Annotated in this window: 50 protein-coding genes, 1 tRNA gene and 1 pseudogene; 44 read left to right on the top strand and 8 right to left on the bottom strand. The window is 42.1% G+C overall.

Annotation, left to right across the window (positions count from 1 at the left end; genetic code table 11):
* Positions 1-288: 288 nt before the first annotated feature.
* The 9 genes from rpoE (at position 289) to IYQ92_RS06575 (ending at position 7,716) form a co-directional block, all read left to right on the top strand.
* The gene (gene rpoE, locus IYQ92_RS06615; RefSeq protein ID WP_195675937.1) at positions 289-867 is read left to right on the top strand and encodes a DNA-directed RNA polymerase subunit delta; all 579 of its coding nucleotides are present in this window, start codon (positions 289-291) and stop codon (positions 865-867) included.
* A gap of 214 nt (positions 868-1,081) precedes the next feature.
* Complete coding sequence (locus IYQ92_RS06610; protein WP_195675936.1) at positions 1,082-2,689, top strand: CTP synthase; 1,608 nt, start codon at positions 1,082-1,084, stop codon at positions 2,687-2,689.
* A 73-nt stretch (positions 2,690-2,762) separates the two neighbouring features.
* The gene (locus IYQ92_RS06605; RefSeq protein WP_195675935.1) at positions 2,763-3,689 is read left to right on the top strand and encodes an alpha/beta hydrolase; all 927 of its coding nucleotides are present in this window, start codon (positions 2,763-2,765) and stop codon (positions 3,687-3,689) included.
* A 46-nt stretch (positions 3,690-3,735) separates the two neighbouring features.
* Positions 3,736-3,821: transfer RNA gene (locus tag IYQ92_RS06600), tRNA-Leu, on the top strand.
* Between the two features lie 144 nt (positions 3,822-3,965).
* Positions 3,966-4,412: a dUTP diphosphatase gene (locus IYQ92_RS06595; protein WP_195675934.1), complete on the top strand. Its 447-nt coding sequence runs from the start codon at positions 3,966-3,968 to the stop codon at positions 4,410-4,412.
* Between the two features lie 66 nt (positions 4,413-4,478).
* A complete protein-coding gene (radA, locus tag IYQ92_RS06590) occupies positions 4,479-5,840 on the top strand; it encodes a DNA repair protein RadA (RefSeq protein WP_195675933.1) in 1,362 nt (453 codons plus the stop codon).
* A 122-nt stretch (positions 5,841-5,962) separates the two neighbouring features.
* Complete coding sequence (locus IYQ92_RS06585; protein WP_195675932.1) at positions 5,963-6,463, top strand: beta-class carbonic anhydrase; 501 nt, start codon at positions 5,963-5,965, stop codon at positions 6,461-6,463.
* A gap of 148 nt (positions 6,464-6,611) precedes the next feature.
* Positions 6,612-7,061: a LytTR family DNA-binding domain-containing protein gene (locus IYQ92_RS06580; protein WP_195675931.1), complete on the top strand. Its 450-nt coding sequence runs from the start codon at positions 6,612-6,614 to the stop codon at positions 7,059-7,061.
* A 4-nt stretch (positions 7,062-7,065) separates the two neighbouring features.
* Complete coding sequence (locus tag IYQ92_RS06575; protein WP_195675930.1) at positions 7,066-7,716, top strand: LiaF transmembrane domain-containing protein; 651 nt, start codon at positions 7,066-7,068, stop codon at positions 7,714-7,716.
* Positions 7,717-7,769: 53 nt separating this feature from the next.
* Here the strand turns inward: IYQ92_RS06575 and IYQ92_RS06570 are convergent, their stop codons facing one another.
* Both IYQ92_RS06570 and IYQ92_RS06565 read right to left on the bottom strand, forming a co-directional pair.
* Positions 7,770-9,464 carry an oleate hydratase gene (locus IYQ92_RS06570; RefSeq protein ID WP_195675929.1) on the bottom strand — a complete coding sequence of 565 codons (1,695 nt, stop codon included), beginning with the start codon at positions 9,462-9,464 and terminating at the stop codon, positions 7,770-7,772.
* A gap of 12 nt (positions 9,465-9,476) precedes the next feature.
* Positions 9,477-9,614 (bottom strand): hypothetical protein, encoded by a 138-nt coding sequence (locus IYQ92_RS06565; protein WP_195675928.1) that lies wholly within the window; start codon positions 9,612-9,614, stop codon positions 9,477-9,479.
* Between the two features lie 787 nt (positions 9,615-10,401).
* Between IYQ92_RS06565 and gltX the strand changes: the two genes are divergently transcribed.
* From gltX to IYQ92_RS06485, 18 genes are all read left to right on the top strand, one after another.
* Positions 10,402-11,856 (top strand): glutamate--tRNA ligase, encoded by a 1,455-nt coding sequence (gene gltX, locus IYQ92_RS06560; RefSeq protein ID WP_195675927.1) that lies wholly within the window; start codon positions 10,402-10,404, stop codon positions 11,854-11,856.
* Between the two features lie 252 nt (positions 11,857-12,108).
* Entirely contained in the window at positions 12,109-13,299 is a 1,191-nt protein-coding gene (locus tag IYQ92_RS06555; protein WP_195675926.1) for an argininosuccinate synthase, read from the top strand.
* A gap of 763 nt (positions 13,300-14,062) precedes the next feature.
* Positions 14,063-15,457 (top strand): argininosuccinate lyase, encoded by a 1,395-nt coding sequence (gene argH / locus IYQ92_RS06550; RefSeq protein ID WP_195675925.1) that lies wholly within the window; start codon positions 14,063-14,065, stop codon positions 15,455-15,457.
* Positions 15,458-15,582: 125 nt separating this feature from the next.
* Positions 15,583-16,464, top strand: coding sequence for a class II fructose-bisphosphate aldolase (locus IYQ92_RS06545; protein ID WP_195675924.1), 882 nt, complete (start codon positions 15,583-15,585; stop codon positions 16,462-16,464).
* Positions 16,465-17,045: 581 nt separating this feature from the next.
* Complete coding sequence (locus IYQ92_RS10305; RefSeq protein WP_324253065.1) at positions 17,046-17,525, top strand: transposase; 480 nt, start codon at positions 17,046-17,048, stop codon at positions 17,523-17,525.
* Positions 17,526-17,677: 152 nt separating this feature from the next.
* On the top strand, positions 17,678-17,815 hold the full coding sequence (locus tag IYQ92_RS10300) for a hypothetical protein (RefSeq protein ID WP_229311334.1): 138 nt from the start codon (positions 17,678-17,680) through the stop codon (positions 17,813-17,815).
* 24 nt (positions 17,816-17,839) lie between these two features.
* Complete coding sequence (locus tag IYQ92_RS10295; protein WP_229311333.1) at positions 17,840-18,244, top strand: transposase; 405 nt, start codon at positions 17,840-17,842, stop codon at positions 18,242-18,244.
* Positions 18,245-18,525: 281 nt separating this feature from the next.
* Positions 18,526-18,714: a 50S ribosomal protein L28 gene (gene rpmB, locus IYQ92_RS06535; protein WP_195675923.1), complete on the top strand. Its 189-nt coding sequence runs from the start codon at positions 18,526-18,528 to the stop codon at positions 18,712-18,714.
* Positions 18,715-18,826: 112 nt separating this feature from the next.
* On the top strand, positions 18,827-19,351 hold the full coding sequence (locus tag IYQ92_RS06530) for a hypothetical protein (RefSeq protein WP_195675922.1): 525 nt from the start codon (positions 18,827-18,829) through the stop codon (positions 19,349-19,351).
* 43 nt (positions 19,352-19,394) lie between these two features.
* Positions 19,395-20,090: a transposase gene (locus IYQ92_RS06525; RefSeq protein WP_195675954.1), complete on the top strand. Its 696-nt coding sequence runs from the start codon at positions 19,395-19,397 to the stop codon at positions 20,088-20,090.
* A 262-nt stretch (positions 20,091-20,352) separates the two neighbouring features.
* Positions 20,353-20,718, top strand: a complete 366-nt coding sequence (locus IYQ92_RS06520; RefSeq protein WP_195675921.1) for an Asp23/Gls24 family envelope stress response protein — start codon at positions 20,353-20,355, stop codon at positions 20,716-20,718.
* Positions 20,718-22,379 (top strand): DAK2 domain-containing protein, encoded by a 1,662-nt coding sequence (locus IYQ92_RS06515; RefSeq protein WP_195675920.1) that lies wholly within the window; start codon positions 20,718-20,720, stop codon positions 22,377-22,379. Before IYQ92_RS06520 ends, IYQ92_RS06515 begins: the two co-directional genes overlap by 1 nt.
* 176 nt (positions 22,380-22,555) lie before the next feature.
* Positions 22,556-24,289 carry a dihydroxy-acid dehydratase gene (gene ilvD, locus IYQ92_RS06510; RefSeq protein WP_195675919.1) on the top strand — a complete coding sequence of 578 codons (1,734 nt, stop codon included), beginning with the start codon at positions 22,556-22,558 and terminating at the stop codon, positions 24,287-24,289.
* Between the two features lie 235 nt (positions 24,290-24,524).
* Positions 24,525-26,228: an acetolactate synthase large subunit gene (locus IYQ92_RS06505; protein ID WP_195675918.1), complete on the top strand. Its 1,704-nt coding sequence runs from the start codon at positions 24,525-24,527 to the stop codon at positions 26,226-26,228.
* Positions 26,221-26,703: an acetolactate synthase small subunit gene (gene ilvN, locus IYQ92_RS06500; protein WP_195675917.1), complete on the top strand. Its 483-nt coding sequence runs from the start codon at positions 26,221-26,223 to the stop codon at positions 26,701-26,703. The genes IYQ92_RS06505 and ilvN overlap by 8 nt, the downstream gene beginning before the upstream one ends.
* A 69-nt stretch (positions 26,704-26,772) precedes the next feature.
* Positions 26,773-27,795 (top strand): ketol-acid reductoisomerase, encoded by a 1,023-nt coding sequence (gene ilvC, locus IYQ92_RS06495; RefSeq protein WP_195675916.1) that lies wholly within the window; start codon positions 26,773-26,775, stop codon positions 27,793-27,795.
* Between the two features lie 111 nt (positions 27,796-27,906).
* The gene (gene ilvA, locus IYQ92_RS06490) at positions 27,907-29,157 is read left to right on the top strand and encodes a threonine ammonia-lyase IlvA (RefSeq protein ID WP_195675915.1); all 1,251 of its coding nucleotides are present in this window, start codon (positions 27,907-27,909) and stop codon (positions 29,155-29,157) included.
* A gap of 240 nt (positions 29,158-29,397) precedes the next feature.
* Positions 29,398-30,285 carry an SPFH domain-containing protein gene (locus IYQ92_RS06485; RefSeq protein WP_195675914.1) on the top strand — a complete coding sequence of 296 codons (888 nt, stop codon included), beginning with the start codon at positions 29,398-29,400 and terminating at the stop codon, positions 30,283-30,285.
* Between the two features lie 135 nt (positions 30,286-30,420).
* Here IYQ92_RS06485 and IYQ92_RS06480 read toward each other — a convergent pair whose 3' ends face one another.
* Positions 30,421-30,540 carry a putative metal homeostasis protein gene (locus IYQ92_RS06480; RefSeq protein ID WP_195675913.1) on the bottom strand — a complete coding sequence of 40 codons (120 nt, stop codon included), beginning with the start codon at positions 30,538-30,540 and terminating at the stop codon, positions 30,421-30,423.
* A gap of 294 nt (positions 30,541-30,834) precedes the next feature.
* On the opposite strand from IYQ92_RS06480, the gene acnA reads away from it, so the two are divergent.
* From acnA to icd, 3 genes are read left to right on the top strand one after another with little or no spacing between them, the layout of a single operon-like run.
* On the top strand, positions 30,835-33,501 hold the full coding sequence (acnA, locus tag IYQ92_RS06475) for an aconitate hydratase AcnA (RefSeq protein ID WP_374110338.1): 2,667 nt from the start codon (positions 30,835-30,837) through the stop codon (positions 33,499-33,501).
* A complete protein-coding gene (locus tag IYQ92_RS06470; RefSeq protein WP_195675912.1) occupies positions 33,498-34,616 on the top strand; it encodes a citrate synthase in 1,119 nt (372 codons plus the stop codon). Before acnA ends, IYQ92_RS06470 begins: the two co-directional genes overlap by 4 nt.
* A 2-nt stretch (positions 34,617-34,618) precedes the next feature.
* Positions 34,619-35,800, top strand: coding sequence for an NADP-dependent isocitrate dehydrogenase (icd, locus tag IYQ92_RS06465; RefSeq protein WP_195675911.1), 1,182 nt, complete (start codon positions 34,619-34,621; stop codon positions 35,798-35,800).
* A 98-nt stretch (positions 35,801-35,898) separates the two neighbouring features.
* On the opposite strand, the pseudogene IYQ92_RS06460 reads toward icd, so the two are convergent.
* From IYQ92_RS06460 to IYQ92_RS06450, 3 genes and pseudogenes are all read right to left on the bottom strand, one after another.
* Positions 35,899-36,513 (bottom strand): annotated as a pseudogene (locus IYQ92_RS06460) (VanZ family protein).
* Positions 36,514-36,886: 373 nt separating this feature from the next.
* Positions 36,887-37,627, bottom strand: a complete 741-nt coding sequence (locus tag IYQ92_RS06455; RefSeq protein ID WP_195675910.1) for an amino acid ABC transporter ATP-binding protein — start codon at positions 37,625-37,627, stop codon at positions 36,887-36,889.
* On the bottom strand, positions 37,627-39,177 hold the full coding sequence (locus IYQ92_RS06450) for an ABC transporter substrate-binding protein/permease (RefSeq protein ID WP_195675909.1): 1,551 nt from the start codon (positions 39,175-39,177) through the stop codon (positions 37,627-37,629). Before IYQ92_RS06450 ends, IYQ92_RS06455 begins: the two co-directional genes overlap by 1 nt.
* A 138-nt stretch (positions 39,178-39,315) precedes the next feature.
* Here IYQ92_RS06450 and IYQ92_RS06445 point away from each other — a divergent pair, with 138 nt between their 5' ends.
* The 9 genes from IYQ92_RS06445 to sufB all read left to right on the top strand — a co-directional run bounded on the left by IYQ92_RS06445 (position 39,316) and on the right by sufB (position 49,516).
* A complete protein-coding gene (locus IYQ92_RS06445) occupies positions 39,316-41,205 on the top strand; it encodes a DUF2207 domain-containing protein (protein ID WP_195675908.1) in 1,890 nt (629 codons plus the stop codon).
* Positions 41,206-41,291: 86 nt separating this feature from the next.
* Positions 41,292-42,131 (top strand): undecaprenyl-diphosphate phosphatase, encoded by an 840-nt coding sequence (locus tag IYQ92_RS06440; RefSeq protein ID WP_195675907.1) that lies wholly within the window; start codon positions 41,292-41,294, stop codon positions 42,129-42,131.
* Positions 42,132-42,260: 129 nt separating this feature from the next.
* Complete coding sequence (mecA, locus tag IYQ92_RS06435) at positions 42,261-43,013, top strand: adaptor protein MecA (RefSeq protein WP_195675906.1); 753 nt, start codon at positions 42,261-42,263, stop codon at positions 43,011-43,013.
* Between the two features lies 1 nt (position 43,014).
* Entirely contained in the window at positions 43,015-44,178 is a 1,164-nt protein-coding gene (locus IYQ92_RS06430) for a glycosyltransferase family 4 protein (protein WP_195675905.1), read from the top strand.
* A gap of 140 nt (positions 44,179-44,318) precedes the next feature.
* Positions 44,319-45,089, top strand: coding sequence for a Fe-S cluster assembly ATPase SufC (gene sufC, locus IYQ92_RS06425; protein ID WP_195675904.1), 771 nt, complete (start codon positions 44,319-44,321; stop codon positions 45,087-45,089).
* A 35-nt stretch (positions 45,090-45,124) separates the two neighbouring features.
* Positions 45,125-46,387, top strand: coding sequence for a Fe-S cluster assembly protein SufD (sufD, locus tag IYQ92_RS06420; RefSeq protein WP_195675903.1), 1,263 nt, complete (start codon positions 45,125-45,127; stop codon positions 46,385-46,387).
* A 1-nt stretch (position 46,388) separates the two neighbouring features.
* A complete protein-coding gene (locus IYQ92_RS06415) occupies positions 46,389-47,621 on the top strand; it encodes a cysteine desulfurase (RefSeq protein WP_195675902.1) in 1,233 nt (410 codons plus the stop codon).
* On the top strand, positions 47,608-48,042 hold the full coding sequence (gene sufU / locus IYQ92_RS06410) for a Fe-S cluster assembly sulfur transfer protein SufU (protein WP_195675901.1): 435 nt from the start codon (positions 47,608-47,610) through the stop codon (positions 48,040-48,042). Before IYQ92_RS06415 ends, sufU begins: the two co-directional genes overlap by 14 nt.
* A gap of 55 nt (positions 48,043-48,097) precedes the next feature.
* The gene (gene sufB / locus IYQ92_RS06405; protein WP_195675900.1) at positions 48,098-49,516 is read left to right on the top strand and encodes a Fe-S cluster assembly protein SufB; all 1,419 of its coding nucleotides are present in this window, start codon (positions 48,098-48,100) and stop codon (positions 49,514-49,516) included.
* Between the two features lie 440 nt (positions 49,517-49,956).
* On the opposite strand, the gene pbp3 is transcribed toward sufB, so the two are convergent.
* The gene (pbp3, locus tag IYQ92_RS06400) at positions 49,957-51,189 is read right to left on the bottom strand and encodes a D-alanyl-D-alanine carboxypeptidase PBP3 (protein ID WP_195675899.1); all 1,233 of its coding nucleotides are present in this window, start codon (positions 51,187-51,189) and stop codon (positions 49,957-49,959) included.
* 254 nt (positions 51,190-51,443) lie between these two features.
* Here pbp3 and IYQ92_RS06395 point away from each other — a divergent pair, with 254 nt between their 5' ends.
* The 5 genes from IYQ92_RS06395 (at position 51,444) to IYQ92_RS06375 (ending at position 57,160) form a co-directional block, all read left to right on the top strand.
* Positions 51,444-53,093 carry a peptide ABC transporter substrate-binding protein gene (locus tag IYQ92_RS06395; RefSeq protein ID WP_195675898.1) on the top strand — a complete coding sequence of 550 codons (1,650 nt, stop codon included), beginning with the start codon at positions 51,444-51,446 and terminating at the stop codon, positions 53,091-53,093.
* Positions 53,094-53,213: 120 nt separating this feature from the next.
* The gene (locus IYQ92_RS06390) at positions 53,214-54,128 is read left to right on the top strand and encodes an ABC transporter permease (protein WP_195675897.1); all 915 of its coding nucleotides are present in this window, start codon (positions 53,214-53,216) and stop codon (positions 54,126-54,128) included.
* Positions 54,129-54,138: 10 nt separating this feature from the next.
* Positions 54,139-55,170, top strand: coding sequence for an ABC transporter permease (locus IYQ92_RS06385; RefSeq protein WP_195675896.1), 1,032 nt, complete (start codon positions 54,139-54,141; stop codon positions 55,168-55,170).
* Positions 55,171-55,181: 11 nt separating this feature from the next.
* Positions 55,182-56,228 (top strand): ABC transporter ATP-binding protein, encoded by a 1,047-nt coding sequence (locus tag IYQ92_RS06380; RefSeq protein WP_195675895.1) that lies wholly within the window; start codon positions 55,182-55,184, stop codon positions 56,226-56,228.
* Positions 56,228-57,160 carry an ABC transporter ATP-binding protein gene (locus IYQ92_RS06375; RefSeq protein ID WP_195675894.1) on the top strand — a complete coding sequence of 311 codons (933 nt, stop codon included), beginning with the start codon at positions 56,228-56,230 and terminating at the stop codon, positions 57,158-57,160. Before IYQ92_RS06380 ends, IYQ92_RS06375 begins: the two co-directional genes overlap by 1 nt.
* Before the next feature lie 152 nt (positions 57,161-57,312).
* Here the strand turns inward: IYQ92_RS06375 and IYQ92_RS06370 are convergent.
* A partial coding sequence (locus tag IYQ92_RS06370; protein WP_195675893.1) for a transposase occupies positions 57,313-57,671 on the bottom strand: 359 nt, incomplete at its 5' end.

Here is a 57,671-nt window from a genome sequence, read left to right as displayed (position 1 = left end):
TTAGATTGAATAGTAAAAAGGGAGATTGGAACAAGAGTGTCCAATCTCTTTTTTTGATGACTAATAAATGTAGCCTAGTGATTAGTGAGTTTAGTGTAAATCTTAAGACTTGGACCACCTCTTTGCCTAATTCTAGCGATAATTCTTTTGACGAATGGACAAAAATAGCGTAAAATAGTAGTTAACGAAAAAATGAATTCAAATAGCTTGGGACTGGTCTAACGATTAGTTCTTTTAAGGGTGTAGCCCTCCCAAGCCTATAGTCTATGTAATATAAGGAGAATGACCTTGGAATTAGAAGTATTTGCTGGACAAGAAAAAAGCGAACTTTCAATGATTGAAGTAGCGCGTGCTATTCTTGAACAACGTGGCCGTGATAATGAAATGTATTTCAGCGACTTGGTTAACGATATCCAAGCCTACCTTGAAAAATCAGATGCAGCAATCCGTGAAGCCCTATCTTCTTTCTATTCAGATTTGAACACTGATGGCAGTTTCATCCCACTTGGTGAAAATAAATGGGGTCTTCGTTCATGGTATGCCATTGACGAAATTGACGAAGAAATCATCACACTTGAAGACGAAGAAGATGGCGCACCAAAACGTAAGAAAAAACGTGTTAATGCCTTCATGGACGGTAACGAAGATGCCATCGACTACAATGATGATGACCCAGAAGATGAAGATTACACAGCGTCTGATTCTGATTTAGAGTACGGTGATGATAACCCAGACGATGAAAAATCAGAAGTTGAATCATACGACTCAGAAATCAATGAAATCATCCCAGAAGATGATTTGGAAGAAGATGTTGACATCAATGAAGAAGATGATGAGGACGAAGACGAAGACGAGGACGAAGAGTAAGCTAAGATTTGACAAAATCTGAAAGATAGTTTATATTATTATTCGGGCACCTCTTTTAGAGGTCAGATGAAGCTCCCTAGTTAATAGGGGGCTATTTTGTTTTTGGAAATGGCAGAGCAGAACCCCACTTTGCTCAGGTTGACATCTGCTGATGTTGGCTAAGTTATTTCTGTGAGTTATAGCATTTTAAAGTCTTAAAAATAAGGAGTTTTTGATGACAAAGTACATTTTTGTAACGGGTGGTGTGGTTTCTTCTATTGGTAAAGGGATTGTAGCGGCAAGTCTTGGTCGCCTTTTGAAAAATCGTGGATTGAAAGTTACTATCCAAAAATTTGACCCATACATCAACATTGACCCAGGTACAATGAGCCCTTACCAACACGGTGAAGTTTACGTGACTGATGATGGTGCTGAAACTGACCTTGACCTTGGTCACTACGAACGTTTCATCGACATCAATTTGAACAAATACTCAAACGTCACAACTGGTAAAATCTACGATGAAGTTCTTAAAAAAGAACGTCGTGGGGAATACCTTGGTGCAACTGTTCAGGTTATCCCACATATCACAAACGCTTTGAAAGAAAAAATCAAACGTGCCGCAACAACAACTGACTCAGATGTCATCATCACAGAAGTTGGTGGTACTGTTGGTGATATCGAATCACTTCCATTCCTTGAAGCTTTGCGTCAAATGAAGGCTGATGTGGGTTCAGACAACGTGATGTATATCCATACAACACTTCTTCCATACCTTAAAGCTGCCGGAGAAATGAAAACTAAACCAACACAACACTCTGTTAAAGAATTGCGTGGCCTTGGTATTCAACCAAACATGTTGGTCATTCGTACAGAACAACCTGCTGGTCAAGGTATCAAGAATAAATTGGCTCAATTCTGTGATGTGGATCCAGAAGCCGTTATCGAGTCTCTTGACGTAGATCACATTTACCAAATTCCGCTTAACATGCAAGCGCAAAATATGGACCAAATCGTTTGTGACCATTTGAAGATTGATGCGCCTAAAGCTGACATGACAGAATGGTCTGCGATGGTTGACAAGGTCATGAATCTTAAGAAACAAGTTAAGATTGCTTTGGTTGGTAAATACGTTGAGTTGCCAGATGCTTATCTTTCAGTCGTTGAAGCTCTTAAACACTCAGGTTACGTTAATGATGTGGCGATTGACCTTAAATGGGTTAATGCTGCAGAAGTGACTGCTGACAATATTGCAGAGCAAGTCGGTGATGCTGATGGGATTATCGTGCCTGGTGGCTTTGGTCAACGTGGTACTGAAGGCAAAATCGAAGCAATCCGTTATGCACGTGAAAATGATGTGCCAATGCTTGGTATCTGTCTTGGTATGCAGTTGACCTGCGTGGAGTATGCGCGTAATGTGCTTAATCTTGCAGGTGCCAACTCAGCCGAATTGGACCCAGAAACACCATACCCAATCATCGATATCATGCGTGACCAAATCGACATCGAAGACATGGGTGGGACACTTCGTCTTGGACTTTACCCATGTAAGTTGAAAGTCGGCTCAAAAGCTGCGGCAGCTTATAACAATCAAGAAGTGGTTCAACGCCGTCACCGTCACCGTTACGAATTTAACACTAAATTCCGTGAACAATTTGAAGCAGCAGGCTTTGTCTTCTCAGGTGTTTCACCAGACAACCGCTTGATGGAAGTTGTTGAATTGCCAGAGAAAAAATTCTTCGTGGCTGCGCAATACCACCCAGAACTGCATTCACGTCCAAACCGTCCTGAAGAACTTTACACTGCCTTTATTACAGCAGCAGTTGAAAATGCAGGAATCTAATTAGACACATTCCCTGAACCGTCTCATGTAAGGCGGTTTTGTTTTTTGGGAAAAGTAAGGTATAATAATTGTCATGAAAAAGATTAGATTATCAAAAGTGTTAAAATGGGTATTTCTCATTGTGTTTGCTATTTCGGTGGTAGCCAGTTTTTATTTTTTCCATGTCGCTCAGGTGCGTGAAGAAAAATCCTTTATCAATAATAGTCAGTTGAAGCAGGATAATCCTCTTTACAGCTACGCGAAGAATTTTGACCAGCTTTCTAAGAAAACAATGGAAATGACTAACCAGAGTTTAAAACAGGTTGCCTGGTATATCCCTGCGGCTGAGAAGACTGACAAGACAGTTGTGGTGATTCATGGTTTTTCCAATAGCAAAGAAAATATGAAGGCTTACGGCTGGCTCTTCCATAAATTGGGCTACAATGTCCTCATGCCAGACAATATTGCTCATGGTAAGAGCCAAGGGCAGTTGATTGGTTATGGCTGGAATGACCGCTTAAATGTTGTCAAATGGGCAGAGCTCTTAGTTGATCAAAATACATCCAGCCAAATTACTCTCTTTGGAGTGTCAATGGGTGCTGCAACCGTCATGATGGCTAGCGGTGAAAAATTGCCAAACCAAGTGGTCAATATCATTGAAGATTGTGGTTATACTAGTGTTTGGGATGAATTGAAATTCCAAGCTAAGGAAATGTATGGATTGCCTGCTTTCCCAATTCTTTATGAGGTTTCGGTTATTTCAAAAGTACGTGCCGGTTTTTCTTATGGGCAAGCAAGTAGTGTAAACCAATTAGCTAAGAACAATTTACCAGTTTTCTTTATTCATGGTGATAAAGACACCTTTGTTCCGACAAAGATGGTCTATGAAAACTATGCAGCAACAAAAGGCAAAAAAGAGCTTTATATTGCTAAGGGAGCAGGTCATGCCAAGTCTTTTGAGACAGATCCTGTAACCTACGAAAAGAAAATTTCAAGTTTTTTGAAAAAATATGAAAAATAGTGTTGACAGCGACATGATATCTTGATATAATTTATCATGTTGTTAGGCGGGGATGGCGGAATTGGCAGACGCGCAAGACTAAGGATCTTGTGACCGTTTTTGGTCGTGAGGGTTCAAGTCCCTCTCTCCGCAGAGTAGCCGAGTTCATTGGAACTCGGCTTTTTGCTTGCTTATTTTACGTGGCAAACAATACTGGTTTCGCAGATTTGCGAGACTGTTCTAGTGCATGTTATAATGAGTACTCAAATGAGCTTTTAAAATCAAAAGGAGATTGAGATGTCTAAAATTCGTGGATTTGAATTGGTGTCAACATTTGAAGGGCAGGATTTATTGCCTAAACGTGAAACAGCTCATGCAGCTGGTTATGATTTGAAGGTGGCGGTTGAGACCGTTATTGCCCCTGGTGAGATTAAGCTGGTTTCGACAGGTGTCAAGGCTTATATGCAGGCTGGTGAGGTGCTTTACCTCTATGACCGTTCGTCAAATCCTCGTAAAAAAGGCTTGGTTTTGATTAACTCGGTTGGTGTTATCGATGGGGATTACTATGGTAATGAAGCCAATGAAGGTCATATTTTTGCGCAGATGAAAAATATTACTGACGAGCCTGTGGTTCTTGAAGTTGGTGAGCGTATTGTTCAGGCTGTTTTTGCCCCGTTTTTGATTGCGGACGGCGACGAGGCAACTGGTGTTCGTATAGGTGGTTTCGGAAGTACTGGAAAATAGAAAGCTAGCGCTAGCCATTTTCCAAAATAAAAATGAATAATAAAATGAAGGCTAGAGGAGGTTTGGATGGCTAAAAAGAAATCGAATTTTGTCTGTCAAGAGTGTGGCTATCAATCGCCAAAATATTTGGGGCGCTGTCCCAATTGCTCGTCTTGGTCTTCTTTTGTGGAAGAAGTTGAGGTTCAGGAGGTTAAGAATGCGCGTGTCAGCTTGACAGGTGAGAAGACAAAACCGACGAAACTCAAGGACGTGTCCTCCATCAACTACGCTCGCACCAAGACTGATATGGATGAATTCAACCGTGTCTTGGGTGGGGGCGTTGTCCCAGGAAGTCTAGTCTTGATTGGTGGAGACCCTGGTATTGGGAAGTCGACTTTGTTGTTGCAAGTATCGACTCAGCTGGCAAATAAAGGCACGGTTCTCTATGTTTCTGGGGAAGAATCGGCAGAGCAGATTAAGTTGCGTAGTGAGCGTCTAGGTGATATTGACAACGAGTTTTATCTTTATGCTGAGACTAATATGCAAAATATCCGTGCAGAGATTGAGAAAATCCAGCCAGATTTCTTGATTATTGACTCTATTCAGACCATCATGAGTCCTGAGGTGTCTAGCGTGCAGGGATCGGTTAGTCAGGTTCGTGAGGTAACAGCGGAGCTTATGCAGCTGGCTAAGACTAATAATATTGCCACCTTCATTGTTGGGCATGTGACCAAGGAAGGGACGCTTGCTGGTCCTCGTATGTTGGAACACATGGTGGACACGGTGCTTTATTTTGAAGGAGAACGTCATCACACCTTTCGTATTCTGCGCGCGGTCAAGAACCGTTTTGGCTCAACCAACGAGATTGGGATTTTTGAGATGCAGTCGGGTGGTTTGGTTGAGGTGCTCAATCCCAGTCAGGTCTTCTTGGAGGAGCGCTTAGATGGGGCGACAGGCTCTGCTATTGTGGTAACCATGGAAGGGACTCGTCCTATCTTGGCTGAGGTTCAGGCCTTGGTAACGCCGACGGTTTTTGGAAATGCTAAGCGCACCACAACGGGTCTTGATTTTAACCGCGTCAGCTTGATTATGGCTGTTTTGGAGAAACGTTGTGGGCTCTTACTTCAAAATCAAGATGCCTACCTTAAGTCAGCGGGTGGGGTTAAATTGGATGAGCCAGCTATTGACTTGGCAGTAGCGGTAGCTATTGCGTCCAGCTACAAAGAAATGCCAACTAATCCGCAAGAATCTTTTATCGGTGAGATTGGGCTGACTGGTGAGATTCGTCGGGTGACGCGGATTGAGCAACGTATCAACGAGGCTAGCAAACTAGGTTTTACCAAGGTTTATGCCCCCAAAAATTCTCTGGTTGGTATCGAAATTCCTGGAGGGATTGAAGTGATTGGGGTATCAACAGTCGGTGAAGTGCTCAAACGTGTCTTTTCATAGCATCTCAAGGCTTGGTAAATGCCAAGCCTTTTTTGTGACAGCGCTTCTTGAAAATGGTAAGATAATAGCAACCTTAGCTTGATAATCAAAGGATTATCCTTGCTTGACTTGAGGAGGCAATCATGTCATATTTTGAACAGTTTATGAAGGCTAATGCAGCCTATGTGGATTTGCATGGGACGGCGCATCTGCCCATCAAACCAAAGACGCGGGTGGCGATTGTGACTTGCATGGATTCGCGCTTGCACGTGGCTCAGGCGCTCGGCTTGGCCTTGGGTGATGCTCACATCTTGCGGAATGCGGGTGGGCGTGTGACTGATGATATGTTGCGGTCGCTCGTCATTTCTCAGCAGCAGATGGGAACGCGTGAAATTGTGGTGCTTCACCATACGGATTGCGGTGCGCAGACCTTTACAAATGAAGCTTTTGCGGAACAGCTGGCGCGTGATTTGGGGGTCGACGTGGCAGAGCAAGATTTTCTACCCTTCACTGACGTGGTTGAGAGCGTCAAAGAAGATGTCCAGCTCTTGCGTCAATCGCCTCTGATTCCAGATGATGTAGTCATCAATGGAGCTTATTACGATGTTGATACTGGCAAGATTATAGCAGTCACGGAAGCATGAAGAGTTAGATATGAAAGCAGGCGCTTTGCCTGTTTTTTATTTTCCACGGAATCGATAACCACTTACTGGCAGAATGTGACCACTTAGGGGAAAGGTCTTGTTTCTCAAAATGGCTCTGCTATAATGTTAACAAAGAGAGGGAGAGTGGATGGTTACAATCAAGATTGAGATGGCTGACCGACTGTCGGAGGTGGAAATTCTTATTCGAACCCCGCAGTTGACCGATGAAGTCCTTGCCATACAGCAATTGTTGGCGCAGGCTGGAAAACCAACTTTGGCATTTTACAAGGACAGCAGCGAATATTTTATCGATGTTAATGAGGTCCTGTTTTTTGAAACGGATGGCAGTAAGATTTATGGGCATACTAGGCAGGATGCCTACGAGGTCAAGTTGAAGCTTTATGAACTGGATGAGTATTTGCCCAGAACCTTTTGTCGGATTTCCAAATCTGCCATCGTTAACATCAAATCGATTTACTCCTTAGACAAATCTTTCTCGGGTTCTAGTCGGATACGTTTTAACGACACCAAGAAAGAGGTTTATGTTTCGAGACGTTATTATCATTTATTAAAAGAAAAATTACAGGAATTGAGGTAAGAAAATGAAAAAATCAATTTTAGGGGTAGCACTGATTGCCCTAGCGGGCGTGCTTATTTTCCAAGGGCAACTCGGCTTAGCGGAGCTGCCTCTGTGGCCGATGCTTGGGACCTTGGTCTTTGCTTATTTGACCCTGCATAGCTTGTTGGATGGTAATTGGGGCAGTGCGATTTTTCTGGGTGGTGTGACCTTTATCATTTTAAATTCAGTCTATGACTGGGTTACTTTGTCACTGTGGACCATGTTTGTAGCAGCTGGTTTGGTGGCTGTCGGTGTTGATTTACTGGTCAAACCTAAGCGTCGATTGGTGACCGTCACTGGAAAATTTAGCGACAGCGATAAGGATGTCAGCTTTGGTAGTTCAAATCTCTACATCAATGAGTCTGACTTCACCTACGCCAAACGTGAAGTGGCTTTTGGCAATGCCAATATCTACTTTGACCAATCTGAAATAGCTGGTGACAGTGCGACTTTTGAAGTCGAAGTCGGCTTTGGTAATATGAAACTGTTTGTCCCTTCAGACTGGAAAGTCTTGTCATCTGTTGAAAGTTCATTTGCAGCAGTCAAAGTGCCACAAAATTTGAATGAAACTCATAAAACCCTCTATCTCCAAGGAGAAGTTGCCTTCGGACATTTGGAAGTGATTTATTTATAAAATGAAACACCCTTTGGCAATTTAGTCGAAGGGTGTTTCGTTAGTCATCGAAGTTATTCAAACATTTTCTTAGCTGCACGGAGCAGAGTTTTAATATCTTTATCGTAGCGTGGGGTTGGAACCAGGTGGGACATTGGGATGCCTGCAAAGTGGTAGGCTGCGATTTCACCAGAGCGGACGGCGCTGTTTTCAGTGAAAATCATTTGGTAAGGTTGTTCAACAAATTCACCAGTGAAGGCAAGGTTAGTTGAGTTCTTAGGAATAACTTTTGGTCGGTCAGTTTTGGCGCGGTTATTGAAGAGAGCGGAAGCGTATGGCATGTAAACTGGGATACAGTTGATGACGCTGTCCATGATGGCTTCTTCTTTGGTATTGATATTGATTGGACCTGGGTCAACTTTTGACAATTGTCCAAGAAGTTCTTGAAGCATTTCTTTACCAGTCATTTCGATGTAAGGTTTATCGACAAATTCACCGTGGCGGCGTGGGTAGAGGAAGTAGCCCCAAAGAACGGTTTCGTTAGGTTGTTGGCTAGTGAAGTGGGGTTGATGATGAACCACGATAGACATGGTCACATCTTTTTGACCAAGAGGCGTTACAGCACCGTCAGAAATGAAGGAATTAAGGGCGTTACCAGGTTCTTGAGTGGTAATACGGGTAATCTCATTGAGAAGGGTGTGGTCCTTGGTTGTAAGGGTAAAGCTAACCCATTCGCTGGCATCGCGGTCGGCAAAGAATTTATCGGCATTACCGAGATTGTAGAAGTGCTCAGTTGCTTTCTTCCAAAGTCCTGAAGCAGCACCGTAGTCCATATTTTCTGGAGCTGGCGTGTTGAAGTCACCGAGGGTTGCTGAGTCGGTGATAGAACCGTTGGTGAAGATAACAGCTGTGTCGTCGTCAATGGCTACCAATTCTTCTTCGCCAGTTTCGGTGTTGGTCATGTGAAGTCCAGTAACAGTGATTTCATCTTGCATCTTGCTGTCTTTGAATTCCCAGTCAGTTACCAAACGATTGAGGACGATGTGGCAACCTTGTTCTTTCAAGTAATTAACCAAAGGAAGCATGATGCTTTCGTATTGATTGTAGCGCGTGCGATTGACACCAACCAAGTGTTCGATTTGCGTAAATTCGTAAATCATTTGATGCATGTAACGGCGTAGTTCTTGAGCAGAACTACGAGTGCGGAAGGCAAAAGTCGTTTCCCACATGTACCAGAAGTTAGTTTCAAAGAACTCAGGATTATCCTTGAAGAAGTCAGCGATAGTCACATTATCAAGATTTTCTTCCTCAGAGTCGGGCATCATGATGAGCTGGGTTAAGAGCTTGCGACTGGTGCCGTTGAGACCGAGTTTGCCACCGTCGATGATACCAAGGCCTTTGGCCAATAGCCGAGCTTTGTCGTAAGTCCGATGGGCTGAGTCGAATTGACGAGTGTCCTCAGCAGCAGTGAGACCGGGCTCTGTAGCGGATGGAATACGGTCAAGCAGGTCCATCAAGTCCACATAAGTGCGGTAGTTGAGCATGCGCCCACCACGAGCAATATAACCTGTTTGATTTTCCATAGGATGGTTTTTGTTCCAGTATTCATCAGTTGTGGCTCTAGTTGGTGCACCGTCATTGGCACCGTGGTCATCTAGAGCATAGAAAGTGATTTGGTCACCTTTCCACTTGCCTTCTTGAATAAGGTAAACAGCGGCAGCCATATTTGACAAACCAGCCCCGATCATAATCGCTTTTTTCTTTTGCATGGTCTTATCCTCCTAGTTCAAGGTAGAGTCGAATTCATCGTAGAGCTCTTTATCGCTTTTGAAAAATTCGGTTTTTTTCGCTAAATAAGCAAGTTCTAGAAGGGCTCCTAAGCCTAGTCCGAGACCTGTTTTCAAGAGACATTTTTTCATATCAATGACCTTCTTTCTAAATATACCTGTATTATAGTCCCCTCAAATGAGATTGCAATTCCCAAAAGTGGTTTTTGTACAAACGTTTGCAAACTGTGCTGGAAGCGCCTTGATTTTTGTAAGAAGGAGGCGGATAATGGTAGCGTGGGTGGTTATGTAGCATCGCGTGATGGCATCTAGTAGAGTAGCGCCTGCCAGCTTGTTTCGTTTAGCAATTCCAGCTAGTAACTGAAATAATTTCCTTTTAGATTATCTTGCTAACACTTGCTGCAGTTTTACGAGAGGTTCTAGCTGTCAGCGATGGTCTGCCCAAGTTTTAGGAACCTTTCTCGTTTGGTAGGCTATTGCTAGCTCTCATGACTATTAGTCGTCGTGGTTGATTGATAGTTGACCTTGGGAAATCAGCCTTAGCCTGTTGACCCGACAACGCGCAGATAGGAGGATACAGTCAAAAAGATGGTCTTTCCCAATCTTGTTCTGACCTCTGTAAGCACGACAAACGCATGAAGAAACTATTGATTTCAGAAAACTATTTTTCATAAATTTTGAGTTATTTTTTATAAAATAGTACTATAATGTACTCGGAAACGGGTACTGTTGAATGAAAAAATCTAGATATCTCGATAATTTTCAAGAAAATTTCATATAAAATACACACGATGAAAATTTAAGTTGTGCACATTTTCTTCATGCGTTTGTCGTGCTCTTTAAGTGATTTTTATTGGATTTTACTTATTTAGTGGTATAATATTAAAGATTGAATAATTATATTTACAGGAGAAATGCATTGGCTAACAAAATTCGTGTGCGTTATGCACCAAGTCCAACTGGATTGTTACACATCGGTAATGCGCGTACTGCGCTTTTCAACTATCTCTACGCACGTCATCACGGTGGTGATTTTATCATTCGTATCGAAGATACTGACCGTAAACGTCACGTTGAAGATGGTGAACGTTCACAGCTTGAAAACCTTAAATGGTTGGGAATGGATTGGGATGAAAGCCCACAAACCCATGAACGCTACCGTCAGTCAGAACGCCTTGACCTTTACCAAAAATACATTGACCAACTTTTGGCAGAAGGTAAAGCCTACAAATCTTACGTGACCGAAGAAGAATTGGCTGCTGAGCGTGAACGTCAAGAAGCCGCTGGTGAAACACCTCGCTACATCAACGAATACCTTGGCATGTCTGAAGCCGAAAAAGCAGCTTACATCGCTGAACGTGAAGCAGCTGGTATTGTGCCAACGGTTCGTATCGCAGTGAACGAAGCTGGTATCTACAAATGGACTGATATCGTTAAAGGCGACATCGAGTTTGAAGGTGGCAACATCGGTGGTGACTGGGTTATTCAAAAACGTGACGGTTACCCAACTTACAACTTCGCCGTTGTTATAGATGACCACGATATGCAAATTTCACACGTTATCCGTGGAGATGACCACATTGCCAATACACCCAAACAGCTCATGGTTTATGAGGCTCTTGGTTGGGAAGCGCCAGCCTTTGGACACATGACTCTTATCATCAATTCTGAAACTGGTAAGAAGTTGTCTAAACGCGATACTAACACCCTTCAATTTATCGAAGATTACCGTAAAAAAGGTTACCTTCCAGAAGCGGTCTTCAACTTCATTGCTCTTCTAGGATGGAACCCAGGTGGTGAAGACGAAATCTTCTCACGCGAAGAACTCATCAAACTCTTTGATGAAAATCGTCTCAGCAAATCACCAGCTGCCTTCGACCAGAAGAAACTTGACTGGATGAGTAACGAATACATCAAAAAAGCTGAGCTTTCAACCATCTTTGATATGGCAAAACCATTCTTGGAAGAAGCTGGTCGTTTGACAGATAAAGCTGAAAAAATGGTTGAACTCTACAAACCACAAATGAAATCTGTTGATGAAATCGTGCCATTGACTGACCTCTTCTTCGCTGATTTCCCAGAATTGACCGAAGCCGAAAAAGACTTCATGGCAGGTGAAACCGTGCCGACTGTCCTCAAAGCTTTCCGTGACAAATTGGCAGCCATGTCAGACGAAGATTTCAAATCAGAAAACATCTTCCCACAAATCAAGGCTGTTCAAAAAGAAACAGGCATCAAAGGTAAAAACCTCTTCATGCCAATCCGTATCGCCGTTTCAGGAGAAATGCACGGTCCAGAGTTGCCAGATACCATCTACCTACTCGGTAAAGAGAAATCAATCGAGCATATTGATAACATGCTTGCGCAATTGTAATAGATAAGAAGTCGAGAGTTGTCTCGGCTTTTTTTATTAGTAGCTATTGGAAAATATTCATCATAAATCGTAAATATTATAAGCTAGATTTAGAGTTTTGCTGTAAATATGCAATAAATACGGAATAAAACACAAAAAAACAAAATATTTTTGAATTTTTTTCCAAAAAAGTGTTGACATATAATTTTTAAATAGTATAATTATACACATAAAGTTAATAAAAATAAAAAAGTAAGAAAAGAGAAAAATATTATGTCAAAAGAAAAAGTAATTCTAGCGTATTCCGGTGGTCTTGATACATCAGTCGCAATCACATGGCTTAAAAAAGATTATGATGTTGTTGCGGTTTGTATGGATGTCGGCGAAGGGAAAGACCTTGATTTCATCCATGATAAAGCCTTGACAGTTGGTGCGGTTGAATCTTACGTTTTGGATGTTAAGGATGAATTTGCGGAAGACTACGTTCTTCCAGCTCTTCAAGCTCATGCTATGTATGAGCAAAAATACCCATTGGTATCAGCACTTAGCCGTCCCGTTATTTCTAAAAAATTGGTTGAAATTGCCCACAAAACAGGTGCCACAACAATCGCGCACGGTTGTACTGGTAAGGGAAATGACCAAGTTCGTTTCGAGGTGGCCATCGCTGCGCTTGACCCAGAATTGAAAGTGGTAGCCCCAGTTCGTGAATGGAAGTGGTCTCGTGAAGAAGAAATCAACTACGCTAAAGAAAATGGTGTGCCAGTCCCAGCTGACCTTGACAATCCATACTCAGTTGACCAAAACCTTTGGGGACGCGCCAACGAATGTGGTGTCCTAGAAAACCCATGGAATGAAGCCCCAGAAGAAGCCTTTGGTATCACAAATTCACCAGAAGCTGCACCAAACGAAGCTGAATTCGTTGAAATCACCTTTGAAGCTGGTAAACCAGCTGCCATCAACGGCAAAGAAATGAAATTGGCTGACCTCATCCAAGAACTCAACGTCATTGCTGGTAAACACGGAATCGGACGTATCGACCACGTTGAAAACAGACTTGTCGGTATTAAATCTCGTGAAATCTACGAATGCCCAGGAGCAACTGTTCTCTTGACAGCCCATAAAGAAATCGAAGACATCACCTTGGTACGTGAAGTCTCACACTTCAAACCAATCCTTGAAAATGAATTGTCTAACCTGATTTACAATGCTCTTTGGTTTAGCCCGGCGACAGAAGCAATTATTGCCTACATCAAAGAAACACAAAAAGTTGTTAACGGTACAGCTAAAGTAAAACTTTACAAAGGCTCAGCTAAGGTAGTTGCACGTAAATCACCAAATTCACTCTATGATGAAAACTTGGCAACTTATACATCAGCAGACAGCTTCGACCAAGACGCAGCCGTAGGCTTCATCAAACTATGGGGACTACCAACACAAGTAAACTCACAAGTAAACAACAAATAATTGCGAACGAAGTGAGCCAATCACCGATAGTTTCCGCCGTAATGGAATTATCAGTGACACGTAAGTGTCACTGACAACGGAAAAATTTGGGTAGAAAACGTCCAGTGGACGATTTCTACCTGAGCTTGAAAATTAGGAAGCAAAGGGGGCTCAAGATTAGCAATGGAAGCCGTCCAGGCTTCGCTTGCGTCCACACTACCAACGATACGGAAATTGCAAAATCGATATTATTTTGCAATTGGAGTTAGTAAGGTTGCTAGGCAATCTACAATAGTGGTTGCCGTAGTCTATCAGTGACTTTAGCCGCTAGATAGACTTGCTACGTTAAGGAAACTATTACTAAAAAGAATTTTTGTAAGAAAAACCTTCAGATAAAAGGAGTCAGAGAGCTCCATCTGAAACTCTTTTCTTACACTACCCTATCTCGATAAAGTGCCCAGAGAGACACCTCGAAAAAGCCTGCGGGCTTCATGTCCAGAGAGACATTCAAGAGCTGAGACGACGGTCCCGGCTTTTGTTTAATATTAAGTAAAAGTAACAACTGAACTTGTAGGTAATCTGCGAACGAAGTGAGCTCAAACTGATATTTTCGCCGTAGCGGGATTATCAGTGACAGCGAAGGTGTCACTGATAACGGGATTTTTGAAACTTTAGGCTCAAAAATTAGGAATGAAACTCCGAAGGAGGTGGCTTCCGTCCGAGCTATCTAAGAAAATATCAAAAACAAGTTTTGGATGTTAAAAGTAAGAAAAGAGATAAGATTATGGCAGAAAATCACAAATTATGGGGCGGTCGTTTTGAGGCTGGCCTTGAAAAATGGGTTGAGGAGTTCGGAGCTTCTATCAGTTTTGACCAAAAAATGGCAAAATTTGACATTCAGGGCTCTATTGCTCACGTGACTATGCTTGGTGCGACAGGGATTATCGCTCAAGAAGAAGCAGATACTATTAAGGATGGTCTTGAAAAATTGCTGGCGCAGTACGAAGCAGGACAGCTGGTCTTTGATGTCTCTAACGAAGACATTCACATGAACATTGAAAGCCTCCTAACCGCTGAAATTGGTGCAGTAGCAGGGAAACTCCACACAGCCCGTTCACGTAATGACCAAGTGGCAACCGATATGCACCTATATCTCAAGGACAAATTATCAGAAGTCATTGAAAAATTGGGCAACCTACGTCAATCTTTGGTGACCTTGGCTGATAAGCATGTCTACACCATCATGCCAGGCTACACCCACTTGCAACACGCTCAACCGATTTCATTTGGGCATCACCTCATGGCTTATTACAGTATGTTCACCCGCGACAGCGAGCGTTTTGAGTTCAACGTGAAACATGCGGACATTTCTCCGCTTGGTGCGGCAGCTTTGGCGGGTACAACCTTCCCCATCGACCGTGAACTGACAGCGCAGCTCATGGGCTTTGCCAAACCTTACAGCAACTCACTTGATGCTGTATCTGACCGTGATTTTATCTTAGAATTCTTATCAAATGCCAGCATTCTCATGATGCACATGTCTCGTCTTTGTGAGGAAATCATTAACTGGTGTAGCCACGAGTACCAATTTGTGACTCTGTCAGACACTTTTTCAACAGGCTCATCAATCATGCCTCAGAAGAAAAATCCTGATATGGCGGAGCTTATCCGTGGAAAATCCGGTCGTGTCTACGGCAATTTGATTGGTCTTTTGACGGTTATGAAATCTCTGCCTTTGGCTTATAACAAGGACCTTCAAGAAGACAAGGAAGGTATGTTTGATACAGCTGAGACTATCACTATAGCTATCGACATTTTGGCTGGTATGATTAATACCATGACGGTCAATGACAAGCGCATGGCAGAGTCAACTGAGAAAGACTTTTCAAATGCGACTGAACTAGCAGATTATCTTGCTTCTAAGGGACTTCCTTTCCGTGAAGCCCACGAAATTGTTGGTAAGTTGGTCTTGGAATGCACCAAAGCTGGCTATTATTTGCAGGACGTGTCCCTCGAAAGTTACCAAGAAATTTCTAATTTAATAGAAGAAGATATCTACGAAACGCTCAAATCTCACACAGCAGTAGAACGTCGTAATTCCTTAGGAGGCACAGGATTTGACCAGGTTAAATGGCAAATTGCCAGCGCAAAATCCGACATGAAAACGGCTGGAAAATAAAGTAAGCTATTTTTCATAAGGTTTCTCCCCCATTTTCACTAAAAAACTAGCAATTTATTAAGAATTGTGCTAGAATTAACAATGTAAATGAGCGAAGCTCAAAAAATAAATAGGAGGCCTGACTAATGGCAATCGTTTCAGCAGAAAAATTCGTCCAAGCAGCTCGTGATAACGGCTATGCTGTAGGTGGATTCAACACAAATGACCTTGAATGGACACAAGCTATCTTGCGTGCAGCAGAAGCTAAACAAGCTCCAGTTCTTATCCAAACTTCTATGGGTGCAGCTAAATACATGGGTGGTTACAAACTTTGTAAAGCACTTATCGAAAACCTTGTAGAATCAATGGGTATCACTGTACCAGTTGCTATTCACCTTGACCACGGCCACTTTGAAGATGCATTGGAATGTATCGAAGTTGGTTACACTTCAGTAATGTTCGACGGTTCACACCTTCCAGTTGAAGAAAACCTTAAATTGGCTAAAGAAGTTGTTGAAAAAGCACACGCTAAAGGCATCTCAGTTGAAGCTGAAGTTGGTACAATCGGTGGTGAAGAAGATGGTATCATCGGTGACGGTGAATTGGCACCAATCGAAGATGCTAAAGCTATGGTTGCAACTGGTATTGACTTCTTGGCTGCAGGTATCGGTAACATCCACGGTCCTTACCCAGAAAACTGGAAAGGTCTTCACCTTGATCACTTGCAAAAATTGACTGAAGCTGTTCCAGGCTTCCCAATCGTATTGCACGGTGGATCAGGTATCCCTGACGATCAAATCCAAGCTGCTATCAAACTTGGTGTTGCTAAAGTTAACGTTAACACTGAATGTCAATTGGCATTCTGCAAAGCAACTCGTAACTTTGTAGCAGAATTCAACGCTAACGAAGCAGAATACATGAAGAAAAAACTCTTCGACCCACGTAAATTCTTGAAACCAGGTTTCGATGCAATTACAGTTGCCGTTGAAGAACGTATCGATGTATTTGGTTCAGCAAATAAAGCTTAATCTAGCTTGAAACGTTATTAAATTAAGGTTTATCCGAAAGGATAAGCCTTTTTGATACTTTTGTCCTCACATTTAAAATCGATGAAAAATGTTACTGGTTTAAAGCGTATTAAGTAAGGATAAGCAAAATTATTTTGTCCCTTGTTAGCTGCTTGATTCTAGATTATTTAATGGGTGTATCAATTACGTTAGTCATATTTTTCACATTCTTGGTAACGTGTAGGTAAACCTAGGTCACGTTACTGCTACTAAATGACCAACACACTCTTGAGTTGCCTCTAAATGAAAATAACATTGCAGTCTCGTTGAGGGAGTAGGGGCAATTTTGGAAAATTCTGTCCAAAATATAATAATGAATCAATTCCGAACTCCACTAGATTAGTTATATCAACCGATTTCAGCGTTATAAAAAGAAAAATCGCCACGAAAGAATGGCGATTTTCCCTTTTGTAAGCCTCAGTGAAACGTCAGAGCGTTATAATAGGATTGTAAAAAAATAGCGAGGTCTTACAATAAAAAGTGTAACACAACTCAACCTCTTTGAGGAGACAGAACTAGGTGATTTAGAAAAAATTTTAGCTGTGGTTGATAGCCTTCCTGAGACAGGTCTACTTGAACAGATAGAATCCAAACGTAAAGGAGGGCGTCAAGACTATAGTGTTGAGTCTTACTTTATAGCCTATATTGCCAAATTAGTGCTTCAATTTCAAACTGACAGGCAACTGATTTGTCAACTCAACTGTAACAGTCAGCTATGTCAAATCTGTGGCTTCGAGACTCACTCTGTTACTCTAAAAGATGGGAGCTCCAAGAAAGTCCGTGCCCCATCGGCAGCCAGTTTCTCACGTTTTATGACAGACTTAGAAGCAGTCGTTGACAACTTAGAGGCTTGGGCTAAAACTGCGGTCGCCGTGGTCTATGACAGCTTACCTGGTTTTGGTGTCCATTTGGCCTTAGACGGGAAGTATCTAGACAGTTACGCTAGTTCGTATCAAAAGAATAAGAAAAGACGGGACCACCGCTCTGATTTAGACGCTGATTTCTCCAAGAAAGAGACGTAATTACCTAACGGTCAGGTCTTACCCATTAATCATTTTGGGTATCGTCTCCACTTATTTGCGGATACTAAGTGCGGCTTACCAGTTGATTGGGAAGTGACACCAGCTTCTAAAGGAGAGCCGAGACGACAATTGCCAAAAGGACAATCAGAAACATGAGTCAGACCATTCTTGACAGAGCCAAGTGCCTAATGGCTGATAAAGGTTATAGTGGCAAGCCTCTCCAGACTCTCTTAGAAGAAGCCGCAATTATCCCTATCATTGACAATAAGCACCAGTGGAAAGAGGACTAGCCCAGACAGTATTTAGATACTGATTTGATTGACAATCAGAGTGGCCAAGTTTGGTATGTGGCTGACAATGGCAAAGCGATTGAGTTGGTTTACAAAGGTTACGATAAGTCTTCGGACAGCCTACGTTATGGCTTTCATCCTAAATACAATAATTCTAAGATTTATCGTTTTAAGCGTAGTGTTGAGCCTATTATAGTCACTATCGTAGCTCGTTCCAGTGCTAAGTTTAAGAGACTTTACAAAGAATGGACGAGTATCGAGAGGCTAAATGGGCGATTGGACAGGGATTTTCATTTGGAAAATCACACCATTAGGGGCTTAGCTAAAATGAAAGTAGTTGTCACCATGAGCTTTCTAGTCCTGGTAGGCTTCGCCTTGTACAAGCTCAATCACGGGCAGACGTCACATTTGGCCAGTTGGGTTGTTTAAGTTTAAAAGTTTCCCTTAAGACCAAGGTAGGAATCTGCCCTTTTGGGGAGAACAGTACTCCTTTCAATTCTAAATCACACTGAACAAGGCGATTTGAGCACACCATACTCTTTTTTGATGGTCAAAATGTTCCTCCAAAGAGTGATAGATGGCAAAAAACGGACTTTCGGAATTGATTCATAATAAAAATATATTGCATTACACTGATAGATATGGTATACTATCCTAGTATGTGGTGCTAGCACATCCGTAAATATTGATCAATATAGGAGGAAATTGTATTGGCTAAAGTATGTTACTTCACAGGACGTAAAACAGTTTCTGGTAACAACCGTTCACACGCGATGAACCAAACAAAACGTACTGTTAAACCAAATCTTCAAAAAGTTACTGTTCTTATCGATGGTAAACCAAAAAAAGTTTGGGTTTCAGCTCGTGCGCTTAAATCTGGTAAAGTACAACGCGTATAATAACAAAAAAGGTCCCTCGGGGCAATGTCATTAAGTTAAGACTAACAGAAGAAGTTTCTGCTAGTCTTTTTCTATTTCCTTGTAGTAGACTAAAGCTAGGAGGTAAAATCAGATGTCTAACCTTATCAAAAATCAGTTACTCCATTGTGTGAAACAAATTACCTCATATGCAGCAGATTATGTCTATAATCCCTCAAAGGATTTCACGAGAAGTCGCAAACTGGGTTTTGACCAAGTCCTGCTTACCTTATTAGAAATGGGCGGGCAGACCTTATCACGAGAGTTACTTCAACTTGGTCACCCTATCTCCAATTCAGCTTTCGTACAGAGTCGTTACAAAGTGAAACCTGAAGCTTTTCAGGCACTTTTTCATGCCTTTACGAAAGAAATTTACCCAACAACGGATTATCCTATTTTGGCAGTTTACGGGACAGATCTAAACATCCCGGTTAATCCAGGTGACCCTGACTCCTATTGTTCGTCAAACACTGGTGGGCGTGCTTATAATCTCCTTCATCTCAATGCCTTGTATGACCTAACTCAGGGACTCTATCTTGACGCTCGAATTCAACCTAGAAGGCAGATGGACGAACGGCGTGCAGTGATTGACATGATGGAAAGCTCTCCCTTTCGCTAAAGGCTTAGTCATCGCAGACAGAGGCTATGAGTCCTATAATCTCATGACGCATTGTCAGGAAAGAGACTGGGATTATGTCATTCGGATTAAAGGAGGCAAGTCTGGAATGAAGCGGAGCTTGAAACTTCCTGAGAATAGTTGTCTAGATGAAAAGATTCAGCTCTTTTTAACACGTAAGAACTCTAATCACGTTAAACATAATCCAAACTATAAATGGTTACCAAGCCATCAAGCCTTTGACTTTCTGCCTCAATCAAGCAAGGAATTTATGACCTATTCACTGACATTTAGAATGGTCTGCTTTGAACTTGAGAATGGCAGCTTTGAATCCTTGGTTACTAACACAGATTTCGATGCTGAGACATTAAAAAGCCTCTACGCCAGTAGATGGGGCATAGAGACTTCTTTTAGAGCCTTAAAATACAACTTAGGGCTGGTCAGTTTTCATTCGAAAAAAGTGGTAGGGATTCACCAAGAGATTTTTGCTCACTTAACCATGTACAACTTTACGCGTGCAGTCTCTTCACAAATGGCTCAAAAAGTAAGTAACCGTTATGTCTATCCCATTAATTTTTCAGACGCTGCTTACGCTTGTCGTCTCTTTTTGAGTGATAAAATCCCTACCAAACAACTATTTGATTACCTCTCAAGTCACTTAGTTCCCACACGTCAACACCGAAAACACAAGCGAAAGATACGTTACCAAACAGTTGTCAGTTTTATCTATAGAATAGCATAAAAGGCGATGAATAGTGAGCAAAGAGCAGTGTGCTAAGGCATTTTGTGCGCCAAGAAACAAGAAAACAGCACTCTTAAACTAACAATTCGTCTAAGAGTGCTGTACCAATTCTCCGGCAATGTCTTAACTTAATGACATTGTCCCTCGGGGCTTTTTTATTTTCCTTGAAAGCCTTATCTTATGCGAAAACTGCCTATATTTTTTTACATTGTTCTTAAGATATGGTAAAATAAACTGATAAAAACTTTTTGAGGTAGTAGATATGACTGTAAAAATTAATACAAAAGATGGTCAAATCGAGCTTTCTGATGACGTCATTGCAACCGTCGTTGGAGGCTCAGCAACGGAAATTTTTGGCGTTGTTGGCATGGCGAGCAAAAGTGCTCTAAAAGATAACTTCCAAGCGCTCTTGCGTAAAGAAAACTACGCAAAAGGTGTTGTTGTTAAATCAACGGAAGCAGGAATTTCAGTTGACGTTTACACTGTTATGAGTTACGGTGTTAAAATCAGTGAAGTGTCAAAAAACATTCAAGAACGTGTCAAGTTCAATCTTGAAAATCAATTGGGAATTTCAGCAGATATGGTGAATGTTTACGTACAAAATATTAAAGTTGTAGGAGAAGATTAGTGTCAAATATTACGACAAGTTTATTTCAAGAGATGGTTCAAGCGGCCAGTACTCGTTTAAGTAAACAAGCAGAATATGTTAACTCATTGAACGTTTTCCCAGTTCCTGATGGTGATACTGGTACAAATATGGGCATGACCATGGAAAACGGGGCTAAAGAAGTTGCAGACAAACCAGCTTCAACAGTTGGTGAAGTCGGACAAATCCTTTCAAAAGGTCTTTTGATGGGTGCCCGTGGTAACTCAGGTGTTATCACATCGCAGTTGTTCCGTGGATTCGGTCAAAGTGTTAAAGGTAAGGATGAATTGACAGGTAGTGACCTAGCTCACGCTTTCCAAGCAGGGGTTGAAGTAGCTTACAAAGCCGTTATGAAACCTGTTGAAGGAACAATCCTCACTGTTTCACGTGGTGCAGCGACAACTGCCCTAAAAAAAGCAGAAGAAACTAACGATGCGGTTGAAGTTATGCGCGCAGCTCTTGATGGCGCCAAAGCAGCCCTTGCTAAGACACCAGAATTGCTTCCAGTTCTGAAAGAAGTTGGCGTTGTCGACTCTGGTGGTCAAGGTCTTGTCTTCATCTACGAAGGTTTCTTGTCAGCTCTTACTGGCGACTATATTGCTTCTGAAGAGTTCCAAGTAACACCAGCTATCATGACTGAAATGATCAACGCTGAGCACCACAAATCAGTTGCAGGACACGTGGCGACAGAGGACATCACTTACGGTTACTGTACTGAAATCATGGTCTCTCTTAAACAAGGTCCAACCTATGTGAAAGAGTTCAACTATGAAGAGTTTTCAGGCTACTTGAGTGGCCTTGGTGACTCACTCATTGTGGTTAATGACGATGAAATTGCTAAAGTACACGTCCACACTGAAGACCCAGGACTTGTCCTTCAAGAAGGTCTTAAGTACGGAGCACTCGTTAAAGTTAAAGTGGACAACATGCGTGGTCAACACGAAGCTGTTCTAGAAAAAGAAGCTGCGCCAGTTCAACAAGAAGCAAAAGATTACGGCGTCATTGCAGTAGTAGCAGGTGACGGCCTAGCCGAAATCTTCAAATCACAAGGCGTTGACTACATCATCTCAGGTGGTCAAACAATGAACCCATCAACAGAAGACATTGTTAAAGCTATCGAAGAAGTAAATGCTAAAAACGTGATTATCTTGCCAAATAACAAAAATATCTTCATGGCTGCACAATCAGCAGCAGATGTGGTTGATGTTCCAGCAGCAGTTGTCGAAACACGCACAGTGCCACAAGGATTCACAAGCCTTCTTGCTTTTGACCCAAGTAAATCATTGGAAGAAAATGTTACTGCTATGACAGCTAGCCTTTCAGATGTTGTCAGCGGAAGTGTCACACTTGCTGTTCGTGATACAACAATTGACGGTCTTGAGATTCATGAAAATGATATTCTTGGAATGGTCGATGGTAAAATCGTTGTTTCAAATCCAGATATTGTTGTTGCCCTTAAAGATACCTTTGCCAAAATGATTGACGAAGATAGCGAAATCGTAGCCATCTACGTTGGTGAAGAAGGTAATCAAGAGTTGGCAGAAGTTATTTCTGAATACCTAGAAGAAACTTATGAAGATGTTGAAGTGGAAATCCACCAAGGTGGACAACCCGTTTACCCATACCTCATGAGTGTTGAATAATTAGTAGGAGCTAGGCGATTGGTCTGGCTCTTTTTTGCTTTTCAAATACCCAAGTAAATCTGGTATTAGAAAATTAAGAAAACGTTTCACCAAAAATAGTCAGAAAATTCAGTTGACAATAGCTAAAAAAGTGTTAACATTTAATGTAAGATAAAAGATAGAACGAGGAAATGCTTATGCGAAGTGATATGATTAAAGTTGGTGTTGATAAAGCACCTGCCCGTGGTCTTCTTTATGCGACTGGACAAGTAAAATCAGCTAAAGATATGCAAAAACCATTTATTGCGATTTGTAATTCTTACATTGATATCGTACCAGGACACGTTCATTTGCGCGAATTAGCAGATATCGCTAAGGAAGCTATCCGTGAGGCGGGTGGTATCCCATTTGAATTTAATACTATTGGTGTTGATGATGGGATTGCTATGGGGCATATCGGAATGCGTTACAGCCTTCCCTCACGTGAAATCATCGCTGACGCTGCAGAAACTGTTATCAATGCTCACTGGTTTGATGGTGTTTTCTATATCCCAAACTGTGATAAAATTACCCCAGGAATGATTTTAGCAGCTATACGTACCAATGTGCCAGCTGTCTTCTGTTCAGGTGGTCCAATGAAAGGCGGCGTTGACATGACTGGTCACCAAGCTACTCTTTCAAGCCTCTTTGAAGCTGTAGGTACCTACCAAGCAGGTGATATGTCTAAAGAAGAACTTGATTTCTTGGAAAAAAATGCCTGCCCAACTTGTGGTTCATGTTCAGGAATGTTCACAGCTAATTCAATGAACTCATTGATGGAAGTGCTCGGTCTTGCCCTTCCTGGTAATGGTACTATCCTTGCGGTTTCAGATGAACGTCGTGAATTGGTTCGTCAAGCTGCAACACAATTGATGGAAAACATCAAGAATGACATTCGCCCACGTGATATTGTCACAAAAGAAGCTATTGATGATGCCTTTGCTCTTGATATGGCTATGGGTGGTTCAACTAACACTGTTCTTCACACCCTTGCTATCGCTCGCGAAGCAGGTATTGACTACGACCTTAAAGATATCAATGAAATTGCTAAGAAAACACCTTACCTTTCAAAAATTGCTCCATCATCTATTTACACTATGCATGATGTTCACGATGCTGGTGGTGTGTCAGCTATCATCAACCAATTGATTAAAAACGGTTCTATCAAGGGTGACCGTATCACTGTCACTGGTAAGACCCTTAAGGAAAATGTGTCTGACGCTGTTATCAAAAACGAAGAAATCATTCACCCAATTGAAAGTCCAATTTCACCAGTTGGTGGTCTATCAATTCTTTACGGAAATATTGCACAAGACGGTGCCGTTATCAAGGTCGGTGGTGTAGATCCTTCTGTTAAAACTTTCCGTGGTAAAGCCATCTGTTGTGATTCACAAGACGAAGCGCTTGAATTGATTGACAATGGAACTGTCCAAAAAGGTCATGTTGTGGTTATTCGTTACGAAGGTCCTCAAGGCGGTCCAGGCATGCCAGAAATGCTTGCACCAACTTCTAAAATCGTTGGACGCGGTCTTGGTAAAGATGTAGCCCTTATCACAGACGGTCGTTTCTCAGGTGCCACACGTGGTATCGCTATTGGTCACATTTCTCCAGAGGCTGCAGAAGGCGGAAATATCGCTCTTATCAAAGATGGCGACGAAATTTGCATTGACTTGACCAACCGTACCATTGATTTGATGGTTGATGATGCGACTTTAGAAGAACGTCGTAAAGACCTCAAACCGTTCAAATCAAAAATTTCAAGTGGCTGGTTGCGTCGTTACACAGCTTTTGCTTCATCAGCAAACTTTGGTGGCTCAATGATGAGTCAAGAAGAGTTTGAAGAACGCAAAGCTGAACGTGAAGCTGAAGACAAGGATCGCGCTAAAAAATAAAGGTTCTTAAACATATTTTAAGGTGGAAATCAATTCCACCTTTTTCTTTGAAAACTAACTTGTCGCTACTAAACCAAATGAATTGAAATCAATAAGATGATAAATATCAGAAAATAAAGAAGTAAGCGATTTATTTACCAAAAAAACTATTGCAAAATCATCAGAAAATGTTATCATACTATGTAAGGTTTCGAATTTTTAGAAAATTTGAAAAATACATGAGAAGGAGGAGCTTGTGAAACAAATACATTTAGAAGAACTTAAAAACGGTTCAGAGTTAGTTCTTGAAACTCTAAAAAGTTTAGGTGTTGAAACCATTTTTGGTTATCCAGGTGGTGCTGTCTTGCCACTTTACGATGCCATTTACGAATTTGAAGGTATTCGCCATATTTTAGCTCGTCATGAGCAGGGAGCCCTCCATGAAGCTGAAGGCTATGCCAAATCAACTGGCAAGCTCGGTGTTTCAATTGTTACCAGCGGTCCAGGTGCTACTAATGCCATTACAGGGATTGCCGATGGGATGAGCGATAGCGTGCCTATGTTGGTCTTCACAGGTCAAGTAGCTACACCAGGAATTGGTAAGGATGCTTTCCAGGAAGCTGACATTATCGGTGTGACCATGCCAATCACCAAATATAATTACCAAATTCGTGATGTGGCTGATATCCCTCGTATCGTGACCGAAGCTGTCCATATTGCCACAACAGGTCGTCCAGGACCAGTTGTCATTGACCTTCCTAAAAATGTGTCAGAGGCTAAGACAAGCGTCTACAACGATCCAGAAGTCAATATTCCTAGCTACCAACCAACAGTTGAGCCGAATGCTCTTCAAGTTAAAAAGATTTTGCAACAGTTGAGAAAAGCGAAAAAGCCTCTCATCGTTGCTGGTGGTGGTGTTAACTACTCAGGTGCTTCTGAGGAGTTGATTGCTTTTGCAGAACGTTACAATATTCCTGTTGTTTCCACTCTTTTGAGCTTAGGTGTTATGCCTATTGATCATCCTTTATCGCTAGGAATGGGTGGTATGCACGGTTCTTACGCTTCTAATATGGCCTTGACTCGTTGCGATTTTATGATCAACTTTGGTTCACGTTTTGCCGATCGTTTGACGGGAAATCCAGCTACTTTTGCTAAGAATGCAGTTGTAGCTCATGTGGATATTGACCCAGCTGAAATTGGTAAAGTGGTTAAAACACAGATTCCGATTGTAGGCGATGCTAAGAGAGCTTTGCAGATTTTGTTAGAAGCTGAAGAAGTTCATACAAGACATTCTGATTGGACTGAGGAAGTTTTAGCTAATAAAGCTAAAGCACCATTTGACTATGATTTCAATGAATCTATCATCAAACCACAGCACGCTATTGAAACAATCGGTAAAATTACCAAGGGTGAGGCTATTGTGGTTACCGACGTTGGTCAGCACCAAATGTGGACCGCTCAATTCTATCCTTTCAAAAAGGAAAGACAGATTATTACTTCTGGCGGTTTGGGAACCATGGGCTTTGGTATTCCGGCAGCAGTCGGTGCCAAACTAGCAAACCCAGATAAAGAAGTTATTCTCTTTGTCGGTGATGGTGGCTTCCAGATGACCAACCAAGAATTAGCTATTTTGAATGGCTATGGTGTACCAATTAAGGTCGTTCTCATCAATAACCATTCACTTGGAATGGTTCGTCAGTGGCAGGAATCTTTCTATGATGAACATCGTTCTGAGTCCACCTTTGATGATGAGCCAAACTTCCAGCTCATGGCTGAAGCCTATGGCATCGCTCATTACAAATTCTCAGATCCAAATACCTTGGAAGAGGATTTACAAGTCATTACTGAAAATAAACCAATGTTGATTGAGGTCAATATTTCAAATCGTGAACATGTTTATCCGATGGTACCATCTGGTAAGAGCAATGCTGAAATGTTGGGGGTGAAGTTCAATGCGTAGAATGTTAACAGCAAAACTGAAAAACTCAACTGGTGTTCTCAATCGCTTCACAGGTGTGCTTTCTCGCAGACAGGTCAATATTGAATCCATCTCCGTTGGACACACGGATATTCCAGATATTTCACGAATTACCATCATCATTGATGTTGAAAATCTGGAGGAAGTTGAACAAATCATTAAGCAACTCAATCGCTTGATTGATGTGGTTCGTGTCCGTGATATCACGGATATTCCTCACTTGGAACGTGAAGTTATTCTGATTAAAGTTTCTGCACCACCAGTTAAGCGTGCTGAAATTTTAGCGATTATCCAGCCTTTCCGTGCTAATGTTGTTGATGTGGCACCTAAGTCTATCACGATTCAGATGACAGGTGATGCAGATAAGATTGAGGCCTTGATTAGAGTTATTCAACCTTATGGAATCCGCAATATTGCTCGTACAGGCGCCACAGGATTCTCCCGAGATTTTTCATAAATCTTTTAAACTTAGTTAACTATGCCTTCGGGCAATAAATAAAAATTTTTAGAAAAGAGATATATTACTATGGCAGTAACAATGGAATACGAAAATGATGTAAAAGTAGACGCACTTGCAGGCAAAAAAATTGCCGTTATTGGTTATGGTTCACAAGGTCATGCTCATTCACAAAACTTGCGTGATTCAGGTTATGATGTGATTATCGGTGTGCGTGCTGGTAAATCATTTGACAAAGCTAAAGAAGATGGCTTTGAAACATTTGAAGTAGCGGAAGCTGTTAAACAAGCAGACGTTGTTATGGTTTTGGCACCAGATGAAATTCAAAAAGACATCTATAAAGATGAAATTGCGCCAAACTTGAGTGCAGGTAAAGCTCTTGGTTTTGCCCATGGATTTAATATTCATTTTGGCTACATTAAAGCTCCAGAAGATGTTGATGTCTTCATGGTTGCTCCTAAAGGACCAGGTCACTTGGTACGTCGTACATATACAGAAGGTTTTGGTGTTCCAGCACTTTACGCTGTCTACCAAGATGCTACTGGAAATGCCAAAGACATTGCAATGGACTGGGCTAAAGGTATCGGTTCTGCACGTGTTGGCTTGCTTGTAACAACATTTAAAGAAGAAACAGAAGAAGATTTGTTTGGTGAACAAGCAGTTCTTATGGGTGGTTTGACACACCTTATTGAAGCAGGTTTCGAAGTGTTGACTGAAGCTGGTTATGCACCACAATTGGCTTACTTTGAAGTTCTTCATGAAATGAAACTTATCGTTGACCTTATCTACGAAGGTGGCTTCAAGAAAATGCGTCAATCATGTTCAAATACTGCAGAATTTGGTGACTTTGTAACTGGTCCACGTGTCATCGGTCCAGAAGTCAAAGAAAACATGAAAGCTGCACTTGCTGATATCCAATCAGGTAAATTTGCACGTGAATTCGTTGAAGATCACGATGCTGGCTTCCCACGTTTGAAAGCTTACCGTAAAGAAGCTGAAGAACTTGAAATTGAAAAGATTGGTGTTGAATTGCGTAAAGCAATGCCGTTCGTTGGACAAAACGACGATGATGCATTCAAAATCTACAACTAAGATATTAGCCAATTAAGGTAAAGATTCAGCGTCGGCTTACCGGCGCTTTTGCCTGTTTTTACACAATTAACTTAACTTGGCGTTAATGCCTTAGAATAAAGAGGAAATGTAATGATTACAGCTAAGGATGTTGTAGCGGCTTATCAAGTCTTGAAAGATGTTGTAGAACGTACACCACTTGATTTTGACCGTTATTTATCAGAAAAATATGGAGCGACTGTTTACCTCAAACGTGAAAACATGCAAAAAGTTCGTTCTTTCAAAATTCGTGGGGCTTATTATGCTATTCACCAACTATCTGACGAAGATAAAAGTCGTGGAGTAGTCTGTGCTAGTGCTGGAAATCACGCCCAAGGGGTGGCCTATACTTGTAATGAAATGAAAATTCCTGCAACAATTTTCATGCCTATCACGACACCACAACAAAAAGTTGGACAAGTCCGTTTCTTTGGCGGTCCTTTCGTAACCATTAAATTAGTTGGAGATACTTTTGATGCGTCAGCAGCTGCTGCTCAAGAGTATACCAAAGCAGAAGGCATGACCTTTATCGCACCTTTTGATGATGATAATGTTCAGGCTGGTCAAGGAACGGTTGCCTATGAGATTTATGAGCAGTCACAAGCAGAAGGCGTTAATTTTGATAACATCTTCGTTCCAGTTGGTGGCGGTGGCTTGATTGCTGGCGTAGCAACTTACATGAAAGATGTTGCTCCTGAAATCGAAGTGGTTGGTGTGGAAGCTAACGGTGCACGTAGCATGCGCGCAGCCTTTGACAAGGGACATCCTGTGAAATTGGAAACCATTGATAAGTTTGCGGATGGGATTGCGGTCCAAAAAGTTGGTGATAACACTTATGAAGTCGCTCGTCGATATGTTGATACATTGGTCGGTGTGGACGAAGGCTTGATTTCAGAAACTTTGATTGACATGTATTCTAAGCAAGGGATTATTGCAGAGCCGGCAGGAGCTGCCAGCATCGCTGCGCTTGAAGTCATGAAAGACGAGATTAAGGGTAAAACAGTTGTTTGCATCATCTCAGGCGGTAATAATGATATCAACCGTATGCAGGAAATGGAAGAGCGTGCCCTTATTTATGATGGTGTTAAACATTATTTCGTGGTTAATTTCCCACAACGTCCAGGTGCCCTCCGTGAATTTGTAAACAATATCTTGGGACCAGATGACGATATTACTCGTTTTGAATACATCAAGCGCGCTAGTCGAGGAAAAGGACCTGTTTTGATTGGGGTTGCCTTAGCGGACAAGAAAGATTATCCTGCTTTACTAGAGCGTCTATCAAACTTTGACCCATCTTACATTAACCTTCACGGGAATGAAAGCCTTTATAATTTGCTAGTCTGACGAGAGTGCGACTGGTAGTAGGTTGAAACTATAAATGAGAGGTTGAGACTTTTTGTCTTAACTTCTTTTTTAAAGTTTTTTCTTGACTTTATAGCTAAATAAAATATAATTGTATTAACAAAAAAACACAAATAGGTGATACCGATGACTGCGACTTAGTTTGTTATGAGGTCTGCAATGATTGCTCTTTTTGGTAATTATTTTTATAGAAAATAATGTAGTTTAGGAGGTTTTAGGACTATGTTTTTACTTATTTTTGTGATTTTTATTTTATTTATCGTCATTCTGGTAATTTCGAGCGGTCTCTATGTTGTCAAGCAACAGTCAGTTGCAATCATTGAGCGCTTTGGGAAATATCAGGCAACGGCTACCAGCGGGATTCACGTTCGCTTGCCTTTAGGGATTGATAAAATTGCTGCACGTGTCCAGTTACGACTCTTGCAATCTGAGATTGTTGTTGAAACCAAGACTAAGGATAATGTCTTTGTTACCTTAAATGTTGCGACTCAATACCGTGTCAATGAGCAAAATGTAACGGATGCTTACTACAAACTCATGAAACCAGAGTCACAAATCAAGTCTTACATCGAAGACGCACTTCGTTCTTCTGTTCCCAAACTAACTTTGGATGAATTGTTTGAAAAGAAAGATGAAATCGCCCTCGAAGTGCAACATCAAGTGGCAGAAGAAATGTCAACTTACGGTTATATTATCGTCAAAACCTTGATTACCAAGGTAGAGCCTGACGCCGAAGTCAAGCAATCTATGAATGAAATCAATGCTGCGCAACGTAAACGTGTGGCGGCCCAAGAATTGGCAGAAGCTGATAAAATCAAAATCGTCACAGCTGCCGAAGCTGAGGCTGAAAAAGACCGCCTTCACGGGGTCGGTATTGCCCAACAACGTAAAGCCATTGTTGACGGTCTGGCTGAATCCATTCAAGAACTCAAAGATGCTAATGTGACCCTAAATGAAGAACAAATCATGTCAATTCTTTTGACAAACCAGTATCTAGATACGCTCAATACTTTTGCGGCTAAAGGAAATCAAACGATTTTCTTGCCAAATGGTCCAGAAGGTGTGGAAGATGTCCGTACGCAAGTTTTGTCAGCTTTAAAAGCTAAATAAGGTAAGTTCGTTTGTTTTTATGGTAGAAAGCAATAAGGTGTCGGTAATACTTGAATAGTCATAACTATAATTAAAAAAAGGTAGCAACCTGGAGAGAGGGTTGCTACCTTTTTGTCTGAACTTATACTGTTTTAATCAAGCTTTCTTTCCATAACGTTTGTAGTCATGAATGATTTTTAAAGCTCGTTTGCGCGTCTTGATATTAGGACTTTTGAGTCTACGGTAGGCAGACGATAAATCAGTTTTTTCCGCCATAAGCACCTCCTTGAAAGTATTATTAACGTTAACAGAAATAGTATAGCACAAAATACTTAACTGGTAAAGTTTTTTTATAAATCTATATCAAAATAGATGAAATAATCAAATTGGCATAGCGAAATGAGTATTTTCTACTGATTATTTGTAATTACTTGGAGTATGACGATGCCTAATGAAGTTGATCGCAAACTACATATGTCATAAAATATAACACAATAGACAGAAAAACTATTGACCAAATTTTCAGATTATTGTATAATAATTCCAATATAAAATGGAGGTTTGGATATAGTGATAGATAGCAAAAAGACACTTAATCATGGACTAAACAGTTTTTCTTATTTTGATGTAGCTCTAGCTTGCCAAAATGCTGGTATAGATATTAGTAATCTCCCTTATACTATCCGTATTTTATTAGAGAGTTTATTGCGAAAAAAAGATGGTAGTAGTGTTACAAATGATGACATTGCTAATCTGATTGCTTATCAAGCCTCTGCTCCTAAAGGTGAGGTTCCTTTTAAACCCAGCCGCGTGATTTTGCAGGATTTCACAGGTGTGCCAGTTGTGGTGGATCTTGCTTCTATGCGTGATGCATTGGTTGCACGTGGTGGCGATCCTGAGTTAATCAATCCTGAGATTCCTGTCGATTTGGTCATTGACCACAGCGTTCAGGTGGATGTTTTCGGTCGTGAGACTGCCTTGGAAGAAAATATGGCACTGGAATTTTCGCGTAATAGCGAGCGCTATGAATTTCTAAAATGGGCTGAGGAGGCTTTTGACAACTACCGAGCAGTTCCTCCAGCAACGGGTATCATCCACCAAGTCAACATCGAATTTTTGAGCGATGTCATCATCGAAAAAGATGGTCTTTTGTACCCTGACTCTATGTTTGGAACTGATAGCCACACGACTATGATTAACGGTATCGGTGTTCTAGGTTGGGGGGTCGGTGGTATCGAAGCTGAGGCAGCTATGTTGGGAGAAGCTTCTTACTTCCCAGTTCCTGAGGTTATCGGTGTTCGTTTGACGGGGACTTTGCCAAAAATCGCTACCGCAACAGACCTTGCCTTGAAAGTGACTCAAGTGCTTCGTCAGGAAAATGTTGTTGGCAAGTTCGTTGAATTTTTCGGCCCTGGCTTGGGCAATTTGTCCTTGGCAGAACGTGCAACGGTTTCTAACATGGCACCTGAGTATGGTGCAACTTGTGGCTACTTCCCTATCGACCATGAAACCCTCAACTACATGCGCTTGACTAATCGCTCGGAAGATCATATCGCGCTTACGGAAGCTTATGCTAAAACAAATCATCTTTTCTATGATGACCAATCAACACCGACCTATACCAAGGTTGTAGAGCTTGATTTGTCAACAATTCAACCGTCTATTTCCGGTCCTAAGCGTCCTCAGGACTTGATTGCTTTGACGGATGCTAAGGCAGAGTTCCAAAATAGTCTGACTCGAGAAGTTGGTGTACGTGGTTTTGGTTTGACAGATGAAGAAATCACAAAATCAGCTACTGTACACTTTGCAGATGAGGATGTGACAATTTCAACAGGGCATGTGGCTATTGCGGCTATCACCTCTTGTACCAACACGTCCAATCCCTATGTTCTCATGTCAGCTGGGCTATTGGCCAAAAAGGCCGTCGAACGTGGCTTAACAGTTCCTAAGACGGTAAAAACATCGCTGGCGCCCGGGTCAAAAGTCGTGACTGGCTACCTCAGAAATTCTGGTCTTCAGGATTATTTGAATAAACTTGGCTTTAATCTGGTCGGCTACGGCTGTACGACCTGCATCGGGAATTCTGGTGACCTCTTGCCTGAGGTGGCAGAAGCTATTAAGTCAGAGGATTTGCTGGTGTCTGGTGTCTTGTCAGGAAACCGTAACTTCGAGGGACGCATCAATCCTTTGGTCAAGGCTAATTTCCTAGCTAGCCCACCGCTTGTGGTGGCTTATGCTTTGGCTGGTACGACCAATATCGATTTGACCACAGAACCTCTTGGTTTTGATGACAATGGCAGAGCGGTTTATCTAGACGATATCATGCCACATCAAGATGAGGTGGCAGCTTATGTGGACAAGTATGTCACACGTGATTTGTTTGCGGAAGAATACAAGCAAGTCTTTACAGATAGCCAAGCTTGGAATGCTATTGAGACCAGTACAGGTCACAATTATGATTGGAATCAAGCGTCAACTTATATCCAAAATCCACCTTATTTTGATAACATGAAGGAAGATTTGACCATTTCACCATTGAAAAATCTAGCTGTGCTGGCAAAATTTGGCGATACGGTCACCACAGACCATATTTCACCAGCAGGGAATATTGCTCGCAACAGCCCAGCAGCTAAATACCTCATGAAACACGGTGTTGACTATCAAGAATTTAATTCTTACGGTAGCCGTCGTGGAAATCATGAGGTGATGATGCGTGGGACATTTGCTAACATCCGCATCAAAAATGCATTGGCTGACGGGAAAATTGGCGGTTGGACTATGTATAAGGATGAAATTAAGCCAATTTACGATGTTGCCATGACTTACAAGGAAGAAGGAATCGGAAGTCTAGTCATTGCTGGTAAGGACTACGGTATGGGGTCAAGTCGTGACTGGGCGGCTAAAGGTGCTAATCTACTTGGCGTAAGAGCTGTTTTAGCAGAATCGTTTGAACGTATTCATCGCTCAAATCTTGTCATGATGGGCATCCTTCCTTTACAATTTTTGGAAGGAGAGAGTGCTGACAGTCTCGGTTTGACGGGCTATGAACGCTTTGATATTGACTTGGCAGATGATGTTCAAGTTGGTCAAGTGGTTACAGTAAGAGCTATTTCTGATGCGGGCGTCAAAGAGTTTCAAGCCAAGGTGCGTTTTGATGCTGACGCGGACATTCGCTACTATCGTTACGGTGGCATTTTACCGATGGTGGTTAGGAAGAAAATGGGGGAATTAGTATGACAGTGAGTATGGGCTTGAAGGATACCATTGCCTGCGACACGCGTATCAGCGCTATCGAAAATGATGTCCTGTCTTACGCAGGCTATAACATTTCTGAATTTATGGACAACAACGCATCCTTTGAAGAAATCATTTACCTCTTGTGGAACTTGCATCTGCCAACGCAGATTGAACTCAATCATTTTGTGGAACGCTTGCGACAAGAGTACAAGATTTCGGATGCGGTTGAGCAGTGTATTCTCATTCAGTCGCGCAAGCATTTGCATCCCATGAGTGTGTTGCGGTCAACTGTTTCGCTACTGGGTGTTTATAATATTCACGCTGAGGAGAATTCCTTAGAAGCGACCTACGACCAATCCATTCAGATTATGGCCAAGGTTCCGACGATTATCGCAGCTTTTGCTAGATTGCGTCAGGGGCTGACTCCTATTGAACCGCGCGAAGATTTGAATTTTGCAGCTAATTTTCTCTATATGCTGAAAGGTCAAGAACCGACAGAATTGGAAGTTCGTGCCTTCAATAAGGCCTTGATTCTTCATGCGGACCACGAGCTCAATGCTTCAACCTTTGCGGCGCGTGTAACGGCATCAACTCTGACCGATATTTATTCTTGCGTGACGACGGCAATCGGCACCCTCAAGGGACCTCTTCATGGCGGCGCTAACGAGCGTGTCTTTGATATGCTCATGGATATTCGTGAATCGGGCAATACCGAAGGCTATCTGCGCCAAAAATTAGATTCTAAAGAAAAAATCATGGGCTTCGGTCACCGTGTTTATAAGACGGCAGACCCTCGTGAGAAGTACTTGAAGGAAATGGCGCTTGCGCTGACACAGGGAACGGATGACGAAGAGTTCTACAATCTGTCCCAAGAGGTGGAAGATTTCATCCGTCATGAGAAAGGGCTCATTCCTAACGTCGATTTTTATTCAGCGACGGTTTACCATGCTCTAGGAATCGACAGTGATATTTTCACCTTGATTTTCGCTATGAGTCGGATGGCGGGTTGGATTGCCCATGTGCAGGAGCAAAAGAAAAATAACAAGCTCATTCGTCCACGTTCATATTACACAGGTCAGTCAGATTTGGTTTATATTCCTATCAATCGGAGGTAAGTATGGCAGATAAGATTTTCATGAAAGAAGGACTTTTGCAGGTTCCCAATCACCCAATCATTTCTTATATTGAAGGCGATGGTGTCGGTCAGGATATTTGGAAAAATGTTCAAAAGATTGTGGATAGGGCGGTGGCAAAGGCTTACGCTGATGAGCGTTCTATTGCTTGGCAGGAGGTTTTGGCGGGTGAAAAAGCTGTCGCCTTGACCGGACAATCTTTGCCGGCTAAAACCCTAGAAACCATCAAAGAGGATTTGGTCGCTATCAAGGGTCCCCTAGGAACGCCTGTTGGTCAAGGCATGCGTTCGCTCAATGTCGCCCTTCGTCAGGAATTAGACTTGTTTGCCTGCGTCCGTCCTATCCGCTATTTTGACGGAGTTCCAAGTCCTCTGAAAGAGCCTGAAAAGACCAGCGTCACTATCTTTCGAGAAAATACCGAGGATATTTATGCTGGTATTGAGTGGGAAAAAGGAACGGCTGAAGTGGCTAAGGTCATTGATTTCCTTCAAAATGAGATGAGTGTTTCAAAAATCCGTTTTCCAGAAAGTTCTGCAATCGGGATTAAGCCGATTTCGCAAGAAGGGTCTGAACGCCTTATTCGCTCTGCTATTCAGTATGCGCTAGAGAACAAATTGACGACGGTTACGCTGGTTCATAAGGGCAATATTCAGAAGTTCACCGAAGGTGGTTTTCGCAAGTGGGGCTACGAATTGGCTGAACGTGAGTTCGCGACAGAACTTGCTGATGGTCGCCTAGTCATCAACGACATTATCGCCGATAATTTCTTACAACAGATTTTGCTCAATCCTGATAAATTTCAAGTGGTGGCTCTGACCAATCTCAACGGTGACTATGCTAGCGATGCGGTTGCTGCTCAGGTGGGAGGAATCGGTATTTCACCAGGTGCTAATATCAATTACACAACAGGTCACGCCATCTTCGAAGCGACGCACGGCACGGCGCCAGATATCGCAGGGCAAAATAAGGCCAATCCTTGCTCCCTTCTCTTGTCAGCTGTTATGATGCTAGATTACTTGGGCTGGAAAGAGGCTGGCGCTCTCATCATAAGAGCTGTAGAGGAAACCTTAAAGGCTGGTCAGGTGACCGCCGATTTCGCCCAACTAACAGGGCAAGAAGGCTTATCAACGTCAGCTTTTTCTGAAAAGATTATTGACAAATTTTAGACAAAATAAAGAGGAAGTCGCTATGATTTCCTCTCTTTGGTTTTAGTGATATTGCTGTAAAAATTGCTTGCGCTTTTGAAGGTTGACTGGGGCTAATTTCACATCAAAAAATGATTTGTATCGGTGACAAGATGCTTGCGCAGCCATTTTTCAAAAAAGAAATGGTGCAAGAGGCTTCCGATGAGGATGCTTGCTAGGTTGAGGGTGATGTCGCCTAAATCGAAGACGCCAAGGTGGAAGACGTATTGGCAGCTTTCAACAAGGAGCAAGACCAGAAATGATAGGAAGAGATTTTCCTTGCTTGGGACAAAGAGGCAGCCGAGGGGGATGAACATAAGCAGGTTCATCACAGGGACAAAGCGGCTACCGCTTTTTATCTCGCCAATGAAAGATAGGGGATTTAAAGAATAACCCTGTACCCCGATGTTTTTGAAGAAGAGAACATAGAGCAAAAGCAAGCCGTAGAGGAAGTAGGAGACCATGAGGGTCTTGCTAGTAATCTGCCTAGTGTAGACCAGATGAAAGAGGATAAAAGTGAAGTAGGTCAGCAGAATGGTGATGATGGCATTCAAAGCTAAGGCGAAGGTCATGCCGTAAGATGAGATGTAATGTGCATAAGTGGCAAGAAAGCTATCGTAAAACTACTTTGAAAGGATAAAGGAGAAGTTGATGAAAAGGATGTTGAGTAGACTTCTTTTTGGTGATACTGTCATGGTTTTAGACCTCCTTATCGTGGTATGGAGCTGTGAGTTCAGCTTGTTATGGTGTAGAAAATCAAAAGCTAGTCCTTTGTAAAGGAGTGGCTAGTTCCTGTCGCTGTCGGCGAGGGGGATTCTTTTTTCCGGTTTAGGTCGTCGCATGATGCGAGAGGGACTCTTTTTTGGGGCTTAGGCTGTCGCTTTAAGCGAAGGACACTTCATTTTTCAGTTCAAATAGAGGTATCAGATTGATTTAAAGTTAGAAAACTGAAGCTATTTCACAAATAAAAAGAATTTGTGATTTTCTATGTTTCTCCCAGTATAACCATAATAACTTAAAAAGGTATTAAAAAATCGCCACCAAGCTGGTGACGATGTCGATTAAATCTTATTTGAGGAAACGTTGCAAGAAAATCTTGGTACGTTCGTGAGTTGGGTGTTCGAAGAGCTGTTCAGGACTGCCTTCTTCAGCGATGACACCTTGTTCCATGAAGATGACACGGTCTGAGACTTCTTTAGCGAAGTCCATTTCGTGGGTCACGATAATCATGGTCAAGCCTGATTTAGCCAAGTCTTTCATGGCTTTGAGCACTTCGCCGACCATTTCTGGGTCAAGGGCTGAGGTTGGCTCGTCAAAGAGCATGGCTTCTGGATTGACAGAGAGGGCGCGGGCGATGGCCACACGTTGTTTTTGCCCACCAGATAGCTGTTTTGGCTTAGCCTTCCAGTATTGCTCAGTCATGCCGACGGCGTTGAGGTTTTCTTTAGCAATGGCTTCCGCTTCGCTGCGTGAGCGTTTGAGAACAGTAGTCTGTGCAACGATGGCATTTTCCAAAACATTGAGGTTTTCAAAGAGATTGAAAGATTGGAAGACCATGCCCAGCTTTTCACGATATTCGGTCAGATTGTAGCCTTTTTCCAGAACATTTTGACCGTGGAAGAGAATTTCTCCGCCACTTGGTTCTTCCAAGAGGTTGATAGAACGTAGAAGCGTTGATTTCCCAGAACCAGAAGACCCGATGATGGAGATAACTTCCCCCTTGTTGACAGAAAGAGAAATGTCTTTCAAAACCTCGTTTTTACCGTAGGATTTCTTCAAATGTTTGATTTCTAAAATGGTATCAGTCATTAGTTGTTTCCTCCGATATTTGTATAGTTATCTTGGTCAAAACGACGTTCTACATAACGCAAGATACGTGTGACAGTGAAGGTCAGAACGAAGTAGATGACAGCGATAATGAAGAAGGTTTGGAAGTATTGGTAGGTTTGTGTTGCTACCGTATTACCAGAGAAGTAAAGTTCGACAACGGAAATAACGTTCAATACAGACGTATCCTTGATGTTGATGACGAACTCGTTACCAGTGGCAGGGAGAATGTTGCGGATAACCTGCGGAAGGACAATCTTGCGCATGGTTTGATTATGAGTGAAACCAAGAGCAGTTGCGGCTTCAAATTGTCCATTATCAACTGCGAAGATACCACCACGCACGATTTCGCTCATGTAAGCCCCTGTGTTGATTGAAACGATGAAGATGGCGGCAATGGTGCGGTCAAGCGAGATACCAAAGGCTTGCGCAGTCCCATAGTAGATGACCATAGCTTGTACAATCATAGGTGTACCGCGGAAAACTTCGATGTAGATGTTAAGCAACCAACCAAAGGCTTTTTGAAGAATAGCTAGCGCTTTGTTGGTAGCTTTTGGAGCAGTACGATAGACACCAATCAAGAGACCGATAATCAGACCGACCACTGTACCGATGATAGAGATGAGTAGGGTGATTCCAGTCCCACGAAGGAATTGTTGCCAGTTACCTTTGAGGATTGTCACCACTTGTGAGAAGAAGCCAGCTGATTCAGCTTTATCGTCAGTTGTTGATGGTTGCTCAGTAATCATCTTATCCATCAATTTCAAGCGTGCTGAACTTGAGATGGTTGCAAGAACGGTGTTGACTTGGCTGATACGTGCATCGTTTTTACGCATACCAACTGCGATAGCGGTGTCTGACTCAGACGTCTTGAAGCCGCTAGCTTCTGTCAATTCAACCATTTTCAATTTCTTGTTGGCTGTTTGAGCGGATGTCGCATCAGGACGTTCAGAGACGTAGGCATCGATAACGCCAGATTCAACAGCCTGACGAAGCTGGTTGAAATCTCCCATGGCAACCTGTTTGTCAACGCCCTTGATTTGGTCAATTAGGTCGTAAAGGTAAACCCCTTGTTGGGCTGACACTTTAGCACCTTTGAAGTCTTGGATGCTTTTAGCCTTGGCGTATTTACCATTGGCATTGACAACCAAGGTTGGGATTGAAGTGTAGTAGGCATCTGAGAAGGCAATTTGTTTTTTACGTTCTTCAGTTGGGCTCATACCAGCGATAATCATGTCGATTTTGCCAGAAGTAAGGGCAGGAACAAGTCCATCCCACTTGGTTTTAACGACAAGAGGCTTCTTGCCCATTGCTTTAGCGATTTTTTTAGCTACTTGCACATCGTAACCGTTGGCGTATTGGTTAGTACCTTCGATTTTTACAGCACCGTTTGAGCTATCATTTTGTGTCCAGTTAAATGGCGCGTAGGCGGCTTCCATTCCGACACGGAGGTATTCATCTGCTTGAGCGCTAGTCATGCCACCAAAGGCAATGAGCAGAGCAGTGAATAAGCCCAGAAACATTTTTTTCATTGAAAAACTCCTATTAGATTGTTATCCCATTTATTTTACAAGAAATCAGGTATGATTTCAATATAATAGTGTTGAAAGTAAGCGGTTGAATGTATTTTTATGATAAAATAGTATAAAAAAAGAAAATTGGAGTAGTATATGAAAAGGATTTGGATGATTATTTGTTCTTGTCTCTTTCTCTGGATGCCAAGTGTCTGGGCAGATGAAGTGGATTATAGCATTCCTAATTATGAAGGCAATTTGGTCATTCATGAGGATAATTCAGCTGATTTTGTGGAGACGGTCACCTATCATTTTGACAGCGACTACAAGGGGCAAATTTTAACCTTGGGGAAGGCTGGGAAGCTACCAAAAGGTTTTTCTATTGAGGAAAATCCAGAAGTCACTGCCAAGGTTAATAACCGCTCGGCTGACATCAGAACTGAAGTTTCTGATTTGGGAGACGGCTATCAAGCTAAAATCTATAACAGCGGTCGCGATGGAGACAAGGTGGTCGTGCGTGTTCATTGGAAGCTAAAGCAAATTCTCCAGGCTTATCAAGACATCGCAGAGCTCAATTGGATTCCCATTAGTGACTGGGACGAAACCTTGCGTAAGGTCGATTTCACGGTGACAACGGATAAGTCTTTTAGTAAGTCAAAACTTTGGGTGCACCGAGGCTACTTTTCACCAACAACTAACATTTCTCTAAGTGGCAATAGCTATCGCTTCAGTAGTCAAAACGTTTCAGGACAATTAGAGATTCATGCTTACTGGGACAAGGGAATATTGTCTTCAAACTTACTATCTTCCAAAACAGGTTTGAAGCAGGTTCTGGCGGTTGAGGAAAGTATTCGTTTGGGTCAAGAAAAGCGAAATCAGTTCTACAAAGTTCTCTTACCGAGTGTCGGGGCTGTTCTTCTGGTTCTTGGAGGAATCATCCATCTGCGTTTTCGTCGCTGGGTCAATCCTTTTGGAAAAGACAGCAAGCATCTGCATCTCTATGAATACCCTCAGGATTTAGCACCTCTAGTTCTTGCAGAAGCCGTTTATGACTTGAATCTCAGCTATCCTGGTAGAAGTAGTCTTGCTGACCAGTCCATTTCTTTTGAACGCATGATTCAAGCTAGCCTGCTAGACTTGATTGACCGCAAGGCTTTGGCCTTAGAAGAGGTGTCTGGAAAGGTTTATTTGAAGCGTCAAGATGCTGTCGCTGTGTCAGCTTTTGAAGATGACCTGATAAGTATGGCTCTGGGAAGAGACGGTTCTTGCGCCCTAGATAATTTATTTGAAGACTACCAATTCGACGATAATCGCGTAAAAACACTGAAAAAACAATATTCAGGGTCTGAATTGGAAAATCATCTCAATCAACTCGGAGATTCCTTCACCAGCCGTTACGAACGACAATTGGAAAAGATTGACCGTTCGGTTGACCGCGAAATCAAGACACTTGGTCTGGAATCTCTTTATCGAGAGGTTTCAAGGAAAGAGCACTCTATGGCCTGGGTTTCTGGAGTGAGTTTTGTTCTGGTGGTGCTTCTATGCCTCTTTGCAGGCGGTTATATGGCCATGAAGGGGCAGGCGATTTTCAACCTTTACTTGTTTGAATTTGTGCTGGCGCTTGTCGGAGCTGTTCTAACTTTTCAATTTAGCAAACCTTACCTTGACCATGGTGTCTTGACGGCTGAGGGACAACTTACGGCTAAAGCCTGGGTGGGCTTTGTCAATATGCTGCGCGACATCAATTCTTTCGACCGTGTGGACTTGGAAGGCGTAGTGGTCTGGAATCGTATTTTAGTCTATGCCACTTTGTTTGGCTATGCCAAACAGGTTGAACAGTATTTAACAGTTCATCAGATTAGTTTGCCACAAGATTTTGATTTGGCTTATCACCAAACGGCAGCTATTATTGGAGTGCGCAGTGGTTTGATGACGCAGTCCTTCACCAGTGCAACAAGTGCTTCACATTTTTCTGTTTCTACGAGTGGTTCTTCAGGCGGTGGCTTCTCTGGAGGCGGAGGTGGAGGAGGTGGCGGTGCTTTCTAAATCAGCGCAGTCATTTTTCCAAAATACCCCTGTCGGTCTACTCAAAAGTCTGATATAATAGAGAAAATAAATATCGAGGAGTTATCATGTTATTAGTTGAATTGCTCAAGGCGCTCTTTTTAGGGATTGTCGAGGGAATTACCGAGTGGTTGCCCGTGTCAAGTACAGGTCACTTGATTTTGGTGCAAGAATTCATGAAATTGAACCAAAGCAAATCCTTCGTTGATATGTTCAATATCATCATCCAGCTGGGCGCTATCATGGCAGTTATCGTCATCTACTTTAAACGCTTGAACCCATTCCAGCCTGGAAAGACAGCTAAGGAAGTTCGTCTGACTTGGCAGTTGTGGTTGAAGGTTGTTATTGCTTGTATTCCGTCAATCTTGATTGCGGTGCCGCTTGATGATTGGTTTGAAGCGCATTTTAACTTCATGTTGCCGATTTCTATCGCTCTTATTGTTTATGGGATTGCCTTTATTTGGATTGAAAAGCGTAATGCGACCGTATCTCCAAAAGTGACTGAGCTTGCTCGCATGTCTTACAAAACTGCCTTCTTGATTGGTTGCTTCCAAGTTTTGAGTATCGTTCCAGGTACCAGCCGTTCAGGAGCGACTATCCTTGGAGCTATCATCCTTGGTACCAGCCGTTCGGTAGCAGCAGATTTTACCTTCTTCTTGGCTATTCCGACCATGTTTGGTTACAGTGGCTTGAAGGCTGTTAAATTCTTCCTAGACGGCAACGTCTTGACGATGAACCAAGTCTTGATTCTCTTGGTAGCAAGTGTCACAGCCTTTGTTGTCAGCTTGCACGCCATCCGCTTCTTGACAGATTACGTTAAAAAACACGACTTCACCATTTTTGGGAAATATCGTATCGTTCTCGGTAGCATTTTGATTGTTTACTGGCTAGTGAAGTTGTTCTTATAAGATAAGAAAGTCTTGGATGTGATTCAAGGCTTTTTTTGCATTTTTAGAGCAATAGCTTGCGCTGGAAATTGCTAAAAGTTCTCTTTTTAGATATAATGGACTTTGATGACTCGTGCGAGGTAGATAGAAATGGAAATGAAACAAATTAGCGAAACAACGCTGAAAATTACAATCAGTATGGAAGATTTAGCCGACCGTGGCATGGAATTGAAGGATTTCTTGATTCCTCAAGAAAAGACAGAAGAATTCTTCTATGCTGTCATGGATGAATTGGACCTTCCAGATAATTTCAAAAATAGTGGTATGCTTAGCTTCCGTGTGACACCAAGAAAAGACCGTATTGACGTCTTTGTCACTAAATCAGAATTGGACAAGGATTTGAATTTGGAAGATTTGTCTGACCTAGGTGATATTTCAAAAATGTCTCCAGAAGACTTTTTCAAAACTTTAGAGCAATCTATGCTATCAAAAGGTGACACTGAGGCTCACGAAAAACTGGGTAAAATCGAAGAAATGATGGATCAGGCAGCCACCGAAGCAGCAAAAGAGGCTGTCGAAGAAGTTGAAGCAGAGCGTAACGAAAACTTAGAGTATGTGCACTATGTCTTTGATTTCCCGACCTTGGAAGCGACAATTGCCTTTTCAAAAGCTGTGGACTTTCCAGTCGAAGCGTCAGAACTTTACAAGACAACTGACGGCTACTATATGACGGTCCTATTGAGCTTAGAAAATCAGCCATCTTATTTTTCAAACCTCATGTATGCTCGCATGTTGGAGCATGCCAACGTCGGTACCAAAACACGTGCCTATTTACAAGAACACGCCCTTCAACTCATCGTTGATGATGCGGTAGCCAAATTGCAAATGATAGAGTTGGTTTAATATGGTTCCATTTACAATCGAATATGTTTTTGTCTTGATAGGCGCCTTTTTACTATCTATCGTCTTGACGCCTATTGTTCGCTTCATGGCTTTTCGAGTAGGAGCAGTTGATAAGCCCAATGCCCGTCGCATCAATAAAAAACCGATGCCGAGCAGTGGTGGGATTGCCATCTTCCTCTCTTTCTTGATTAGCACTCTTATTTTCATGCCATTGGCAACGGGGAAACATAGTTTTCCCATATCTTACTTTCACTATATTTTGCCAGTTGTCTTTGGTGCTTTGATTGTGACCGCGACAGGTTTTATCGATGATATCTATGAACTCAAGCCCAAGTCTAAGATGCTGGGAATTGTTGCTGGTGCAGTCGTTGTCTGGGCTTTTACGGACTTCCGTTTTGACAGCTTCAAGATACCCTTTGGTGGTCCTTTCTTAGAATTTGGACCGATTCTGACCTTCTTTTTGACAGTCATTTGGATTATTTCCATCACCAATGCTATCAACCTGATTGATGGTTTGGATGGCTTAGTCAGTGGGGTCTCCATCATCAGTCTTTTGACCATGGCCATTGTCTCTTATTTCTTCCTTCCTAAGGTTGACTTCTTCCTGACTTTGACCATTGTTGTGCTCATGGCTTCTATCATTGGTTTCTTCCCTTACAATTACCACCCGGCTATCATCTACCTGGGCGATGCGGGAGCCCTCTTTATCGGCTTTATGATTGGGGTCCTGTCGCTTCAGGGTTTGAAAAATTCAACGGCTGTCGCTGTTTTGACACCAGTGATTATTTTGGGAGTTCCGATTTTAGACACAGTTGTGGCTATCATCCGAAGAAAATTATCGGGCCGACCAATTTCAGAAGCTGACAAAATGCATTTACACCATCGCCTCCTGTCAATGGGATTTACCCACCGTGGAGCGGTTCTAGTAGTTTACGGCATTGCCATCGTCTTCTCTCTGATAGCTCTGCTATTAAATGTATCTAGCCGACTTGGTGGTATTTTACTTCTAGTAGGTCTGCTTTTCACCATGGAAATCTTCATCGAAGGTCTAGAAATTTGGGGAGAACATCGTACACCGCTCTTCAATATGCTGAAATTCATTGGAAATAGCGACTATCGTCAGGCAACCCTTCTCAGGTGGAAGACTAAAAATTCCAAACATTAAAAAACAAAACGTTTTCATTGCAGATAAATAAAACAAGAGAATAGAAAGCTATTCTCTTTTTTGTTATACTTATTCTAAATAAGTATGAAAATTACTGGTCATGTGACCAGTTGCTTAGGTTTATATAGAAGGAGTGTACAATGTCTGTACTTGAAATAAAAAATCTTCACGTGTCTATCGAAGACAAAGAAATTCTTAAAGGTCTTAACCTGACTTTGAAAACAGGTGAAATCGCAGCCATCATGGGACCAAACGGGACTGGTAAATCAACCTTATCAGCAGCCATCATGGGTAACCCAAACTATGAAGTCACAGAAGGAGAAATCCTTTTTGACGGTCAAAATATCTTGGACTTGGAAGTTGACGAACGCGCACGTCTAGGACTTTTCCTTGCCATGCAATACCCATCAGAAATTCCAGGAATTACCAACGCTGAATTTATCCGCGCAGCTATGAACGCAGGCAAGGAAGACGATGAAAAAATCTCTGTTCGTGACTTCATCATGAAATTAGATGAAAAAATGGAACTTCTTGGCATGAAGGAAGAAATGGCAGAGCGTTACCTCAACGAAGGTTTCTCAGGTGGTGAGAAAAAACGTAACGAAATTCTTCAATTACTCATGCTTGAACCCAAATTTGCCCTTCTTGACGAAATTGACTCAGGTCTTGACATTGATGCCCTCAAGGTTGTTTCAAAAGGCGTCAACGCCATGCGTGGTGAAGGTTTTGGTGCCATGATTATCACCCACTACCAACGTCTGCTTAACTACATCACACCAGATGTGGTGCATATCATGATGGATGGTCGTGTTGTTCTTACAGGTGGTCCAGAATTAGCTGCTCGTCTTGAAAAAGAAGGTTATGCACAAGTGGCTGAAGAGCTTGGTTTAGAGTATAACGAAGAAGTCTAATTTGTCACTTCGACTAGATAGAAAAGAGGTAACAAATGTCTAAAGAATCAATTTTAAACTTCTCACAAGCCAAAGGAGAACCAGCCTGGTTGCAAGACCTTCGTCTCTCTTCTTTTGACAAAATGGCAGAGATCGACTTACCACATATCGAGCGCGTGAAATTCCACCGTTGGGACTTAGGAGACGGTACTATTGCTGAAAATGAAGCGTCAGCTAATGTCCCAGACTTCACAGCCCTCGGTGACAATCCAAAACTCGTTCAAGTCGGTACGCAAACGGTTCTTGAACAAGTCCCAATGGACCTTCTCAATCAAGGTGTGTTTTTCACAGATTTTCAATCAGCACTTGAAGAGATTCCAGAAGTTGTAGAAGCTCATTTCGGTAAAGCGCGTCCAGTTGATGAAGATAAATTGGCTGCTTATCATACCGCTTATTTCAATAGCGGAGCTGTTCTCTATGTGCCAGACAATGTTGAGATTGACCAGCCGGTAGAAGGTCTTTTCTACCATGATAGCACATCGGCTGTACCATTTAACAAACACGTCCTTATCGTCGTTGGTAAAAATGCTAAATTGACTTACTTGGAACGTTTTGAGTCAATCGGAAACGGTGCTGAAAAAGCTAGTGCTAATATCTCAGTGGAAATTATCGCTGGCGCTGGTAGCCAAGTCAAGTTCTCAGCTATCGACCGCCTTGGCGAGCACGTGACAACTTACATCAGTCGTCGTGCTCGTCATGGTGCTGATGCCACTGTTGATTGGGCACTCGGTGTCATGAATGAAGGTAATGTCATCGCCGACTTTGACTCAGATTTGGTTGGCAATGGTAGTCATGCCAGCCTAAAAGCCGTCGCTGTCTCATCAGGTCGTCAAGTCCAAGGGATTGATACACGTGTCACTAACTATGGTAGCAACTCTGTCGGTCATATCCTCCAACACGGTGTTATTTTAGAACGTGGAACCCTTACTTTCAACGGTATTGGTCACATCATCAAAGGTGCTAAAGGTGCAGATGCTCAACAAGAATCTCGTGTTCTCATGTTGTCAGATAAGGCGCGTTCAGATGCCAACCCAATCCTTTTGATTGACGAAAATGATGTCACAGCAGGTCACGCAGCTTCAATTGGTCAGGTTGACCCAGAGGACCTTTACTACTTGATGAGTCGTGGGCTCGACCAAAAAACAGCGGAGCAATTGGTCATCCGAGGATTCTTGGGAACAGTTATTACTGAAATCCCCGTTAAAGAAGTGCGTGACGAAATGATTGCAGTAATCGATACGAAATTGGAAAAACGCTAATATGGTAGAAATAGACACTTATAAAATCAGACAAGATTTTCCCATTCTTGACCAGTTAGTTAATGATGAACCGCTTGTTTATTTGGACAATGCAGCGACGACTCAAAAACCGCGCCAAGTTTTGGAAGTCTTGCAGGCTTATTACGAAAATGATAATGCCAATGTTCACCGAGGTGTGCACACTTTAGCAGAACGTGCGACAGCTGAATATGAAGCTGCCCGTGAAAAAGCGCGATCATTTATCAATGCCAAATCAACCAAGGAAGTCCTCTTCACCCGTGGGACAACAACTGGTCTTAATTGGGTGGCTCGCTTTGCGGAGTCAGTCCTTAAAGAAGGTGATGAAGTCTTGATTTCGGTCATGGAACACCATTCTAATATTATTCCTTGGCAACAGGCTTGTCAAAAGACAGGTGCTAAGCTGGTCTACGCCTACCTCAAGGATGGAGCGCTTGACCTGGACGACCTTTACAGCAAGTTGTCAGACAAGACCAAGTTTGTCAGCCTAGCTCATGTGTCAAATGTCCTAGGTTGCATCAATCCAGTTAAGGAAATTGCAGAGCAGGCTCATAAGTTTGGCGCCTACATGGTTGTTGACGGTGCCCAATCAGCACCTCACATGACCATTGATGTGCAAGATTTGGATTGTGATTTCTTCGCCCTCTCTGGTCACAAGATGCTTGGTCCAACAGGCATCGGGGTCCTCTACGGCAAGGAAGAAGTCCTCAACCTCATGTCACCTGTTGAATTCGGCGGTGAAATGATTGACTTCGTTTACGAGCAGGAAGCGACTTGGAAAGAGTTGCCTTGGAAGTTCGAGGCGGGTACGTCAAATATCGCTGGCGCTATTGCTTTAGGAGCTGCTTTTGATTACTTGTTAGAAGTAGGGATGGATGCCATTCATCAGCATGAGCAGGAATTAGTAGCCTATGTCCTCCCTAAATTGCAAGCTATCGACGGTTTGACCGTTTACGGACCGGCTGACGCTGATAAACATGCTGGGGTAATCGCCTTTAATTTGGAAGGTTTACATCCTCATGATGTGGCGACAGCTATGGACTACGAAGGAGTTGCAGTGCGTGCAGGACATCACTGTGCCCAACCGCTTATCAATCACCTCGGTATCCATTCAGCAGCCCGCGCTAGCTTTTATATTTACAATACCAAAGAAGATTGCGACAAATTAGTTGAAGCAATTCTTAAAACCAAGGAGTTTTTCAATGGCACTCTCTAGACTAGATAGCCTTTATATGGCAGTGGTGGCTGACCACTCAAAAAATCCTCATCATCATGGTTTTTTAGAAGATGTAGAACAAATTCAGCTCAACAATCCAACCTGTGGTGATGTCATCTCCTTATCAGTCAAATTTGACGGAGACAAGATTACAGACATTGCCTTTGCAGGCGACGGTTGTACCATCTCAACAGCATCATCAAGCATGATGACGGATGCAGTCCTTGGTAAATCCAAAGAAGAAGCGCTAGCTTTGGCAGACGTCTTCTCAAACATGGTACAAGGTGCCAAAGACCCAGCTCAAAAAGACCTCGGTGATGCCGAATTCTTGGCTGGCGTTTCAAAATTCCCTCAACGCATCAAATGCGCCACACTCTCTTGGAATGCTTTGAAAAAAGCCATCGAAAGAGACGGAGAATAAAAACGAGAATGACTCAGGCTAACCTGAGTTCAACACAATAAGAGAAAGGATTCTCATGTCTGAAACAAATGAAAAAGTAGAACCAAAACCGATTGACCTTGGGGAATATAAATTCGGTTTCCATGATGACGTGACGCCACTTTACTCAACTGGTAAAGGGCTTAATGAAGCAGTTGTCCGTGAATTGTCAGCTGCCAAAGGCGAACCCGAATGGATGCTTGACTTCCGTCTCAAATCATTGGAAGCCTTCAACAAAATGCCCATGCAAACTTGGGGACCAGATTTGTCAGATATCAACTTTGATGATATTATCTATTACCAAAAAGCTTCTGACAAACCAGCCCGCGACTGGGAAGACGTTCCTGATAAAATCAAGGAAACCTTTGAACGTATCGGTATTCCAGAAGCAGAACGTGCCTACCTAGCAGGTGCCTCAGCTCAGTACGAGTCAGAAGTGGTCTACCACAACATGAAAGACGAGTATGACAAGTTGGGCATCATCTTCACCGACACCGACTCAGCCCTCAAAGAGTACCCAGAGCTCTTCAAAAAGTATTTTGCTAAGCTAGTTCCTCCGACGGATAATAAATTGGCTGCGCTAAACTCAGCCGTATGGTCTGGCGGAACCTTCATTTACGTGCCTAAGGGTGTTAAGGTAGATATCCCGCTCCAAACGTACTTCCGTATCAACAACGAAAACACAGGACAATTTGAACGTACTCTTATCATCGTTGACGAAGGCGCGAGCGTTCATTATGTCGAAGGCTGTACCGCACCGACTTATTCTTCAAATAGCCTCCACGCAGCTATTGTTGAAATTTTTGCCCTTGATGGGGCTTACATGCGCTATTCAACCATTCAAAACTGGTCAGATAATGTTTATAACTTGGTAACCAAACGCGCGACAGCTAAGAAAAATGCGACGGTCGAATGGATTGACGGTAACCTCGGTGCCAAAACAACCATGAAGTATCCATCTGTTTATCTTGACGGCGAGGGTGCACGTGGTACCATGTTGTCAATCGCCTTTGCCAACAAAGGTCAAGACCAAGACACAGGTGCTAAGATGATTCACAATGCACCTCATACAAGCTCATCAATCGTTTCAAAATCCATTGCCAAAGGTGGCGGTAAAGTGGACTACCGTGGACAAGTCGTTTTCAATAAAGATTCTAAGAAATCTGTCAGCCACATCGAATGTGATACTATCATTATGGACGACTTATCCTCTTCAGATACCATCCCATTCAACGAAATCCACAATTCACAGGTGGCTCTGGAACACGAAGCTAAGGTGTCTAAGATTTCCGAAGAACAACTTTACTACCTCATGAGCCGTGGTCTATCAGAAGCAGAAGCAACTGAAATGATTGTCATGGGATTCGTAGAACCCTTCACCAAAGAACTTCCAATGGAATATGCCGTCGAGCTTAACCGCTTGATTTCATACGAAATGGAAGGCTCAGTTGGATAATTTTTGTCCAAGATGATAAAAAATCTTGATAAACATAAACTCAAAGAGGTCGAGAGAAAAAGTACTCGACCTCTTTTTAGTGGAAACAGATTACTGTTTTCATTGAAATTCAAAAAAAAACAGATTTTTGCTATTTTCTCGGGTAGTGCGTATGCAAGCAATCTCCTTTAACCATATGCTTTAGTACTACTCTCGAGACAGAGTAGTCAATTTACCGTAGTTTTTACTTCACTCTAGAAAAAGTGACGTCGAATAGTGCTATTGCTGACGACTTTTGAGCAAAGTACCCTCGTGTACTATTATTTTGCCCACTTTTGAGAAAAAGTACTCCCGCATACTACTATGTTGACTTCCTGTCGTAAAAAAGTAAACTCAATCAAGCCTTAAAAAGGACTAGGTTCTGTTCATAGAACCCAGTCCTTGATTTCTATATGTCTCACTTAAAGTGCAGTATTGACGTAATTGACGAAATGATTCCACCAAACTTTGAGGAAGAAACTGCGTTTGACTTCTTCTTTAGCGACCATTTTAACGGTTGGGTTTTCTACAAGATAACCACTTCCGACACGATTGTTGTCCACGTAAGTGGCTGTTCCCAAGGTTTGTCCTTTTTTGATAGGAGCAGAAGCATCGCTATATTTGATAGAGACCTTGTTGTCCTTCTTTAGCGATTTTTGCTGAGCAACTTTGAGTGATTTCTGAGCAACTGCGGTGACCGTTTTGGATTTTCCATCTTGGATAGGAGATTTGCTATCTTTATAGGCTTCGCCCTTTGTTAGCACCGTCTGAGGCTCAAAATTATTAGTGATATAATCGAGTATTCCAGCCGTCGCTGTAAAGCGAGCGTAGGTATTGGTATCCGTATTGTCAGCGTGTAAAACGACTGTCAACAAACGCATCCCACTTTCAGTTGATGTAGCTACGAAAGATTGACCAGCCAGTTCAGTCGTTCCAGTTTTTAGACCGTTGACACCATTACGGTAAGCAGGCATGTCAGGTAACATGTAGTTGTAAGTGGTCATGGTAACATCATCGAAGGCTGCTGTCGTTTGGTTGGTGACTTTCAAGATTTCAGGATATTCCGTTACCAAGTGGTAGGCGATAATTGCCATATCCTTGGCACTCATTTTATTTTCATCGTCGGCACTGGAGTTAGGGTAGATGTTGCTACCCAGCATACTATTGTTGAGCCCAGAAGCATTGACCAGATGAGCATCCGTAATCCCCCAACTCTTTAGCTGTTCAGACATTTTATCGACGAAGGCACTCTCAGTTCCAGCGACTTGTTCCGCGAGGGCAATGGCTGCGCTGTTAGCGCTAGCAATCATGGCAGCATCAACCAGTTGGCGAACAGTGTACTGACGCTTCTCCATGGGAACATTACTAGCTTCGGAGTTAGCAGTCAAATCATAAGCGTAATCAGAAATCTTAACATTTGTATTCCAAGACAGACGCTTGGCATCAATTTCTTTGTAAACCATGTAAACGGTCAAAATTTTGGTCAAGGATGCAATCCCAGCAGAAGAATCCGCATCTTTTTCATAGAGAATCTTCCCAGAATTGAGGTCAACAGCAATAGCATGCGCTGCCGAGGCATCAAAATCCTCAGCCAAAGCCACCCCACCGCCAAATAAACTAATGATAACTAGAAAACAAGCAAGTAGACGTTTCATAATAAATTCCTTTGCAGATAATAAACTGTAAACATTATATCACAGACAGTGATGGGAATTAAAAAGAAATTTTTGAAAAAAATTTTCTAAATGAAAAGGCTGTCAAAACACTACTAACTAAAGACTTTTGACCGTTTTTAGGTCTGATTTTTAAAAAATATTCTCAAAATTTAGGTAAATAGAGTATTATTTTAAGAAAAATTTATGCTATAATATAACTTATTAAAATATTAAAAAAATATAGGAGATTAGCTATGGCTAAAAAGAATCGTTCATGGCGTCGCATTAGTGCGGGTGCCCTTGTCCTTGCTTCAGTAGTTGCAGTAGCTGCTCAAGCAAGTACAGCCTCTGCAGCTTCAAAGAAAGAAATCAACTGGTACACACCAACTGATATCAACACTTTGGATATTTCAAAAAATACAGATACTTATTCTACAATCGCTATTGGTAATTCAGGAAGTAACCTTCTTCGTATCGATAAAAATGGTAAAGCACAACCTGACTTGGCGAAAAAACTTGAAATCTCAAAAGATGGTTTGACTTATACAGCCACTCTTCGTGACAACCTTAAATGGTCTGACGGAAGTGACTTGACAGCTAAAGACTTTGTTTACACATGGCAACGTATTGTTAACCCTGAAACAGCTTCAGAGTACGCTTACCTTGCTACAGATGCTCACGTTTTGAACGCTGACAAGATTAACTCAGGCGAAATTAAAGACTTGTCACAACTTGGTGTTAAAGCTGAGGGTAACAAAGTTATCTTCACATTGACAAGCCCATCACCACAATTCAAATACTTCTTGGCATTCGCAAACTTTATGCCACAAAAAGAAGAAGTTGTTAAACAATACGGTAAAGATTACGCAACAGCGTCTAAATATCAAGTTTACTCAGGTCCATACACTGTAACAGGTTGGAATGGTTCAAACGGTAAATTTACCCTTAAGAAAAACAAATACTATTGGAATGCTAAAAACGTTAAAACAAACACTGTAAACGTTCAAACTGTTAAAAAACCTGATACAGCTGTACAAATGTACAAACGTGGTGAGTTAGACTACGCTAACATATCAGGAACATCAGCAATCTACCAAGCAAACTCAAGCAACAAAGATGCTGTTGCTATCAATGAAGCAACAACAGCTTACATGGTTTACAACCAAACTGGTAGCGTTAAAGGATTGGATAACACTAAAATCCGTCAAGCCCTTAACCTTGCAACTGACCGTAAAGGTATTGTAAGTGCCGCTGTTGATACAGGTTCAAAAGCCGCTACTGGTTTTGCTCCAACGGCTCTTGCTAAATTGGAAGATGGTACAGACCTTGCTAAATACGTAGCTCCTGGTTACTCATACAACAAGAAAAAAGCTGCTAAACTCTTCAAAGAAGGTTTGAAAGAAGCAGGTTTGTCAAAACTTAAAGTTACTATCACTGCTGACTCAGATTCACCTGCAGCTAAAAACGCAGTTGACTACATCAAATCAACTTGGGAAGCTGCTCTTCCTGGTTTGACAGTCGAAGAAAAATTCGTAACCTTCAAACAACGTCTTGAAGATACTAAGAACCAAAACTTCGACGTAGCCGTTGTTCTTTGGGGTGGTGACTATCCAGAAGGATCAACATTCTACAGCTTGTTCAAATCCGATGCTTCATACAACTACGGTAAATTCAAGAGCGATGCTTACGATGCAGTATTAACTAAAGCTGTAACAACAGACGCTCAAGATACAGATGCCGCAGCAGCAGACTACAAAGAAGCTGAAAAAGTTCTTTACGACAACGCAGCATACAACCCACTTTACTTCCGTAGCGGTAAAGGTTTGCAAAACTCAAGCCTTAAAGGACTTGTTCGTAACACAACAGGTTTGAGTGTAGACTTTACACACGCTTATAAAAAATAATCTGTCTCATTAACAGATCACATGATTGCAAGAATTGGCAGTAACCAATTCTTGCTTTTGTTGAAAGGAGAAGTTCATCTTTTCCCTTCAACAAAAGCAAATAAATAAAGGAAAACTCATATGCTTAAGTACATTCTTAAACGTGTTGCTATCTTGCTAGTGACACTTTGGGTCGTTATCACCCTTTCGTTCTTCCTCATGCAAATCCTCCCAGGGACACCCTACAACAATCCTAAGTTGACGGATGATATGATTGCTTTGCTTAACAAGCAATATGGTTTGGACAAACCAGTTTGGCAACAATACCTCACTTACTTGTGGAATGCCCTTCATGGAGATTTCGGGACAAGTTACCAATCGGTTAACCAACCCGTATCACGCATGATTTCACAACGTCTTGGTGTCTCTGTTCACCTTGGTATCCAAGCTTTGGTCTTTGGTGTTATCGGTGGTATCATTGTCGGTGCTATCTCAGCTCGTCACAAAAATGATAAAATTGACGCTATCTTGAGTGTTATTTCAACACTTGGTATCTCAATGCCATCATTCATCATCGGTCTATTGCTTCTTGACTATTTTGGTTTCAAATGGGGAATTGCTCCGCTTTCAGGTTGGGGAACATTTGGCAAAACTATCTTGCCATCATTGGCTCTTGGTTTGCCAACCCTAGCGCAAGTGTCACGTTTCTTCCGTAGTGAAATGATTGAAACACTCAACACAGACTATATCCAATTAGCTCGTTCTAAAGGGATGACAATGCGTCAAGTAACAACTAGACACGCCTATCGTAACTCAATGATTCCAGTCTTGACTCTCATCGGTCCATTAGCTGCAGGTCTTTTGACCGGTTCAGCCTTGATTGAGCAAATTTTCTCAATCCCAGGAATCGGGCAACAGTTTGTATCATCAATCCCTACAAAAGACTACCCAGTTATTATGGGAACAACTATCGTCTACGCCGTTATGCTTATGGTGGCTATCTTGGTTACTGATATCGTTATCAGTCTCGTAGATCCACGCGTTCGCTTGCAATAAGGAGAAGTTCATGGCAGATAAAAATAGAACATTCCAACTTGTTGGTGCTGGTTCAAGCAGTGCCCAAGAAAAAATCGAAAAGCCAGCTCTTTCATTCATGCAAGATGCATGGCGTCGTCTTAAGAAAAATAAACTAGCCGTTGTGTCACTTTGGTTCTTAGGTCTGTTGATTGTCTTTTCAATGGCATCAACCATCTTTATCCCACAAAAGAGTGCCAACAGCTTCGATTCAAAAGCCGTTACAACTTACCGTAACCTTCCACCAAAATTGAGTGACAACCTTCCGTTCTGGAATGGTAAAATCAAATATTCAGGTAATACTGAATCAACTGATGCCTACAAAGCACAAAGTGTTCCAAAAAATAAAAAATTCATCATGGGAACAGACAGCCTTGGTCGTAGCCTCGGAAAACGTATTATCGTTGGTATCCGTATTTCCCTTCTAGTTGCTATTGCTGCAACTTTGATTGACTTGATTTTTGGGGTTACCTATGGTTTGATTTCAGGTTATATCGGAGGCCGTACCGATACCTTCATGCAACGTGTTGTTGAGGTCATCTCATCAATCCCTAACTTGGTTATCGTTACCATGCTTGGTTTGGTTCTCGGAAACGGGATTACAGCCATCGTTATCTCAATTGCCTTCACGGGTTGGACATCAATGGCGCGTCAAGTTCGTAATTTGACCCTCTCATACCGTGAACGTGAGTTTGTTTTGGCTTCTCGCTCACTTGGTGAAAGCCCATTGAAGATTGCTTTCCGTCACATTTTGCCAAACATTTCAGGGATTATCATCGTCCAAATCATGATGACTATTCCAAGTGCCATCATGTACGAAGCAGTGCTTTCAGCCATCAACTTAGGGGTTAAACCACCGACAGCATCACTTGGTTCATTGATTTCAGATGCCCAAGAAAACTTGCAATACTATCCATATCAAGTAATGCTCCCAGCCCTTGCTTTGGTTGTCATTGCCCTTGCTTTCATCCTTCTTGGAGATGGCTTGCGCGATGCCTTTGACCCTAAATCTAGCAACGATTAGGAGGAACTAACATGACTAAAGAAACTATCTTAAGTGTCAAAAATTTACATGTGGACTTCCATACCTATGCTGGTGATGTGAAGGCTATCCGCGACGTTAATTTTGATTTAAAAGAAGGGGAAACCCTTGCTATCGTGGGGGAGTCTGGTTCCGGAAAATCCGTTACTACTCGTACCATTATCGGACTTAACGCTAAAAATTCAGAAATCACTGGAGAAATCAATTTCAAAGGTCGTAATTTGAACGAGCTTAGTGAAAGTGAATGGGTAAAAATTCGTGGAAATGAAATCTCAATGATTTTCCAAGACCCAATGACCAGCCTTGACCCAACCATGAAAATTGGTTTGCAAATTGCCGAACCAATCATGATTCACGAAAAAATTTCTAAAAAAGAAGCCCTTGAACGAGCTCTCGAATTGATGAAGAATGTCGGTATTCCAAATGCCGAAGAACACCTCAATGACTACCCACACCAATGGTCTGGTGGTATGCGCCAACGTGCCGTTATCGCCGTTGCTCTTGCAGCTAACCCAGAAATTCTGATTGCTGATGAGCCAACAACAGCTCTTGACGTTACCATTCAAGCGCAAATTCTTCACTTGATGAAAGAAATTCAAAAAGAACGCCATTCATCAATCATCTTCATTACCCACGACCTTGGTGTCGTAGCTGGTATGGCAGACCGCGTTGCGGTAATGTATGCTGGTAAAATCATTGAGTATGGAACCGTTGATGAGGTTTTCTACAACCCACAACACCCATACACTTGGGGACTCCTAAACTCAATGCCAACCACAGACACAGAATCTGGTAGCTTGGAATCAATTCCAGGAACACCACCAGACCTCTTGAACCCACCTAAAGGTGATGCCTTTGCAGCTCGTAATGAATTTGCCTTGGACATCGACCATGAAGAAGAACCACCAATGTTCAAAGTGTCAGACACGCATTATGCAGCAACATGGTTGCTAGATGAACGTGCACCTAAAGTAACACCACCACTCCCAATTCAAAAACGCTGGGCTAAGTGGAAAAAAATGGAAGGGAAGAAAGCTTAATGACTGAAAATCGTAAAAAATTAGTTGAAGTCAAAAACGTTTCTTTGACCTTCAATAAAGGAAAATCCAACGAAGTTAAAGCTATTGATAATGTCAGCTTTGACATCTACGAAGGTGAAGTTTTCGGGCTTGTTGGAGAATCAGGCTCAGGGAAAACAACCGTTGGCCGTGCTATCTTGAAACTTTATGATATCAACGAGGGGGAAATTATCTTTAACGGTGAAAAAGTGTCTCACCTTAAAGGTAAAGCACTTCACGGCTTCCGTAAGGACGCTCAGATGATTTTCCAAGACCCACAAGCTAGTCTTAACGGTCGTATGAAAATCCGTGATATTGTCGCAGAAGGCCTTGATATCCATAAGTTGGTAAAAACTAAAGAAGAACGCGATGCGAAAGTCCAAGAATTGCTTGATTTAGTTGGTTTGAACAAAGACCACTTAACACGCTACCCACATGAATTCTCAGGTGGACAACGTCAACGTATTGGGATTGCGCGTGCGCTAGCTGTTGAACCCAAATTCATCATCGCCGACGAACCAATCTCAGCTCTTGATGTTTCAATCCAGGCGCAGGTTGTCAATTTGATGCAAAAATTGCAACATGAACAAGGTTTGACTTACCTCTTCATCGCTCACGATTTGTCAATGGTTAAATACATTTCAGACCGTATTGGTGTTATGCACTGGGGTAAAATTTTGGAAATTGGAACATCAGACGATGTTTACAACAATCCAATCCACCCATACACTAAGAGTTTACTTTCAGCTATTCCTGAACCAGACCCTGAAAAAGAACGCGCCCGTGTTCACTACGCTTACGATCCAACTATGGAGCAAGATGGTCAAGAACGCGAAATGCGTGAAATCACACCAGGTCACTTCGTATTATCAACAGCAGCAGAAGCTGAAGAGTACAAAAAGAACTTGAAATAATGAGCTAGAGCAAGCCTAGGACAAAAAGATTCTTATTTTTAAAATTCTGTACAAATAGTTATCAGTAGATTGATTAACTAACAATAAAACGAACAATATGAGGCTATTTAATTTAAAAAGGCTCATTGTCAACTGTAGTGGGTGATTTATCACTAACATCTAGAGAGAATCAGATTGGTTCTCTCTATTTTGATGTTCAAAGCGATGAGAATTTTTGTTTTAAAGTTCTTGAAGTTTCGAAAGCCGAAAGCTTGACGCTTAATGTCCTTGATGAGTTTGTTAGTAGCTTCTAGCTTGGCGTTAGAATAAGGGAGCTCCAGGGCGTTTGCGATGTAGGGGTTGTATTTTTTGAAGGTCTTAAAGACAGTTGAAAAAGCAGGATTAACAAAGGGAAGGTTGTCGTCAATCAGTGCCATAAAATGGTCGGTATTCTTCTCTTGAAAATGGAATAATAAGAGTTGATACAGCTCATAGTAATAGCGGAGCTCCTCCGAGAAGTCTAGGATTTTCT

This window comes from Streptococcus sp. HF-1907, from assembly GCF_015594605.1.
In the GTDB taxonomy this organism is placed as follows: Bacteria; Bacillota; Bacilli; order Lactobacillales; family Streptococcaceae; genus Streptococcus.
This window is presented reverse-complemented; position numbering and strand designations above follow the sequence as displayed.

Bases quoted from the DNA above. Each gene is read 5' to 3' on its own strand.
- IYQ92_RS06480 (WP_195675913.1), bottom strand. From the start codon at position 30,540: ATGGCGGAAAAAACTGATTTATCGTCTGCCTACCGTAGACTCAAAAGT.
- IYQ92_RS06530 (WP_195675922.1), top strand. From the start codon at position 18,827: ATGTCTAACCTTATCAAAAATCAGTTACTCCATTGTGTGAAACAAATT.
- IYQ92_RS10300 (WP_229311334.1), top strand. From the start codon at position 17,678: ATGAGTCAGACCATTCTTGACAGAGCCAAGTGCCTAATGGCTGATAAA.
- ilvC (WP_195675916.1), top strand. From the start codon at position 26,773: ATGGCAGTAACAATGGAATACGAAAATGATGTAAAAGTAGACGCACTT.
- IYQ92_RS06450 (WP_195675909.1), bottom strand. From the start codon at position 39,177: ATGAAAAAAATGTTTCTGGGCTTATTCACTGCTCTGCTCATTGCCTTT.
- sufB (WP_195675900.1), top strand. From the start codon at position 48,098: ATGTCTGAAACAAATGAAAAAGTAGAACCAAAACCGATTGACCTTGGG.
- IYQ92_RS06375 (WP_195675894.1), top strand. From the start codon at position 56,228: ATGACTGAAAATCGTAAAAAATTAGTTGAAGTCAAAAACGTTTCTTTG.
- IYQ92_RS06525 (WP_195675954.1), top strand. From the start codon at position 19,395: ATGACGCATTGTCAGGAAAGAGACTGGGATTATGTCATTCGGATTAAA.
- IYQ92_RS06390 (WP_195675897.1), top strand. From the start codon at position 53,214: ATGCTTAAGTACATTCTTAAACGTGTTGCTATCTTGCTAGTGACACTT.
- IYQ92_RS06585 (WP_195675932.1), top strand. From the start codon at position 5,963: ATGTCATATTTTGAACAGTTTATGAAGGCTAATGCAGCCTATGTGGAT.
- IYQ92_RS06580 (WP_195675931.1), top strand. From the start codon at position 6,612: ATGGTTACAATCAAGATTGAGATGGCTGACCGACTGTCGGAGGTGGAA.
- IYQ92_RS06485 (WP_195675914.1), top strand. From the start codon at position 29,398: ATGTTTTTACTTATTTTTGTGATTTTTATTTTATTTATCGTCATTCTG.
- IYQ92_RS06415 (WP_195675902.1), top strand. From the start codon at position 46,389: ATGGTAGAAATAGACACTTATAAAATCAGACAAGATTTTCCCATTCTT.
- ilvA (WP_195675915.1), top strand. From the start codon at position 27,907: ATGATTACAGCTAAGGATGTTGTAGCGGCTTATCAAGTCTTGAAAGAT.
- IYQ92_RS06595 (WP_195675934.1), top strand. From the start codon at position 3,966: ATGTCTAAAATTCGTGGATTTGAATTGGTGTCAACATTTGAAGGGCAG.
- IYQ92_RS06605 (WP_195675935.1), top strand. From the start codon at position 2,763: ATGAAAAAGATTAGATTATCAAAAGTGTTAAAATGGGTATTTCTCATT.
- sufC (WP_195675904.1), top strand. From the start codon at position 44,319: ATGTCTGTACTTGAAATAAAAAATCTTCACGTGTCTATCGAAGACAAA.
- IYQ92_RS06455 (WP_195675910.1), bottom strand. From the start codon at position 37,627: ATGACTGATACCATTTTAGAAATCAAACATTTGAAGAAATCCTACGGT.
- IYQ92_RS06430 (WP_195675905.1), top strand. From the start codon at position 43,015: ATGGTTCCATTTACAATCGAATATGTTTTTGTCTTGATAGGCGCCTTT.
- IYQ92_RS06545 (WP_195675924.1), top strand. From the start codon at position 15,583: ATGGCAATCGTTTCAGCAGAAAAATTCGTCCAAGCAGCTCGTGATAAC.
- radA (WP_195675933.1), top strand. From the start codon at position 4,479: ATGGCTAAAAAGAAATCGAATTTTGTCTGTCAAGAGTGTGGCTATCAA.
- IYQ92_RS06610 (WP_195675936.1), top strand. From the start codon at position 1,082: ATGACAAAGTACATTTTTGTAACGGGTGGTGTGGTTTCTTCTATTGGT.
- ilvD (WP_195675919.1), top strand. From the start codon at position 22,556: ATGCGAAGTGATATGATTAAAGTTGGTGTTGATAAAGCACCTGCCCGT.
- argH (WP_195675925.1), top strand. From the start codon at position 14,063: ATGGCAGAAAATCACAAATTATGGGGCGGTCGTTTTGAGGCTGGCCTT.
- IYQ92_RS06520 (WP_195675921.1), top strand. From the start codon at position 20,353: ATGACTGTAAAAATTAATACAAAAGATGGTCAAATCGAGCTTTCTGAT.
- IYQ92_RS06445 (WP_195675908.1), top strand. From the start codon at position 39,316: ATGAAAAGGATTTGGATGATTATTTGTTCTTGTCTCTTTCTCTGGATG.
- icd (WP_195675911.1), top strand. From the start codon at position 34,619: ATGGCAGATAAGATTTTCATGAAAGAAGGACTTTTGCAGGTTCCCAAT.
- IYQ92_RS06385 (WP_195675896.1), top strand. From the start codon at position 54,139: ATGGCAGATAAAAATAGAACATTCCAACTTGTTGGTGCTGGTTCAAGC.
- sufU (WP_195675901.1), top strand. From the start codon at position 47,608: ATGGCACTCTCTAGACTAGATAGCCTTTATATGGCAGTGGTGGCTGAC.
- IYQ92_RS06395 (WP_195675898.1), top strand. From the start codon at position 51,444: ATGGCTAAAAAGAATCGTTCATGGCGTCGCATTAGTGCGGGTGCCCTT.
- IYQ92_RS06575 (WP_195675930.1), top strand. From the start codon at position 7,066: ATGAAAAAATCAATTTTAGGGGTAGCACTGATTGCCCTAGCGGGCGTG.
- mecA (WP_195675906.1), top strand. From the start codon at position 42,261: ATGGAAATGAAACAAATTAGCGAAACAACGCTGAAAATTACAATCAGT.
- IYQ92_RS06380 (WP_195675895.1), top strand. From the start codon at position 55,182: ATGACTAAAGAAACTATCTTAAGTGTCAAAAATTTACATGTGGACTTC.
- IYQ92_RS06570 (WP_195675929.1), bottom strand. From the start codon at position 9,464: ATGCAAAAGAAAAAAGCGATTATGATCGGGGCTGGTTTGTCAAATATG.
- IYQ92_RS06440 (WP_195675907.1), top strand. From the start codon at position 41,292: ATGTTATTAGTTGAATTGCTCAAGGCGCTCTTTTTAGGGATTGTCGAG.
- IYQ92_RS06565 (WP_195675928.1), bottom strand. From the start codon at position 9,614: ATGAAAAAATGTCTCTTGAAAACAGGTCTCGGACTAGGCTTAGGAGCC.
- IYQ92_RS06555 (WP_195675926.1), top strand. From the start codon at position 12,109: ATGTCAAAAGAAAAAGTAATTCTAGCGTATTCCGGTGGTCTTGATACA.
- ilvN (WP_195675917.1), top strand. From the start codon at position 26,221: ATGCGTAGAATGTTAACAGCAAAACTGAAAAACTCAACTGGTGTTCTC.
- pbp3 (WP_195675899.1), bottom strand. From the start codon at position 51,189: ATGAAACGTCTACTTGCTTGTTTTCTAGTTATCATTAGTTTATTTGGC.
- sufD (WP_195675903.1), top strand. From the start codon at position 45,125: ATGTCTAAAGAATCAATTTTAAACTTCTCACAAGCCAAAGGAGAACCA.
- IYQ92_RS06470 (WP_195675912.1), top strand. From the start codon at position 33,498: ATGACAGTGAGTATGGGCTTGAAGGATACCATTGCCTGCGACACGCGT.